This is a genomic window from Aeromonas sp. R7-4, assembly GCF_040908055.1.
In the GTDB taxonomy this organism is placed as follows: Bacteria; Pseudomonadota; Gammaproteobacteria; order Enterobacterales; family Aeromonadaceae; genus Aeromonas; species Aeromonas sanarellii.
On sequence record NZ_JBFODA010000026.1, the window covers coordinates 250,243 to 306,772 of the forward strand.

At 63.4% G+C, this 56,530-nt stretch carries 50 protein-coding genes (1 of these 50 cut by a window edge); 28 read left to right on the forward strand and 22 right to left on the reverse strand.

Translation table 11 applies throughout. The annotated features are described in order from the left end of the window. The 3 genes from ycaO to pflB all read left to right on the forward strand — a co-directional run. A protein-coding gene (gene ycaO / locus AB5Y72_RS05995) for a 30S ribosomal protein S12 methylthiotransferase accessory factor YcaO (RefSeq protein ID WP_368198678.1) crosses the window boundary here: on the forward strand, nucleotides 1-1,637 show its 3' portion. Its footprint begins 124 nt before the window's first position; only the last 1,637 of its 1,761 coding nucleotides appear in the window; its start codon lies off the left edge, out of view; the stop codon is at nucleotides 1,635-1,637. 382 nt (nucleotides 1,638-2,019) lie between these two features. After that, nucleotides 2,020-2,868, forward strand: coding sequence for a formate transporter FocA (gene focA, locus AB5Y72_RS06000; RefSeq protein ID WP_042075449.1), 849 nt, complete (start codon nucleotides 2,020-2,022; stop codon nucleotides 2,866-2,868). A gap of 41 nt (nucleotides 2,869-2,909) precedes the next feature. Beyond that, complete coding sequence (pflB, locus tag AB5Y72_RS06005; protein WP_318163143.1) at nucleotides 2,910-5,192, forward strand: formate C-acetyltransferase; 2,283 nt, start codon at nucleotides 2,910-2,912, stop codon at nucleotides 5,190-5,192. A 292-nt stretch (nucleotides 5,193-5,484) separates the two neighbouring features. Here pflB and AB5Y72_RS06010 read toward each other — a convergent pair whose 3' ends face one another. Then, nucleotides 5,485-5,919 (reverse strand): YcgN family cysteine cluster protein, encoded by a 435-nt coding sequence (locus AB5Y72_RS06010; protein ID WP_202040812.1) that lies wholly within the window; start codon nucleotides 5,917-5,919, stop codon nucleotides 5,485-5,487. Between the two features lie 342 nt (nucleotides 5,920-6,261). On the opposite strand from AB5Y72_RS06010, the gene AB5Y72_RS06015 reads away from it, so the two are divergent. Continuing rightward, a complete protein-coding gene (locus AB5Y72_RS06015; protein ID WP_219144105.1) occupies nucleotides 6,262-6,474 on the forward strand; it encodes a hypothetical protein in 213 nt (70 codons plus the stop codon). 226 nt (nucleotides 6,475-6,700) lie between these two features. Here AB5Y72_RS06015 and sucD read toward each other — a convergent pair whose 3' ends face one another. From sucD to sdhC, 8 genes are all read right to left on the reverse strand, one after another. After that, nucleotides 6,701-7,573, reverse strand: coding sequence for a succinate--CoA ligase subunit alpha (gene sucD, locus AB5Y72_RS06020; RefSeq protein WP_005300222.1), 873 nt, complete (start codon nucleotides 7,571-7,573; stop codon nucleotides 6,701-6,703). After that, the gene (gene sucC / locus AB5Y72_RS06025; RefSeq protein WP_005300220.1) at nucleotides 7,573-8,739 is read right to left on the reverse strand and encodes an ADP-forming succinate--CoA ligase subunit beta; all 1,167 of its coding nucleotides are present in this window, start codon (nucleotides 8,737-8,739) and stop codon (nucleotides 7,573-7,575) included. The genes sucD and sucC overlap by 1 nt, the downstream gene beginning before the upstream one ends. Before the next feature lie 104 nt (nucleotides 8,740-8,843). Continuing rightward, a complete protein-coding gene (odhB, locus tag AB5Y72_RS06030) occupies nucleotides 8,844-10,034 on the reverse strand; it encodes a 2-oxoglutarate dehydrogenase complex dihydrolipoyllysine-residue succinyltransferase (protein WP_042075442.1) in 1,191 nt (396 codons plus the stop codon). Between the two features lie 87 nt (nucleotides 10,035-10,121). After that, nucleotides 10,122-12,932, reverse strand: coding sequence for a 2-oxoglutarate dehydrogenase E1 component (gene sucA, locus AB5Y72_RS06035; RefSeq protein ID WP_209791999.1), 2,811 nt, complete (start codon nucleotides 12,930-12,932; stop codon nucleotides 10,122-10,124). A 118-nt stretch (nucleotides 12,933-13,050) separates the two neighbouring features. After that, nucleotides 13,051-13,767 carry a succinate dehydrogenase iron-sulfur subunit gene (locus AB5Y72_RS06040; RefSeq protein ID WP_042075439.1) on the reverse strand — a complete coding sequence of 239 codons (717 nt, stop codon included), beginning with the start codon at nucleotides 13,765-13,767 and terminating at the stop codon, nucleotides 13,051-13,053. A 16-nt stretch (nucleotides 13,768-13,783) separates the two neighbouring features. Beyond that, nucleotides 13,784-15,550, reverse strand: a complete 1,767-nt coding sequence (gene sdhA, locus AB5Y72_RS06045) for a succinate dehydrogenase flavoprotein subunit (RefSeq protein ID WP_042075436.1) — start codon at nucleotides 15,548-15,550, stop codon at nucleotides 13,784-13,786. Between the two features lies 1 nt (nucleotide 15,551). Further along, complete coding sequence (gene sdhD / locus AB5Y72_RS06050; protein ID WP_368198679.1) at nucleotides 15,552-15,896, reverse strand: succinate dehydrogenase, hydrophobic membrane anchor protein; 345 nt, start codon at nucleotides 15,894-15,896, stop codon at nucleotides 15,552-15,554. Then, a complete protein-coding gene (gene sdhC / locus AB5Y72_RS06055) occupies nucleotides 15,890-16,279 on the reverse strand; it encodes a succinate dehydrogenase cytochrome b556 subunit (protein WP_029314418.1) in 390 nt (129 codons plus the stop codon). The genes sdhD and sdhC overlap by 7 nt, the downstream gene beginning before the upstream one ends. Nucleotides 16,280-16,702: 423 nt before the next feature. Here sdhC and AB5Y72_RS06060 point away from each other — a divergent pair, with 423 nt between their 5' ends. From AB5Y72_RS06060 to AB5Y72_RS06070, 3 genes are all read left to right on the forward strand, one after another. Then, entirely contained in the window at nucleotides 16,703-17,989 is a 1,287-nt protein-coding gene (locus AB5Y72_RS06060; RefSeq protein WP_010674492.1) for a citrate synthase, read from the forward strand. A gap of 93 nt (nucleotides 17,990-18,082) precedes the next feature. Further along, a complete protein-coding gene (locus tag AB5Y72_RS06065; protein ID WP_368198680.1) occupies nucleotides 18,083-18,397 on the forward strand; it encodes a DUF4377 domain-containing protein in 315 nt (104 codons plus the stop codon). A gap of 104 nt (nucleotides 18,398-18,501) precedes the next feature. Continuing rightward, nucleotides 18,502-18,996, forward strand: coding sequence for a GNAT family N-acetyltransferase (locus tag AB5Y72_RS06070; RefSeq protein ID WP_368198681.1), 495 nt, complete (start codon nucleotides 18,502-18,504; stop codon nucleotides 18,994-18,996). Nucleotides 18,997-19,067: 71 nt separating this feature from the next. Here the strand turns inward: AB5Y72_RS06070 and fabB are convergent, their stop codons facing one another. Beyond that, nucleotides 19,068-20,279: a beta-ketoacyl-ACP synthase I gene (gene fabB / locus AB5Y72_RS06075; RefSeq protein WP_368198682.1), complete on the reverse strand. Its 1,212-nt coding sequence runs from the start codon at nucleotides 20,277-20,279 to the stop codon at nucleotides 19,068-19,070. 90 nt (nucleotides 20,280-20,369) lie between these two features. On the opposite strand from fabB, the gene mnmC reads away from it, so the two are divergent. Next, nucleotides 20,370-22,400, forward strand: a complete 2,031-nt coding sequence (gene mnmC / locus AB5Y72_RS06080) for a bifunctional tRNA (5-methylaminomethyl-2-thiouridine)(34)-methyltransferase MnmD/FAD-dependent 5-carboxymethylaminomethyl-2-thiouridine(34) oxidoreductase MnmC (RefSeq protein ID WP_368198683.1) — start codon at nucleotides 20,370-20,372, stop codon at nucleotides 22,398-22,400. A gap of 70 nt (nucleotides 22,401-22,470) precedes the next feature. Here mnmC and AB5Y72_RS06085 read toward each other — a convergent pair whose 3' ends face one another. Beyond that, a complete protein-coding gene (locus AB5Y72_RS06085) occupies nucleotides 22,471-23,076 on the reverse strand; it encodes a DUF922 domain-containing protein (protein WP_368198684.1) in 606 nt (201 codons plus the stop codon). A 321-nt stretch (nucleotides 23,077-23,397) separates the two neighbouring features. Between AB5Y72_RS06085 and dcuC the strand changes: the two genes are divergently transcribed. The 5 genes from dcuC to AB5Y72_RS06110 all read left to right on the forward strand — a co-directional run bounded on the left by dcuC (nucleotide 23,398) and on the right by AB5Y72_RS06110 (nucleotide 29,918). Beyond that, entirely contained in the window at nucleotides 23,398-24,750 is a 1,353-nt protein-coding gene (gene dcuC / locus AB5Y72_RS06090) for an anaerobic C4-dicarboxylate transporter DcuC (RefSeq protein WP_368198685.1), read from the forward strand. Nucleotides 24,751-24,838: 88 nt separating this feature from the next. Further along, the gene (locus AB5Y72_RS06095; RefSeq protein ID WP_368198686.1) at nucleotides 24,839-26,488 is read left to right on the forward strand and encodes a bifunctional UDP-sugar hydrolase/5'-nucleotidase; all 1,650 of its coding nucleotides are present in this window, start codon (nucleotides 24,839-24,841) and stop codon (nucleotides 26,486-26,488) included. A 274-nt stretch (nucleotides 26,489-26,762) separates the two neighbouring features. Then, nucleotides 26,763-28,406 carry a hypothetical protein gene (locus tag AB5Y72_RS06100; RefSeq protein ID WP_042075411.1) on the forward strand — a complete coding sequence of 548 codons (1,644 nt, stop codon included), beginning with the start codon at nucleotides 26,763-26,765 and terminating at the stop codon, nucleotides 28,404-28,406. Between the two features lie 173 nt (nucleotides 28,407-28,579). Beyond that, entirely contained in the window at nucleotides 28,580-29,083 is a 504-nt protein-coding gene (locus AB5Y72_RS06105) for a M48 family metallopeptidase (RefSeq protein WP_042075408.1), read from the forward strand. 22 nt (nucleotides 29,084-29,105) lie between these two features. Then, nucleotides 29,106-29,918 carry a DUF2927 domain-containing protein gene (locus AB5Y72_RS06110; RefSeq protein ID WP_368198687.1) on the forward strand — a complete coding sequence of 271 codons (813 nt, stop codon included), beginning with the start codon at nucleotides 29,106-29,108 and terminating at the stop codon, nucleotides 29,916-29,918. Nucleotides 29,919-30,076: 158 nt separating this feature from the next. Here the strand turns inward: AB5Y72_RS06110 and AB5Y72_RS06115 are convergent, their stop codons facing one another. After that, nucleotides 30,077-30,331, reverse strand: a complete 255-nt coding sequence (locus tag AB5Y72_RS06115; RefSeq protein ID WP_042075405.1) for a DinI family protein — start codon at nucleotides 30,329-30,331, stop codon at nucleotides 30,077-30,079. Between the two features lie 226 nt (nucleotides 30,332-30,557). Between AB5Y72_RS06115 and AB5Y72_RS06120 the strand changes: the two genes are divergently transcribed. Both AB5Y72_RS06120 and ykgO read left to right on the forward strand, forming a co-directional pair. Next, nucleotides 30,558-30,827, forward strand: a complete 270-nt coding sequence (locus AB5Y72_RS06120; protein WP_368198688.1) for a type B 50S ribosomal protein L31 — start codon at nucleotides 30,558-30,560, stop codon at nucleotides 30,825-30,827. Then, on the forward strand, nucleotides 30,824-30,949 hold the full coding sequence (ykgO, locus tag AB5Y72_RS06125; RefSeq protein WP_209791978.1) for a type B 50S ribosomal protein L36: 126 nt from the start codon (nucleotides 30,824-30,826) through the stop codon (nucleotides 30,947-30,949). Before AB5Y72_RS06120 ends, ykgO begins: the two co-directional genes overlap by 4 nt. Nucleotides 30,950-31,017: 68 nt before the next feature. On the opposite strand, the gene araC is transcribed toward ykgO, so the two are convergent. The 4 genes from araC to AB5Y72_RS06145 all read right to left on the reverse strand — a co-directional run bounded on the left by araC (nucleotide 31,018) and on the right by AB5Y72_RS06145 (nucleotide 35,658). Next, entirely contained in the window at nucleotides 31,018-31,929 is a 912-nt protein-coding gene (araC, locus tag AB5Y72_RS06130; RefSeq protein ID WP_368198689.1) for an arabinose operon transcriptional regulator AraC, read from the reverse strand. Nucleotides 31,930-32,061: 132 nt separating this feature from the next. Beyond that, a complete protein-coding gene (gene araH, locus AB5Y72_RS06135; protein ID WP_368198690.1) occupies nucleotides 32,062-33,063 on the reverse strand; it encodes an L-arabinose ABC transporter permease AraH in 1,002 nt (333 codons plus the stop codon). A gap of 48 nt (nucleotides 33,064-33,111) precedes the next feature. Beyond that, the gene (gene araG / locus AB5Y72_RS06140; protein WP_368198691.1) at nucleotides 33,112-34,608 is read right to left on the reverse strand and encodes an L-arabinose ABC transporter ATP-binding protein AraG; all 1,497 of its coding nucleotides are present in this window, start codon (nucleotides 34,606-34,608) and stop codon (nucleotides 33,112-33,114) included. A 66-nt stretch (nucleotides 34,609-34,674) separates the two neighbouring features. Next, nucleotides 34,675-35,658 (reverse strand): arabinose ABC transporter substrate-binding protein, encoded by a 984-nt coding sequence (locus tag AB5Y72_RS06145; protein WP_368198692.1) that lies wholly within the window; start codon nucleotides 35,656-35,658, stop codon nucleotides 34,675-34,677. A gap of 360 nt (nucleotides 35,659-36,018) precedes the next feature. Between AB5Y72_RS06145 and AB5Y72_RS06150 the strand changes: the two genes are divergently transcribed. The 3 genes from AB5Y72_RS06150 to araA are packed head-to-tail and all read left to right on the forward strand — an operon-like array spanning nucleotide 36,019 to nucleotide 39,919. Then, nucleotides 36,019-37,710 (forward strand): ribulokinase, encoded by a 1,692-nt coding sequence (locus AB5Y72_RS06150; protein WP_368198693.1) that lies wholly within the window; start codon nucleotides 36,019-36,021, stop codon nucleotides 37,708-37,710. After that, nucleotides 37,707-38,405, forward strand: coding sequence for an L-ribulose-5-phosphate 4-epimerase (locus AB5Y72_RS06155; protein ID WP_368198694.1), 699 nt, complete (start codon nucleotides 37,707-37,709; stop codon nucleotides 38,403-38,405). The genes AB5Y72_RS06150 and AB5Y72_RS06155 overlap by 4 nt, the downstream gene beginning before the upstream one ends. A 14-nt stretch (nucleotides 38,406-38,419) precedes the next feature. Continuing rightward, nucleotides 38,420-39,919 carry an L-arabinose isomerase gene (gene araA, locus AB5Y72_RS06160; RefSeq protein WP_368198695.1) on the forward strand — a complete coding sequence of 500 codons (1,500 nt, stop codon included), beginning with the start codon at nucleotides 38,420-38,422 and terminating at the stop codon, nucleotides 39,917-39,919. 69 nt (nucleotides 39,920-39,988) lie between these two features. On the opposite strand, the gene AB5Y72_RS06165 is transcribed toward araA, so the two are convergent. Beyond that, nucleotides 39,989-40,879, reverse strand: coding sequence for a LysR family transcriptional regulator (locus tag AB5Y72_RS06165; protein ID WP_209791961.1), 891 nt, complete (start codon nucleotides 40,877-40,879; stop codon nucleotides 39,989-39,991). A 114-nt stretch (nucleotides 40,880-40,993) separates the two neighbouring features. On the opposite strand from AB5Y72_RS06165, the gene AB5Y72_RS06170 reads away from it, so the two are divergent. The 6 genes from AB5Y72_RS06170 (at nucleotide 40,994) to AB5Y72_RS06195 (ending at nucleotide 46,994) form a co-directional block, all read left to right on the forward strand. Continuing rightward, the gene (locus AB5Y72_RS06170) at nucleotides 40,994-42,145 is read left to right on the forward strand and encodes a methionine aminotransferase (protein WP_368198696.1); all 1,152 of its coding nucleotides are present in this window, start codon (nucleotides 40,994-40,996) and stop codon (nucleotides 42,143-42,145) included. An 8-nt stretch (nucleotides 42,146-42,153) separates the two neighbouring features. Next, a complete protein-coding gene (locus AB5Y72_RS06175) occupies nucleotides 42,154-42,969 on the forward strand; it encodes a carbon-nitrogen hydrolase family protein (protein WP_368198697.1) in 816 nt (271 codons plus the stop codon). Nucleotides 42,970-43,022: 53 nt separating this feature from the next. Beyond that, nucleotides 43,023-43,793 (forward strand): ABC transporter substrate-binding protein, encoded by a 771-nt coding sequence (locus tag AB5Y72_RS06180; protein ID WP_325782228.1) that lies wholly within the window; start codon nucleotides 43,023-43,025, stop codon nucleotides 43,791-43,793. 198 nt (nucleotides 43,794-43,991) lie between these two features. Further along, complete coding sequence (locus AB5Y72_RS06185) at nucleotides 43,992-44,702, forward strand: metallophosphoesterase (protein ID WP_368198698.1); 711 nt, start codon at nucleotides 43,992-43,994, stop codon at nucleotides 44,700-44,702. A gap of 209 nt (nucleotides 44,703-44,911) precedes the next feature. Next, nucleotides 44,912-46,339, forward strand: coding sequence for an exodeoxyribonuclease I (sbcB, locus tag AB5Y72_RS06190; protein WP_368198699.1), 1,428 nt, complete (start codon nucleotides 44,912-44,914; stop codon nucleotides 46,337-46,339). A gap of 148 nt (nucleotides 46,340-46,487) precedes the next feature. Next, nucleotides 46,488-46,994, forward strand: a complete 507-nt coding sequence (locus AB5Y72_RS06195; protein WP_042075388.1) for a hypothetical protein — start codon at nucleotides 46,488-46,490, stop codon at nucleotides 46,992-46,994. 73 nt (nucleotides 46,995-47,067) lie between these two features. Here AB5Y72_RS06195 and AB5Y72_RS06200 read toward each other — a convergent pair whose 3' ends face one another. Continuing rightward, nucleotides 47,068-48,783 carry a glycoside hydrolase family 36 protein gene (locus AB5Y72_RS06200; protein ID WP_368198700.1) on the reverse strand — a complete coding sequence of 572 codons (1,716 nt, stop codon included), beginning with the start codon at nucleotides 48,781-48,783 and terminating at the stop codon, nucleotides 47,068-47,070. 130 nt (nucleotides 48,784-48,913) lie between these two features. On the opposite strand from AB5Y72_RS06200, the gene AB5Y72_RS06205 reads away from it, so the two are divergent. From AB5Y72_RS06205 to cdd, 3 genes are all read left to right on the forward strand, one after another. Further along, entirely contained in the window at nucleotides 48,914-49,273 is a 360-nt protein-coding gene (locus AB5Y72_RS06205) for a CidA/LrgA family protein (protein ID WP_368198701.1), read from the forward strand. Nucleotides 49,274-49,331: 58 nt separating this feature from the next. Beyond that, a complete protein-coding gene (locus tag AB5Y72_RS06210) occupies nucleotides 49,332-50,018 on the forward strand; it encodes an LrgB family protein (RefSeq protein WP_368198702.1) in 687 nt (228 codons plus the stop codon). Between the two features lie 225 nt (nucleotides 50,019-50,243). Beyond that, a complete protein-coding gene (gene cdd / locus AB5Y72_RS06215) occupies nucleotides 50,244-51,125 on the forward strand; it encodes a cytidine deaminase (protein ID WP_368198703.1) in 882 nt (293 codons plus the stop codon). A 77-nt stretch (nucleotides 51,126-51,202) separates the two neighbouring features. On the opposite strand, the gene AB5Y72_RS06220 is transcribed toward cdd, so the two are convergent. The 3 genes from AB5Y72_RS06220 to AB5Y72_RS06230 form a co-directional block, all read right to left on the reverse strand. Next, nucleotides 51,203-52,867: an AMP-binding protein gene (locus AB5Y72_RS06220; protein ID WP_368198704.1), complete on the reverse strand. Its 1,665-nt coding sequence runs from the start codon at nucleotides 52,865-52,867 to the stop codon at nucleotides 51,203-51,205. A gap of 99 nt (nucleotides 52,868-52,966) precedes the next feature. Further along, the gene (locus AB5Y72_RS06225; protein ID WP_005332956.1) at nucleotides 52,967-53,245 is read right to left on the reverse strand and encodes a YfcL family protein; all 279 of its coding nucleotides are present in this window, start codon (nucleotides 53,243-53,245) and stop codon (nucleotides 52,967-52,969) included. A gap of 107 nt (nucleotides 53,246-53,352) precedes the next feature. Beyond that, a complete protein-coding gene (locus tag AB5Y72_RS06230) occupies nucleotides 53,353-54,468 on the reverse strand; it encodes an ATP-NAD kinase family protein (protein ID WP_368198705.1) in 1,116 nt (371 codons plus the stop codon). Nucleotides 54,469-54,541: 73 nt separating this feature from the next. On the opposite strand from AB5Y72_RS06230, the gene AB5Y72_RS06235 reads away from it, so the two are divergent. Next, a complete protein-coding gene (locus tag AB5Y72_RS06235) occupies nucleotides 54,542-55,309 on the forward strand; it encodes a TerC family protein (RefSeq protein WP_042075372.1) in 768 nt (255 codons plus the stop codon). 94 nt (nucleotides 55,310-55,403) lie between these two features. Here AB5Y72_RS06235 and aroG read toward each other — a convergent pair whose 3' ends face one another. Beyond that, nucleotides 55,404-56,459, reverse strand: coding sequence for a 3-deoxy-7-phosphoheptulonate synthase AroG (gene aroG / locus AB5Y72_RS06240; protein ID WP_368198706.1), 1,056 nt, complete (start codon nucleotides 56,457-56,459; stop codon nucleotides 55,404-55,406). Between the last annotated feature and the right edge of the window lie 71 nt (nucleotides 56,460-56,530).

Sequence of the window (56,530 nt, forward strand, 5' to 3'; positions counted from 1 at the left end):
CCAACGTCTGGTCCGTGCACATCCGGGACAAGGAGTGCTCCCTCTGCTTCACCAACGGCAAGGGCGCCAGCAAGAAGGCGGCACTGGCCTCGGCCCTTGGCGAATACTTCGAGCGTCTCTCCACCAACTACTTCTTCGCCGACTTCTATCTGGGGGAGCAGGTAGCGAACGGTGACTTCGTTCACTATCCGAACGAGAAGTGGTTCCCCATCGAGGGGGATCAGCTGCCCGCCGGCCTGCTCGACCCCTTCACCCGCAAGTTCTACAACCCGGACGGGGAAGTGACCGCCGACATGCTGGTGGATCTGCAATCCGGCAACGAGGAGCGCGGCATCGTAGCCCTCCCCTTCGAGCGCCAGTCCGATCACCAGACCGTCTACATCCCGATGAACATAGTGGGCAACCTCTATGTCTCCAACGGCATGAGTGCCGGCAACACCAAGACCGAGGCCCGCACCCAGGGCTTGTCCGAGGTGTTCGAGCGCCACGTGAAGAACAAGATCATCGCCGAGGCCATCAGCCTGCCCGAAATTCCGAGCGAGGTGATCGCCCGCTACCCGGGCATCAAGGCCTCCATCGATGCCCTGGAGGCCGAAGGCTTCCCCATCTACAGCTTCGATGCCTCCCTGGGTGGCCGCTATCCGGTCATCTGCGTGGTGCTGCTCAACCCGAGCAACGGCACCTGCTTCGCCTCCTTCGGCGCCCACCCGCGCTTCGAAGTGGCCTTCGAGCGCACCGTCACCGAGCTGCTGCAAGGCCGCAGCCTCAAGGATCTGGACGTCTTCGTGCCGCCGTCATTCGACAACGAGCAGGTGGCGGACCACCACAACCTGGAGACCCACTTCATCGACTCCTCCGGCCTCATCAGCTGGGATCTGTTCAAGCAGGAGTCCGACTTCGAGTTTGCCGACTGGGACTTCCGCGGCAGCTCCCAGGAGGAGTTCGACCACCTGATCGGCATCTTCCACGAGCTGGAGCAGCCGGTCTATATCGCCGACTACGAACACCTCGGCGTCTATGCCTGCCGCATCCTGGTGCCCGGCATGTCCGACATCTATCCGGTGGAAGATCTGCTGCTGGCCAACAACACCATGGGCGCCCACCTGCGGGAAACCATACTGGCGCTGCCGTCGCTTAAGTGGGACGCGGAGCAGTACATGGCTCTGTTCGACCAGCTGGATGAAGAGGGTCACGACGAGCGGACCCGGGTGCGCGAGCTGCTCGGCATCGCCGCCGCCAAGGGCACCGCCCTACACACCCTGCGCGTGGGCGAGCTGAAAGCCATGCTGGCGCTGGCCGCCGGTGAGCTGGAGAGCGCCCTGGATCTCATCGACTGGACCATGGAGTTCAACCAGTCGGTATTCCCGGCCGATCGCGCCGCTTACTACCGCGCCCTGCGCGCCTGCGTCGAGCTGTTCCTGGACGAGGATCGCGACCCCGAGCAATACCGCCCGGTATTCGCCCGCATGTTCGGGGAAGAGACCCTGGCGCAGGCCTGGGCCAATGCGCGCGGCGAGGCGCGCTTCCACGGTCTGGAAGCCGCCGACCTGTCACTCTCCCAGTTCCCGCTGCACCAGAAACTGCTGGCCGCTTACGAGAAATTGCAAAAAGCCAAACGAATCCATACCTGGAACTGATATGCTAGTGTGACGAAGGGGCCTTATGGCCCCTTCTGTTTTATGGTCTACGCTTTGGCTGGCCTTTATTCAAAGATGAAATAAAAGACAAAAAATACCTCTTAGGGGGTTGTTAATTTGATGCCCATGGTGCAGGGGTTCCGCAAAGGTGCCTTGCCGGTACTTTTTTAGAGATGCCGTTTATAAGTTCTTAAAAATCATAATATTAATAAACGCTTCATTTCTGTTTCACCTGAAACCTGGTGTAAAGAGAAGCTTCCGGACGACGAAAAATCCTGTAGTAAAATTACATTCACAATCTGTAATTCTTGATCGGAGTCAATTTTGGGGATCTGCCCCTTTGTTATGATTTCCACAGGCAAAATATGCAGGTACATGAGAATTGAAAGCAGAATCACCCTTTGATTGTCTCAAGCCCGAAGCCATCGCCGCACTGGCCGAAGACATTACCTATGCCAAGGCCACCAAGCCCGCATACAAGACTATTCCTCTGGCCATCACGGCAGGCGCCTTCATCGCCATCGCCTTCGTCTTCTATATCACCGTCACTACCGGCTCAAGCGGCATGTCCTGGGGTATGGCCAAGCTGGTCGGTGGTCTCTGCTTCTCCCTTGGCCTCATCCTCTGTGTGCTGCTCGGTGCCGAGCTGTTCACCTCCACCACCCTGACCCTGGTGGCCAAGGCGGCCAATCGAATCAGCTGGGCCCAGCTGCTCAAGAACTGGGGACTGGTCTACTTCGGCAACCTCATCGGCGGTCTCATCATCGTCGGGCTCATCATCATGTCGGCGGAATACACGGCGGCGGATGGCCAGTGGGGGCTGAACGCCATGAAAGTGGCCCAGCACAAGATCCATCACTCCTTCTTCGAGGCCGTGGCCCTCGGCATCCTCTGCAACCTCATGGTGTGTCTCGCCGTGTGGATGGCCTTCGGCGCCCGCAGCGCCACCGACAAGGTGATGGTGATGCTGCTCCCCGTCGCCATGTTCGTGGCCTCCGGTTTTGAGCACAGCATCGCAAACATGTTTATGATCCCGGTCGGTATCGCCATCCACAGCGTCGCGAGCCCGGAATTCTGGCAGGCCATCGGCCAGGATCCGGCGACCTTTGCCGACCTGACCGTGTCCAACTTCGTCCTGCACAACCTCATCCCTGTCACCATAGGTAATATCATTGGTGGTGGCGTCATGGTTGGGCTGACTTACTGGTTTATCTTCCGTCGCCATCATTAAGGATGGCGGCAGACACATAAATACCTTGAGAGGTAATGAAAATGGCAGAACTTAACGAACAGTTCCAAAAAGCATGGGAAGGCTTCGCAGCCGGTGAATGGCAGACCTCTGTCAACACCCGTGACTTCATCCAGAAGAACTACACCCCGTATGAAGGTGACGAGTCCTTCCTGGCTGGCGCGACCGAAGCCACCACCAAGCTGTGGGACAAGGTCATGGAAGGCATCAAGATCGAGAACCGCACTCACGCGCCGGTCGATTTTGATACCGACCTGCCCTCCACCATTACCGCTCACGATGCCGGCTATATCGATCAGAGCCTGGAGCAAATCGTTGGTCTGCAGACCGACAAGCCGCTCAAGCGCGCCATCATCGCCAACGGCGGTATCAAGATGGTCAAGACCTCTTGCGAAGTGTATGGTCGTCAGCTGGACCCCATGGTCGAGAAGATCTTCACCGAGTACCGCAAGACTCACAACCAGGGCGTGTTTGACGTTTACACCAAAGACATCCTGAACTGCCGCAAGTCCGGCGTCATCACCGGTCTGCCGGATGCCTACGGCCGTGGCCGTATCATCGGTGACTACCGTCGTGTTGCCCTGTATGGTATCGACTTCCTGATGGCCGACAAACTGGCCCAGTTCAAGTCCCTGCAGGCCGACCTGGAAAACGGTGTCAACCTGGAAGCCACCATCCGTCTGCGCGAAGAGATCTCCGAGCAGCACCGTGCCCTGGCCCAGATGAAGGTGATGGCTGCCAAATATGGCTGCGACATCTCCGTTCCGGCCAAAAACGCCAAAGAAGCCGTACAGTGGACCTACTTCGCCTACCTGGCGGCCGTCAAGTCCCAGAACGGTGCCGCCATGTCCTTCGGTCGTACCTCCAGCTTCCTGGACATCTACATCGAGCGTGACCTGAAGAAAGGCCTGATCACCGAGCAAGAAGCCCAGGAGCTGATGGACCACATGGTCATGAAGCTGCGTATGGTTCGCTTCCTGCGTACCCCGGAATACGATTCACTGTTCTCCGGCGACCCGATGTGGGCCACCGAGACCCTGGCTGGTATGGGCGTCGACGGCCGTACCCTGGTCACCAAGAACAGCTTCCGTATGCTGAACACCCTGTACACCATGGGCCCGTCCCCTGAGCCGAACCTGACCATCCTGTGGTCCGAGAAGCTGCCGGTCGGTTTCAAGAAGTACTGTGCCAAGGTATCCATCGAGACCTCTTCCGTTCAGTACGAGAACGACGACCTGATGCGTCCGGACTTCAACAACGATGACTACGCCATCGCGTGCTGTGTGTCCCCGATGATCGTCGGCAAACAGATGCAGTTCTTCGGTGCCCGTGCCAACCTGGCCAAGACCATGCTGTACGCCATCAACGGCGGTATGGACGAGAAGCTCAAGATCCAGGTCGGTCCGAAGACCGAGATGATCAAGAGCGAGTACCTGGACTACAACGACGTGATGGACAGACTGGATCACTTCATGGACTGGCTGGCCAAGCAGTACGTCGCCGCCCTGAACATCATCCACTACATGCACGACAAGTACAGCTACGAAGCCTCCCTGATGGCGCTGCACGACCGTGACGTCTATCGCACCATGGCTTGCGGCATCGCCGGTCTGTCCGTGGCCGCCGACTCCCTGTCTGCCATCAAGTACGCCAAGGTCAAGCCGGTTCGCGATGCCGATGGCGTCTCCATCGACTTCGAAATCGAAGGCGAGTACCCGCAGTTCGGCAACAACGACGCTCGCGTCGATGACATTGCCTGTGACCTGGTCGAGCGCTTCATGAAGAAGATCCAGAAGCTCAACACCTACCGTGGCGCCGTGGCGACCCAGTCCGTGCTGACCATCACCTCCAACGTGGTGTACGGCAAAAAGACAGGTAACACCCCGGATGGTCGTCGCGCCGGTGCGCCGTTCGGCCCGGGTGCCAACCCGATGCACGGTCGTGACCAGAAGGGTGCCGTTGCTTCCCTGACTTCCGTCGCCAAGCTGCCGTTCGCCTACGCCAAAGATGGTATCTCCTATACCTTCTCCATCGTGCCGAACGCCCTGGGCAAAGACATGGAAGCCCAGAAAGCCAACCTGGCCGGCCTGATGGATGGTTACTTCCACCACGAAGCCAACCTGGAAGGTGGTCAGCACCTGAACGTCAACGTGATGAACCGTGAAATGCTGCTGGACGCCATGGAAAACCCGGAAAAATATCCGCAGTTGACCATCCGCGTATCCGGTTATGCCGTTCGCTTCAACTCCTTGACCAAGGAACAACAGCAAGACGTCATCACCCGTACCTTCACCGCCTCTCTGTAATAGAGTCTCGGTGAACAAAAACCGGCGCCCAGGCGCCGGTTTTTTTATGCCTGCTCACCTGGCCTGCCGACTTGTCAGCGAATACATAGAGAGCACCTGTTCTTTCGTCTTCACCTTTTTCAGGGGTAGGCTGGGAGGAAGCCGCCTTTCACTCAGCCACGGGATGCTGCGAGGACCAGGATGAGAGTCACAACCCTGTTCGTCGTCGTGACCACTGAATGCCACAGGGGCAGAAGAGTCTCCTCCCCTGCCCCTGTGGCAAATAGATGCTGTGGATGGCCTGAGCAGCCGCTTAGCTGGCCCAGGTGATGATATGGTCGGCCCAGTCACCGGCATAGGCTTCGTGCACCACCTTGCCGCGTACCGACTGGCCGGCCTGGTGCATGGCGCTGCGGTTGCCGGTGATGAGCGGATGCCACTCGGGCAGGCTCTGCCCTTCCGCCAGCAGGCGGTAGGCGCAGGTCGAAGGCAACCAGTTAAACTCGGCGATCTTGTCGTGGGTGATCTGCAGGCAGTCCGGCTCTTTTTTGAAGCGGTTGACGTAGTCGGAGCACTGGCAGGTCTTGGTATTGAGCAGGTTGCAGGCCACGTTGGTGAACACCAGCTCCTCGGTGTCCTCGTCGATCAGCTTGTTCAGGCAGCACTTGCCGCAGCCGTCGCACAGGGACTCCCACTCGGCCATGGTCATCTGCTGCAGGGTCTTTTCCTGCCAAAAAGGAGTTTGCATAGAAGGCTCGCTAAATACACTGACAAGCGCGTGGTTATACGCCCTATGGCCCGATTTTTCAAGGCAGAGGGTCAAGCCCAACGCCCATCGGCACTAAGCCTGCGCAGGCTGGGTTGACCGGCGTCGACATCCAAAGTGGTGCAATGGATCCACCTTTAATCATTTCATCGCATTTTTTGGCAAATTTGCCATGACGTTCTTGCCATTGATTTCATAAGAGATCCCCATCAGAAAGCCTCAAACGACTAGGGTTAGTGTCACCTCGGGTGTATTGTGACCCCTCAACAGGACCTAAACTGATAACTCGAAGTCCAGCCCATTAGCTGGACAGAGGACGTTGTCATGAAGACGTTGAAACTTGCATTGCTGATAGCGGCATCGCTATTGCTCACGTCCTGCTCCTCCTCGGTGATCCCGGGAGAAGCACCCGCAGCTGGAGGTGCCCTCCCATCAGGAGGAATGGAGCCTGCTTACGGCAAGGGAGGGGGTCGCAACAACTTTGCCGCCACCCTGCCGCAGCATGGTCAGCAGGACATCTCTGTTTTAACCGAATAAGTGCACAGCCCTGGCCGCTTCCCCGGGGCCTCTTCCACCCGCACTTCAGGCAATGATCCATCGAACCGGCGTTCGCACTCTCATTCCGGTCCCATGCAGGTCAAGCTCTACCGATAGAACGAGGCATGATATCGGTTGGCACCCAGAGGCATGGAAACCCAGGACCATAAAAAATGCCGGCCCCAGGGCCGGCATTTTTCTCTCGGTGAGAACGGGCTAGAACATCTTACCAGCCGGTCACTTCACGCAGGGCCTTGCCGATATCGGCCAAGGAGCGCACGGTTTTCACGCCGGCATCTTCCAGGGCGGCAAATTTCTCTGCCGCGGTGCCCTTGCCACCGGCGATGATGGCGCCCGCATGACCCATGCGCTTGCCAGCCGGAGCGGTGACACCCGCGATGTAGGAGACCACCGGCTTGGTGACGTGGGCCTTGATATAGGCAGCCGCGTCTTCCTCGGCGTTGCCGCCGATCTCGCCGATCATCACGATGGCTTCGGTCTGCGGATCGTTCTGGAACATCTCCAGAATGTCGATGAAGTTGGAACCCGGGATGGGGTCGCCGCCGATACCGACGCAGGTGGACTGGCCGAAGCCCTCGTCCGTGGTCTGCTTGACCGCTTCATAGGTCAGGGTGCCGGAGCGGGAGACGATGCCCACCTTGCCCGGCTTGTGGATGTGGCCGGGCATGATGCCGATCTTGCACTCACCCGGGGTGATGACACCCGGGCAGTTCGGCCCGATCATCCGCACGCCGGTTTCCTGCAGTTTCACCTTGACGTCCAGCATGTCCAGGGTCGGGATGCCTTCGGTGATGGTGACGATGAGCTTGATGCCGGCATCGATGGCTTCCAGGATGGCGTCCTTGCAGAACGGGGCCGGAACATAGATGACGGAGGCGGTGGCGCCGGTGGCTTCCACGGCGTCACGAACGGTGTTGAACACCGGCAGGCCCAGGTGGGTGGTGCCGCCCTTGCCCGGCGACACGCCGCCGACCATCTGGGTACCGTAGGCGATGGCCTGTTCGGAGTGGAAGGTACCCTGACCGCCGGTGAAGCCCTGGCAGATCACCTTGGTGTCTTTGTTGATCAGAACGCTCATTATTTGGCCTCCGCTGCTTTTACCACTTGCTGAGCTGCGTCAGTCAGACTCGTTGCGGCGATGATATTGAGGCCGCTGTCGGCCAGTTTACGGGCACCCAGTTCGGCATTGTTGCCTTCCAGACGCACCACCACGGGCACTTTCACCCCCACTTCCTTCACGGCACCTATGATGCCTTCCGCGATCATGTCGCAGCGCACTATGCCGCCGAAGATGTTGACCAGCACGGCTTGTACCTTGCTGTCGGACAGGATGATCTTGAACGCCTCGGTCACGCGCTCCTTGGTGGCGCCGCCGCCGACGTCCAGGAAGTTGGCCGGTGAGCCGCCGTGCAGGTTGACGATGTCCATGGTACCCATGGCCAGACCGGCACCGTTGACCATGCAGCCGATGTTGCCGTCGAGTGCCACGTAGTTCAGCTCCCACTGGGCGGCGTGCGCTTCGCGGGGGTCATCCTGGGACGGGTCGTGCATCTCGCGCAGCTTGGGCTGACGGTACAGGGCGTTGGCGTCGATGTTGATCTTGCCGTCCAGGCAGTGCAGGTTACCCTTGTCGGTGATGACCAGGGGGTTGATCTCCAGCAGGGCGAAGTCGCAGTCCAGGAACATCTGGCCCAGACCCATGAAGATCTTGGTGAACTGCTTGATCTGATCGCCGACCAGACCCAGCTTGAAGGCCAGCTCGCGGGCCTGGTAGGGCTGCGGGCCTACCAGGGGATCGATGGCGGCCTTGTGAATGAGTTCCGGGGTTTCGTGGGCGACTTTCTCAATCTCCACGCCACCTTCGGTGGAAGCCATGAAGACCACACGGCGAGAGCCACGGTCGACCACGGCGCCCAGGTACAGTTCCTTGGCGATGTCGGTGCAGGACTCCACCAGGATCTTGGTAACCGGCTGACCGTTGGCGTCAGTCTGATAGGTCACCAGGTTCTTGCCGAGCCAGTTCTGGGCGAAGGCGCGGATCTCGTCCTTGCTCTTGGCCAGCTTGACGCCGCCCGCCTTGCCACGGCCACCGGCGTGGACCTGGCACTTGACGACCCAGGTGTTGCCGCCAATCTTGTCGGCCGCTTCGGCCGCTTCCTGCGGAGTGGCGCAGGCATAACCTTCGGAGACCGGCAGGCCATACTCGGCAAACAGCTGTTTTGCCTGATATTCATGCAGATTCATAGATGCTCTATCCGTGTTGTAGGTATTTCCGTCCGGGGCTCGTGTTTCTCAATCCCCTGTGAATGGGGGCCTGGGCGGCCCCTCGTTATCTTTCAGTCAGTCGCTCAGACATCCAGCAGCAGACGGGTCGGGTCTTCCAGCAGCTCCTTGACGGAGACCAGGAAGCCCACGGACTCGCGGCCGTCGATGATGCGGTGATCGTAGGAGAGCGCCAGGTACATCATCGGCAGGATCTCGACCTTGCCGTCGACGGCCATGGGGCGGTCCTGGATCTTGTGCATGCCCAGAATGGCGCTCTGGGGCGGGTTGATGATGGGGGTGGACATCAGGGAGCCGAACACGCCACCGTTGGTGATGGTGAAGTTGCCGCCAGTCAGTTCATCCACGGTCAGCTTGCCGTCACGGCCCTTGCCGGCCAGATCCTTGATGGCCTTCTCGATGTCCGCCAGGCTCATGCTGTCGCAGTCGCGCAGCACCGGGGTCACCAGACCACGGGGGGTGGAGACGGCGATGCTGACGTCGAAGTAGTTGTGGTAGACGATGTCGTCACCGTCCAGCGCCGCGTTCACTTCCGGGTAGCGCTTGAGGGATTCGACCACCGCCTTCACGTAGAAGGACATGAAGCCGAGCTTGATGCCGTGCTTCTTCTCGAAGATCTCGCCGTACTGCTTGCGCAGCTTCATGATGGGCGCCATGTTGATCTCGTTGAACGTGGTCAGCATGGCGGTGGTGTTCTTGGCCTCCAGCAGACGCTCGGCGATGCGCTTGCGCAACCGGGTCATGGGCACGCGCTTCTCGGTGCGACCGGCCAGGGGGGCAATGGGCGCAACCGGTGCGGCTGCCACGGCGGCGACGGGGGCTGCCGGCTTGCCCAGGTTCTTGATGAAGGCTTCCACGTCTTCCTTGGTGACGCGACCGCCCTTGCCGGTACCGGTCAGCTTGGCCACGTCGATGTCGTGCTCGGCCACCAGGCGGCGCACGGAGGGGCTCAACCCCTCGCCGGCGTCATCGGCCACGGCCTCCACCGGCTTCTCCTTGGTCTCTTCACCGGCCACGGGGGCAGGCTTGAGCATGGCGATCAGCTGACGGGAGAGCACGGTGGCCCCTTCGCTCTGCAGGATGTCGCCCAGCACGCCGGCTTCCGGCGCGGGCACTTCCAGCACGACTTTATCGGTTTCGATGTCAACCAGCACTTCGTCGCGGGCAACCAGATCACCCGGTTTCTTGTGCCAGGTCGCGATGGTGGCATCCGCCACGGATTCCGGCAGGTCCGGTACCTTGATCTCGATAGTCATGTAATCAGTTCCTTGTTACTTCTTGGCCAGCAGGCTTGTTCCAGGTCAGAGAGGGTCCCGACACGGGCCCCCTCATCCGCAACTCGTTTATTCCAGGGTCAGCGCGTCTTCCACCAGGGCTTTCTGCTGCTTGGCGTGGACGGACATGTAACCGACGGCCGGTGAGGCCGAGGCCGGGCGACCGGCGTAACGCAGACGGGCATGGCTTGGCAGCACGCTGTCGTAGTGATGACGGGTGCTGTACCAGGCGCCCTGGTTCTGCGGCTCTTCCTGACACCAGACGAAGTCGGTGACATGGCTGTAGTCGGCCAGGATGGTGCGCACTTCCTCTTCCGGGAAGGGATAGAGCTGCTCGATCCGCACCAGGGCCACGTCCTGCTGCTCCGCCTTGCGACGGGCATCGAGCAGGTCGTAGTAGACCTTGCCGGAGCAGAACACCACGCGCTTGACGCCCTTCGGATCCAACGCATCGATCTCGCCGATGGCGTTCTGGAAGGTGCCTTGTGCCAGCTCTTCGAGCTTGCTCACCGCCAGCGGGTGGCGCAGCAGGGATTTCGGCGTCATCACGATGAGCGGACGGCGCATGGGGCGCACCACCTGGCGACGCAGCATGTGGAACACCTGCGCCGGGGTGGAGGGCACGCACACCTGCATGTTGTGCTGGGCGCACATCTGCAGATAGCGCTCCAGACGGGCGGAGGAGTGCTCCGGGCCCTGGCCCTCGTAGCCGTGGGGCAGCAGCATGGTCAGGCCGCACATCCGGCCCCACTTCTGCTCGCCGGAGGAGAGGAACTGGTCCACCACGACCTGGGCGCAGTTGGCGAAGTCGCCGAACTGGGCTTCCCAGATGGTGAGGCCGGCCGGCTCCGCGCTGGCGTAGCCATATTCAAACGCCAACACAGCGTTCTCGGTCAGCACGGAGTCGTAGATCTCGAACGGACCCTGCTCGTCGTGCAGGTTGCACAGCGGGGTGTAGGTGCTGGCATCGGTCTGGCTGTGCAGCACGGCGTGACGGTGGAAGAAGGTGCCACGGCCGGAGTCTTCGCCGGTGAAGCGAATGCGGGACCCCTTGTCCACCAGGGTGGCGTAGGCCAGGGTCTCGGCAAAGCCCCAGTCCACCAGCTTCTCGCCGGCGGCCATCAGGCGGCGATCTTCGTAGATCTTCTCGACCTGGCGCTGCAGCACATGGGTGGCCGGGTACTGGCTGATGCGCTCGCCCAGGGCCTTCAAGTGATCCATGGGCACTGTGCTGTCATAGGCCATGGCCCAGTCGTGACCCAGATACGGGGTCCAGTCCACGGAGTGCAGCTCCATGGGGCGCCACTCCTTGCTTACCCGCTCGCCCCGATCCAGGGTGTCGCGATAGTCGTTCACCAGGGTGGTGGCCAGCTCCGGCGTGATGCTGCCTTCGGCGATCAGCTGATCGGCGTAGATCTTGCGCGGGGTCGGGTGCTGCTTGATCTTCTGGTACATCAGGGGCTGGGTCGCGCTCGGCTCGTCGGCCTCGTTGTGGCCGTGACGACGGTAGCAGACCAGCTCGATCACCACGTCGCGCTTGAAGGTGTTGCGATAATCCAGGGCAATCTGGGTCACCAGCACCACGGCTTCCGGGTCGTCCCCGTTGACGTGCAGCACAGGCGCCTGCACCGCCTTGGCGATGTCGGTGCAATATTCGGTGGAGCGCAGGTCACGCTGATAGGAGGTGGTGAAGCCCACCTGGTTGTTGATGACGATGCGCACAGTCCCGCCCACGCCATAGGCACGGGTCTGGGACATGTTGAAGGTCTCGGCCACTACCCCCTGCCCCGCGATGGCGGAGTCACCGTGGATGGTGATGGGCAGGACGCTGGAGCCGTCCTTGTCGCCGCGTCTGTCCATGCGGGCACGCACGGAGCCGATGACCACGGGGTTGACGATCTCGAGGTGGGACGGGTTGAAGGCGAGCGCCAGGTGGACGTTGCCACCCGGGGTGGCGAAGTCGGAGGAGAAGCCCATGTGGTACTTCACGTCCCCGGTACCCCAGGATTCCCCGTGCTTGCCGGCAAACTCGTCAAACAGGTCCTGGGCGCGCTTGCCCAGCACGTTGATCAGCACGTTCAGGCGACCGCGGTGGGCCATGCCGATGACGGCCTCCTTGCAGCCCTGCTCACCGGCGCGGCGGATAAGCTCTTTCAGCATGGGAACCATGGCATCGCCCCCTTCCAGGGAGAAACGCTTGGCCCCCGGGAACTTGGCACCCAGGTATTTTTCCAGCCCTTCGGCGGCGGTCAGGCTCTCGAGGAAGCGGGTCTTCTCCTCGATGCTGTAGCTGCCCTTCCCTTCGATGGATTCGAGCCTGTCCTGCAGCCAGCGCTTCTCCTCGGTGGAGGTGAGGTGCATGTAGTCGGCACCTATGCTGCTGCAGTAGGTCTTCTTGAGCGAGGCGTAGAGTTCGGAGAGCACCATGGTCTCGCGACCGATGGCGTAGGAGCCCACGTTGAAGGTGGCCTCCATGTCGGCCCCCTGCAGGTTGTGAAACGCGGGATCGAGCTCGGCGACCGGTTCGCGCTGCCACAGACCCAGGGGATCCAGGTTGGCATTCTGATGGCCACGGAAACGGAAGGCGTTGATCAGTTGCAGTACGCGGACCTGCTTGGCATCCACCTGGGGATCGGAGACGGGGGCGCTGTAACGGGAGGGTTCCTTGGCCAGGCGGCGGAAATAGTCGCGGACCTGGGAGTGGGGTTGTTCGACTGCATGTCCATTGACCTGGGGCAGCGCCTGGAACAGGCTGCGCCACTCGTCGGCCACGGAGTCGGGGTTTTCCAGGAAGGATTCGTACAAATCCTCAATGTAGCTTGCATTCGCACCAGCCAGGTGAGATGACTCCAACCAGGCCTTCATCACGCCGTTATGCATTTCTATCCCTTGTACATCTTGTTCACTGCAGCGCAGCTTGTAGGGTCATAGCCATCCCACCAGGGACGGGATGGCTATCCAGAGGTCGGGCCCGGCGCGTGGCGCCCTGGCCCTGATACTAAACAGCCCGGTTGAGCAGCATCGACTTGATCTGACCGATGGCCTTGGTCGGATTCAAGCCCTTGGGACAGACGTTCACGCAGTTCATGATGCCGTGGCAGCGGAACACGCTGAAGGCGTCGTCCAGGTTGCCCAGTCGTTCGGTCGCGGCGGTGTCGCGGCTGTCTGCCAACCAGCGATAGGCGGCGAGCAGACCGGCCGGACCGATGAACTTGTCCGGGTTCCACCAGAAGGAGGGGCAAGAGGTGGAGCAGCAGGCACAGAGAATGCACTCGTACAGGCCGTCCAGCTTGGCGCGCTCTTCGGGGGATTGCAGGTGCTCACGCACAGGCGGCAGTTTGTCATCGTTGATGAGGAAGGGTTTGACCTTCTCCCACTGGGTGTAGAACTGGGTCATGTCGATCACCAGATCCCGGATCACCGGCAGACCGGGCAAAGGCCGGATGACGACCTTGTTGCCCTTCTTCAGCAGATCGGAGAGCGGGGTGATGCAGGCAAGACCGTTCTTGCCATTCATGTTGAGACCGTCTGATCCACAGACCCCTTCGCGGCAGGAGCGGCGGAAGGCGAGCGTGGGATCCAGCTCCTTGAGCTGGATCAGTGCGTCGAGCACCATCATGTCGGAACCTTCAGGAATATCAAGACGATATTCCTTCATATGCGGGACGTTATCAACGTCCGGATTGTATCTGTAGACAGAGAATGTGACGTTCATTGTGCTGGCTCCGCAATCAGTAAGTCCGGACCTTGGGCGGGAACGCCTCACGGGTCTTGGGTGACATGTTGACAGCGCGACGGGTCATGGACTCGGTGTCCGGATGATAGAGGCTGTGGCACAGCCAGTTTTCGTCGTCGCGATCCGGGAAGTCGAAGCGGCAGTGGGCGCCCCGGCTCTCGGTGCGGAAGTTCGCCGCCACCGCGGTGGCAAACGCCGTTTCCATCAGGTTGTCCAGCTCCAGGCACTCGATGCGCTGGGTGTTGAACTCCCTGGAGGTGTCGTCCAGACGGGCGGACTTGAGGCGCTCGCGAATGACCTTGAGCTCCTCGAGCCCTTCGGCCATGGCATCCCCTTCACGGAACACGGAGAAGTTGTTCTGCATGCAGCGCTGTAGGTCCTTGCGGATCTGCACCGGATCTTCGCCGCTGCGGGTATTTTCCCAGCGGTTGAAGCGGGCCAGGGCGGCATCGAGATCAGACTCGGAGGCATCGCGACCGTGATCCATCTCGCCCAGGGTGTTGACCAGGTGCATGCCGGCGGCACGACCGAACACCACCAGATCCAGCAGGGAGTTGCCGCCGAGGCGGTTGGCACCGTGCACGGACACGCAGGCGATCTCCCCTACCGCGAACAGACCGACCACCGGCACGTCGTTGCCGTTCTTGTCCTGGGTCAGGCACTGGCCGTTCACGTTGGTCGGCACGCCGCCCATCATGTAGTGGCAGGTCGGGATGATGGGGATGGGCTCTTTGACCGGGTCCACGTGGGCAAAGGTGCGGGAGAGCTCGCAGATGCCCGGCAGGCGGGATTCGAGTACGTCCTTGCCCAGGTGATCCAGCTTGAGCTTGATGTGCGGGCCCCAGGGACCGTCGCAGCCGCGGCCTTCGCGGATCTCGATCATGATGGAGCGGGCCACCACGTCGCGACCGGCGAGATCCTTGGCGTTCGGCGCATAACGCTCCATGAAGCGCTCGCCGTCCTTGTTCAGCAGGTAGCCGCCTTCACCGCGGCACCCTTCGGTCACCAGCACCCCAGCCCCGGCGATGCCGGTGGGATGGAACTGCCACATCTCCATGTCCTGCACGCCGACCCCGGCGCGCAGCGCCATGCCGACGCCGTCACCTGTGTTGATGTGGGCGTTGGTGGTGGACTGATAGATGCGACCGGCGCCGCCGGTGGCGAGCACCGTGGCTTTGGCCTTGAAGTAGACGACCTCGCCGCTCTCCATGTCGATGGCGGTGCAACCCACCACGTGGCCGTCCTGGTTCTTCACCAGATCCAAGGCATACCACTCGGAGAAGACGGTGGTCTGGTTCTTGACGTTCTGCTGATAAAGCGTGTGCAGCAGGGCGTGGCCGGTACGGTCGGCCGCCGCCGCGGTACGGGCGGCCTGCTCACCGCCGAAGTTCTTGGACTGACCGCCGAAGGGACGCTGGTAGACGGTACCGTTGTCAAAGCGGGAGAAGGGCAGGCCCATGTTCTCCAGCTCATAGATGGCCTCGGGGCCGGTCTTGCACATGTACTCGATGGCTTCCTGGTCACCGATGTAATCGGAGCCCTTGACGGTGTCGTACATGTGCCACTGCCAGTTGTCGTCGTGGGCATTGCCCAAGGCGACCGTGATCCCGCCCTGGGCGGAGACCGTGTGGGAGCGAGTCGGGAAAACCTTGGAAAGCAGTGCGCAGCTCTTGCCGGATTGGGCAATCTGCAGCGCGGCACGCATGCCGGCACCACCGGCACCGATCACGACCGCATCAAATTCACGAGTTGGAATAGTCACCTTACACACCCCACAGCACGACGAAACCCGTCATCACATAGACAAACAGCACCACCACCAGCACGAACTGCAGCGCACCGCGCAGCCCGACCGGCTTGATATAGTCGGTCAGCACCTGCCACAGACCGATCCAGGCGTGGATCAATACGCACAGGAGCGTCAGCAGGGTGAAGACCTTGGTGAAGGTGTTGGCGAAGAAGCCGGTCCACACCTCGTAGGTGATGTCGTTGAACGCGACGAAACCCACCAGATAGAGGACGTAGCACGTCATGATGACGGCGGTAGCGCGGATCAGAATGTAATCGTGAACGCCGCTGCGCCCGAAAGTTGCAGAATTGGTTACCATACCAGCACCCCCGCCAATACCGCCAAAACCGCGGTGATCACGAAGGCCACGCGGGCGCTCTGATTACCGGATTCCAGCTCTTCCCAATAGCCCATGTCCATGACCAGGTGCCGCAGACCGCCCACGATGTGGTAAGCCAGCGCGGTCAGGATCCCCCACAGCACGAACTTGACCAGGAAGTTGTCCATGATGGCAACGACCGATTCAAATCCTTCGGGAGAGGCGAGTGAAGTACCAAGCATCCACAGCAAGATGGCCAATGCCACAAAGGTGATGACCCCTGAGACACGATGCAAGATGGAAGCGATGGCGGTGACAGGAAAGCTGATCGTCTGTAGGTCGAGGTTTACAGGTCTCTGTTTGTTTTTCACGGCTTTGCCCACTCAGCTCCATTGAGCACGTTAGTTATTGTTTTCACACGCTTTGAGGGCGAGGAGTGGCATTTGTTAGGTTTTTGTTACCAAAACAACTCAGGAAAGCCAAAAATAACATTTTCGATATCACATCTGGCTTTGCGAAAGCGTTTCAAACACCGACGACCATCACCCACGTGGCGCAGTATATCGGCGGCCTTAACCAATGACAATCAAATAGCTACACAGAAAATCCAAAACCGTAAACCAGATCTCACAACAGCTTTAACAAGTCATTAATGATCATCCAGCAAAATTGACAAAGACATGGTTCTCTGGTTCAAATAAGGCGCTCCAGCCGCCGTGGTACGGGTAAGAACCTTTGCCAGCGTCATAACAGTCGTAATAAAGTAGGGCTGGAACCAAATTATAAAAGAGCAAAGGAGACGTGCTATGGCTGATAAGATAGCCACCCTACATCTGCCCGGAAAAGAGCCGGTTGAACTGCCGATCCTCTCCGGTACCGTTGGACCCGATGTGATCGATGTCAGAAAGCTGGGCACGCAAGGATATTTCACCTTCGACCCCGGCTTCATGGCCACCGGTTCTTGCAAATCCTCCATCACCTACATCGATGGCGACCAGGGTGTCTTGCTGCACCGCGGTTACCCCATCGCCCAGTTGGCCACCCAGGCCAGCTACCTCGAAGTCTGCTACATCCTGCTGTACGGCGAGGCCCCCACCAAGACCCAATATGCGGAATTTGAACGTCTGGTCACCCGCCACACCATGGTGCACGAGCAGATCGCCTTCTTCTTCCGTGGCTTCCGCCGCGACGCCCACCCCATGGCCGTCATGTGCGGCGTGGTCAGCGCGCTGTCCGCCTTCTATCACGACGCCCTCGACATCAACAACGAGGAACATCGCGAGATCTGTGCCTTCCGTCTGCTCTCCAAGATGCCGACCCTGGCCGCCATGTGTTACAAGTACTCCATCGGCCAGCCCTTCATGCAGCCGCGCAACGCCCTCTCCTATGCAGGCAACTTCCTGCACATGATGTTTGGCGTGCCGACCGAAGAATACAAGGTCAACCCCATCGTCGAGCGCGCCATGGACCGCATCTTCACCCTGCATGCGGACCATGAGCAAAACGCCTCCACCTCCACCGTGCGTCTGGCCGGTTCTTCCGGTGCCAACCCGTTTGCCTGTATCGCTGCGGGGATCGCCTCCCTGTGGGGCCCGGCCCACGGTGGTGCCAACGAAGCCTGCCTCAAGATGCTCGAAGAGATTGGCTCCGTGGATCGCATTCCCGAGTACATCGGCCGCGCCAAGGACAAGAACGATCCGTTCCGTCTGATGGGCTTCGGTCACCGGGTCTACAAGAACCACGATCCCCGTGCCACCGTGATGCGTGAAACCTGCCACGAGGTACTGACCGAGCTGCAGATCAAGGATCCGCTGCTGGACGTGGCCATGGAGCTGGAACGCATCGCGCTGTCCGACCCCTACTTCATCGAGAAGAAGCTCTACCCGAACGTGGACTTCTACTCCGGCATCATCATGAAGGCCATCGGCATCCCCATGTCCATGTTCACCGTGATTTTCGCCATTTCCCGTACCATCGGCTGGATCGCCCACTGGAACGAGATGCACTCCGACCCGGATCAGAAGATCGGCCGTCCCCGTCAGCTCTACACCGGTCAGCCCCTGCGCGAATTCGTGCCCCTCGACCAGCGCTGAGCCCGATCTGTCATGGTTTGTTACAAAGGCGGTCATTGACCGCCTTTTCTTTTGCAGGTTTAATCGCGCCCTTTTACGCCAAGGACATTCATCATGAAATCTCCCCTGCTCCTCAGCTCCGCCCTCCTGCTCAGCGCCTGCCAGAGCGCCCCGACTACCGAAACCCTCTATATCCAGGACAAGCTCGCCGACTGCATCGGTGTCGCCCCCATGAAATGCATGCAGGTGCGCGGCCAGCCCGGCGAGAGCTGGAGCCTCTTCTATCAGCAGATCGAGGGCTTCACCTTCGAGCCCGGCTACCGTTATCAGCTGGAAGTCACCAAGGAGCAGCTGACCGATGTGCCGGCGGATGCCTCCTCTCTGCGCTACCGACTGATCAAGGTGGTGAGCAAGGAAGCCGTTCGCTGAACCTATAAGGGCGTCATATAACCCCTTCCTGTTCAACTAATCAGCACCTTATGCTAGTCTGGCGTCCCGTCATGGATTGACCCACCGCAATAGCGCCACAGGTTATGATTAACATCCGCACCATAGGGATCCCCGACTGGCCAGCCATCATGGCCATCCAGCACCAGTGTTATCACCTGTTCGATCCCGAGCCCCTCGAGGTGATGCAGAACAAGACCGAGCTGGCCCCGGCCTGCTGCTGGGTCGCCGAGCACAGGGGCAAGGTGCAGGGCTACCTGCTCTGCCACCCCTGGCGTGCCCACGAGCCCCCGCCCCTCTCGGTGCCCATGCAGGGGCTGGCTGGTGACGAGGAGTTCTATCTGCACGATCTCGCCGTCGCCCCCGAGGCGCGCGGCATAGGGGTGGGTCAACGCCTGCTCGCCACGGCGCTGGATTTCGCTAGCCGAGAGGGTTACCGCCATGCCGGTCTGGTGGCGGTACAGGATGCCCCGGCCTTCTGGCACAAGCAGGGGTTTGTTCCCGCCGCCACGGAGAAGTCGCTGGCAGAGTATGGGGAGGGCGCAATCTATATGCGCCTGCCCCTGGCCGAGCCGGGCTGAGCGTGCTGATGGCAGAAAACCAATTAAAAAGGCGCCTTTCGGCGCCTTTTTCCATCTCGACTCGGTGAGCATCAAGACTTGAACTTGCTGAACACCAGGGAGGCGTTGGTACCGCCGAAGCCGAAGCTGTTGGACATGACGGTATTGAGGTCAGCCTCTTCGTACTCGCGCACTATGGGCAGGCCCACCGCCTTCTCGTCCAGGTTCTCGATGTTGATGCTGGGGGCGATGAAGCCGTGTTCCATCATCAGCAGGGAGTAGACGGCCTCGTGCACGCCGGCGGCGCCCAGGGCGTGCCCGGTCATCGCCTTGGTGGCGGAGAGCTTGGGCGCATCCGCACCGAACAGGGTCTGGATGGCTTCCAGCTCCTTGGTATCGCCGACCGGGGTGGAGGTACCGTGGGTGTTGATGTAGTCCACCTTGCCGACACCCTGCATCGCCATCTTCATGCAACGCACCGCGCCTTCACCGCTCGGGGCCACCATGTCGTAGCCATCGGAAGTGGCGCCGTAGCCGGTTATCTCGGCGTAGATGTGGGCACCGCGGGCCAGGGCGTGTTCCAGCTCCTCGACCACCAGGATGCCGCCGCCACCGGAGATGACGAAGCCGTCGCGATCCGCATCATAGGTACGGGACGCTTTTTCCGGGTTGTCGTTGTACTTGGTGGACAGAGCGCCCATGGCGTCGAACTGGATGGTGGAAGACCAGTCCAGCTCCTCGCCGCCGCCGGCGAAGACGATGTCCTGCTTGCCGAGCTGGATCAGTTCCAGGGCGTGACCGATGCAGTGGGCAGAGGTGGCGCAGGCGGAGCTGATGGTGTAGTTGACACCCTTGATCTTGAACGGGGTGGCGAGGCAGGCGGAGGTAGTGGAGGACATGGTGCGCGGCACCATGTAGGGACCCACGCGCTTGACCCCCTTCTCACGGGCGATGTCCGCGGACTCCGAGGTGTTCTTGCCGGAGGCGCCGCCGGAACCGGTGACGATGCCGGTGCGCTCGTTGGAGACCATATCCTCCGGCAGGCCCGCATCTTCGATGGCCTGCTGCATGGAGAGGTAGGCGTAGGCCGCGGCGTCACCCATGAAACGCATGACTTTACGGTCGATCAGTTCAGACGGATCGAGTTTGATGTTACCCCAGACACGGCTGCGCAGGTTGTACTGTTCAAACTGCTCGGAATAGGTGATGCCGGATTTGCCTGCTTTCAGGGAGGCCAGCACCTCTTCCTTGTTGTTGCCGATACTGGAGATGACGCCGATACCGGTGATCACTGCTCTTCTCATTAATTCATCTCGTCTGGAAAAACTGGCACCGAGTCTACCCGCTTTCGGCTGCCAAACTGGTCTGCTTTCACGTAGAATGCCCGCGATTTTGTGACGCGAGCAGAGGAAAACGTGAGTCAAACATCCTTACAACATGCCCGATTGGACTGGAATGAAGCGGGAACTCCAGTCTCCAGTGAGTTCGGGGATGTGTACTTTTCCAATGATAACGGTCTAAGTGAAACCCGCTACGTCTTTTTGCAGCAAAATCGGCTGCCGGAACGATTTTCGCATCACGATAGTGACAATTTCGTGATTGGTGAAACAGGTTTCGGCACGGGTCTTAACTTTCTGGCGACAATGGCGGCCTTTCTGGAGCAGGCGCCTCCCTCGGGCAAGGGCTCCCGGCTGCACTTCATCAGCTTCGAGAAATACCCCCTTGCCCAGGACGATCTGCGCAAGGCCCTGGCGGCCTGGCCCGAGCTCGCGCACCTTAGCCAGCCGCTCATCGCCCAGTGGCCCCTACCGGTATCGGGCTGCCACCGCCTGCTGTTTGCGGGCGGCCGCATCCGCCTCGACCTCTGGTTTGGCGACATCAAGGAGATGCTGCCCCAGGTGCCCCATCCGGCAGACGGTTTGGTGGACGCCTGGTATCTGGATGGCTTCTCCCCCGCCAAGAATCCCGAGATGTGGACCCAGGCGCTGTTCGACGGACTGGCCCGCCTCGCCCGCCCCGACGCCACTCTCTCCACCTTTACCTGTGCCGGCTTCGTGCGCCGCGGGCTCATCGCCGCGGGCTTTGCCATGAAGAAGGTGAAGGGCCACGGCAGCAAGCGGGAGATGCTGGCGGGCGCGCGGGAGGGCAAGTCCCCCGAGCAGAGCCTGGCCCCCTGGTATGCCAGGTCCGCCGGTCGGGACGGCGAGGTGCTGATCATCGGCGGCGGCATCGCCTCGGCCATGACGGCGCTCTCCCTGGTGGAGCGGGGTCGCAGGGTGACCCTATTGTGCCAGGATGGCGAGCCGGCAACCGGCGCCTCTGGCAACCGCCAGGGGGCCCTCTACCCCCTGCTCAACGGCGAACACGATGCGCTCTCACGCTTCTATTCCCTCGCCTTCGGCTTTGCCAGAAGCCGGTTGCAGGCACTCGCACAGCGCCATCCGGTCGCGTTCGACTTGTGCGGTGTGGTACAGCTCGGCTATGACGACAAGTCCGCCGCCAAGCTCGCCAAGATGAGCCTGGGCCCCTTCCCCCCCGAGCTGATGCGCCCACTCTCTGCGGCAGAAGTTGAGCAGGTGGTCGGCCTGCCCTGTGGCGCGGGTGGCGTCGGCTATCCCCTGGGGGGCTGGCTCTGCCCGGCGGATCTCACCCGCGCCGCCATCGAGGAGGCGCAGGCCAGCGGACTGCTGCAGGTGGCTTTCAATACCGAGGCTGTCGCCATTGCCGAACAGGCAGATGGCTGGCATATCGAGAGCCAGGATGGCCGCCGCTGGAAAGCCCCCAATCTGGTGGTGGCCGCCGGTCATCATCTGCCCGCCCTGCTCCCCTTCGCCGAACTGCCGCTCTATCCGGTGCGCGGCCAGGTGAGCCATGTGCCGACCACGGCCAGCTTGAGCCTACTCAAGACGGTGCTCTGCTACGACGGCTACCTCACTCCGGCCCAGGGTGGCGCGCACTGCATCGGCGCCAGCTATGGCCGCAACCAGACCGATCTGGCGTATCGTCCCGAGGAGCAGGCCCAGAACCGGGACAGGCTGCTGGCCTGCCTGCCGGGCGAGACCTGGCCAAACGAGGTGGATGTGAGCGGCGACGAGGCCAGGGTGGGGGTGCGCTGCGCCAGCCGGGATCACCTGCCGGTGGCGGGGCCCGTCGCCAGACTGGCGGCGTTGGCGGATCACTACCCCAAGGCACCTTGCGATCAGCAGAGTGCCCCCGCCCTGCCCCTGTATCCCGGCCTCTATGTGCTGGGCGCATTGGGTTCACGGGGCCTCTGCTCGGCCCCCCTGTGCGGGGAGCTGATCGCCGGCGAGATCTGCAGCGAGCCGCTGCCGCTGTCGACCGATCTGCTGGAGGCGCTGCATCCCGCCCGCTACTGGGTGCGCCGGCTGCTCAAGGGCAAGCCCCTGCGCGATCCGGCATCCTGAGCAGGGCCGGACCTCAGACAAAACGGGCTGCCCCTCTGGGCAGCCCGTTTTTGTTCTCCACCGACCCTGTTCAGGGTCGCTCTGGCCAGCTGACCCCGAGCTTGCGCCCCCCATCGGTCTGCCTGGCCAGGGTGGCGAACCGCGCGCGGGTCGCCTCCAGCACCGCCTGCCCCGCCCGCCAGCCCTGATGCTGCAATACGGCACAGTCCTTGGTCACCGGCAACTGGGCGAGGCGCGTGCCGAGCAGGCTGACGCTCTCGAGCAGGATGTCCTTGTGACGGCTCTCGTAGTCGAACATGGCCGCCACCAGCTTGTCCCACTTCTGGCGCTCCTTCGCGGGCGCCCTGGCCTTGTCCATCCAGTTCGGCACCCTGACCCTGATCCTGGCCGTCACGCTGGCCCGATCCAGCTCGCAGTGCGCCGCCGCAGACCTCGTCTGCAACTGCCAGGAGAGCTGATAGCTGGCCCTGCCGATGTGGCCGTCCGCCTGGGCGGGGGACAAGGCGGTGATCTGGCGCATCACGGCGGCCACATCGGCACCGGACACCCGGTAGAACTGGAAGTCGACCTTGATGTCAGGCGCCACCCGAATGCCTTCGTAATGGGATGGCACTGCACCGATCGACGCGGCATACATGAGGGTCGCCATCACCCCTGTCTTGCTAAAGAGTCCCATCTGCCCGCGGCCTTGCCCCTTGTGAGTCCCAGCTTAATTTCAATTAATAATCAATGAATTAATAGTCAGATTGGGAGATTAACCGCGATCCCGGGCGCTGTCACCTGCTGTCGGCAGCGGGATGGTACAAAGGTGGGAAATATCACCCCGGTCGGGCGGGGATTTGCAGGCGAGATCACAGGCAGCCACCTAACCCGTGGTGAAATACTCCTTATGAGGTAATAATCCTGGCGTTTTTGTTGGCCCGTGTCGATGTAACCAGCACAACCCCCGGTTATCCCGTGACAGGCCCGGCATCACTTCACTCTCAGGAACCTGCATATGATGGAACTCCTTATTGGCACCCTGGTCACCCTGGCCGTGGGTCGCTACATCTTCAAGGGCTACTCGGCCACCGGGGTATTGCTCAGCGGCGGCCTGCTGCTGCTGGTCATCACCGCACTGATGGGCAAGGCGGTGCTGCCCGCCAGCGTCACCTCCACCGGTCACGCGGCCACCGACGTGTTCGAGTACGTGCGCTTCCTGCTGGTGGACAGGGGCGGTGGTCTCGGCATGCTCATCATGGTGCTGTGTGGCTTCGCCGGTTACATGAGCCACATCGGCGCCAACACCATTTTGGTGAAGCTCGCGAGCAAGCCGCTCGGCGTCATCAAGTCCCCCTACATCCTGCTGGTAGCCGCCTACCTGGTGGCCTGCGCCATGTCGCTCGCGGTGAGCTCCGCCACCGGCCTCGGGGTGCTGCTGATGGCCACCCTGTTCCCGCTGATGGTCAACATGGGGATCTCCCGCGGCGCCGCGGCGGCGGTGTGCGCCTCCCCGGCCGCCATCATCCTCTCCCCCACCTCGGGGGACGTGGTGCTGGCCGCCCAGGCCGCCAACATGGAGCTCATCGACTTCGCCTTCAAGCTGACCCTGCCCATCTCCCTCACCGCCATCGCCGCCATGGCGGTGACCCACTTCTTCTGGCAGCGCTATCTGGATAGGAAGTCCGGCGAACACAACGCCCCGGTCGCCCCGAGCGATCTCGTCACCGATGCCCCCGGCTTCTACGCCATCCTGCCCTTCACCCCCATCATCGGCGTGCTGCTGTTTGACGGCAAGCTGGGACCCAAGCTCGAGATCGTCACCATCATCGTCATCTGCCTGGTGTTGACCGCCCTGCTGGAGCTGGCGCGCAAGCGCAACGGCCGCGAGCTGCTGGACGGGCTGCAGGTGTGCTGGCGCAGCATGGCCGACGCCTTCGCCGGCGTGGTGATGCTGCTGGTGGGAGCCGGGGTCTTCGCCCAGGGGCTGATGGGGCTCGGCTTCATCGCCAACCTGCTGGATCTGGCCCAGAGCTTTGGCACCGGCGGCATCGTCATCATGCTGATGCTGGTGGTCATCACCACCCTGGCCGCCTTCACCACGGGATCGGGCAATGCCCCCTTCTACGCCTTCGTGGAGCTCATTCCCCATCTCGCCACCAGCCTCGGGGTCAACCCCGCCTACCTGGTGATCCCCATGCTGCAGGCCTCGAACCTGGGCCGTACCATCTCGCCGGTCTCCGGGGTGGTGGTCGCCTGTGCGGGCATGGGCAACCTGTCGCCGTTCGAGGTGGTCAAGCGCACCTCGTTGCCGGTCGCGGTCGGCCTGCTGGTGGTGATCCTCGCCACCCAGATCATGGTACCTGCCTGACTGGTCGCCAGCCCGGCGCCCGCCGGGCTGGCATCCCCCCCGCCCCATGCAGTAGACTCGGTGCTCTTTTTCTCTAGGGAGGACCGAAATGAGTATTACGGTTCAACTTGCCCACTTCAGCGACTGCCACTCCCACTTCGACGGCGCCCCCATGCGCTTCTCCCCCGTCGGCGAGTCCGAGTGGCGCACCCAGTGCGGCGGCTACGCCCGCATCCTGAGCAGGCTCACCACCCTGCGCCAACAGGCCGAGGCGGCCGGTCAGACTTGCCTCTTCCTGCACGGCGGCGACACCTTCCAGGGCTCCCTCTATTTCAACCGCTTCAAGGGGCGGGCCAACGCCGACCTGCTCGCCTTGCTGCGACCGGATGCCATGGTGATCGGCAACCACGAGTTCGATCTCGGCAACGGTCCCCTGGTGGAGTTCCTGCGCCAGCTCGACTTCCCTGTGCTGGCGGCCAACCTCGACAGTCGCCAGGAGCCCGCCGATGCGCCCCTGCGGCTGCAGGGGCTGCCGAGGCTCCATGACGCCAGCCGCCCCTGGCACAGGCGCGTCATCGACGGCGTTCCCTTCGCCCTGCTCGGCATCACGCTGCCGCAGATGGCGGCCATCGCGAATCCGGATCCCCACACCCGCTTCCACGGTATCGAGGATACCCTGGACGCCGCCCTCGGCGAGATCAGGGCCGAGGGGATCCAGCACATCATCTTGCTGAGCCACCTGGGGCTTGAGCAGGACAGGCGGCTGGCCGAGCGCTTCCCGGCCCTCAGCCTCATCGTCGGGGGCCACACCCACAGCCTGCTGGGGGATCTGGCCCCCCTCGGGCTCGAGAGCGAGGGGGAATATCCCTTGATGGTCAACGACGTCGCCATCCTGCACGCCGCCCACAGCGCCCTCTGCCTCGGGGTGTGCGAGCTGGCGTTTAACGAGCACGGCCGGGTGCGGCGAAGCCGCGGCCGGCTGGAGTGGCTGCCCTGGCAGCCCTGGCCGTTCGACTCCAAGCCCCCCGCGGGGCTGCACTTCTGTGAGCCGGCCCCCGAGATAGAGCAGCATCTGGCCAGGCGCTATCGCCCCGAGCTCGAGACCATGACCCAGCGCGTGGTGACCCGGCTCGACGGGCCCCTGCACCATCAGCGCCTGCCCGATGCGACCCTGCCCGCCGGCAGCCAGGTCGCCCCCCTGGTGGCGCAGGCCATGCTGACCGCCGCCCGCGAGCAGGTGGGGCAGGTGGACTTCGCCCTGCACAACGCCGGCGGCGTGCGCTGTTCCCTCGAACCCGGCCCCCTGAGCGAGGCGGACATCGCCGGTCGCCTGCTGCCGTTCGCCATCCCCCTCACCCTCTACCGGGTGCACGGCCATGAGCTCGCCGAGGCGCTGGAGGGGGCCATCGACAACGCCACCAACAACAGCGTGGTCGGCAACGGCAGCGGCAGCTTCCCCTACACCGCCGGGGTGCGCTTCTGCTATCGGGCCGACAGGCCGAAAGGGAGCCGGATCACCCGCCTCGAATGGGAGGCGAGCCCTGGCCAGTGGCAAGGGGTCGAGCCCGATGCCATCTATCGGGGGGTCTCCAGCGCCTACACCGCCTCCGGCAAGGAGGGTTACACGGCGCTGGCACGCACCCTGACCCAGCACAATCAGGAGCTCGGCATCACATTGGCGGATGCCTTTATCCGCTGGGCCCGTCACCTGCCCGAGCTCGCCCCCCTGCCGGCGCTGGTGGAGTACCAGGGCCACTGAACCGGGGCCGGGCCTCGGGCCCGGCCCCCTGTCACCGTCCGTCGGCAACCAGACCACGGGGGGCGACTGGCGAATGTGCCGGGCGCCAGCGCTTTCCTGCCTCATGCGGCTCGGCAAGGCCAGGGCAAGCCCCGCCTTTCTTGTGCGTGACGGCACTGAAAACGTTACTTTTGCGAATTATTTCAGGCGCCTACTCTTCTTCCATTGCATCGTGCCGCCCGGCTCGGCAAGATAAGCCCGCTTTTTCAGTCTTTCCCGCAGGAACAGGTCACCCATGAATCACGCCATCCACTTTACCCCGCAACGCCACAATCCCGGGATCCGGCCGCTGGTTGTCCTGCTCACCGCCCTGATGGCGCTGCTGTTCTGCCTGCGCAATCCGCTGTTTCACGCCATGGCGCCGGGCTTCGATGCCTCCCTGTTTGCGGTCATGGGCAAGATGTGGAGCGAGGGGGGCGTGCTCTATCGGGACATGATCGACATCAAGGGCCCCATGATCTTCGCCCTCGATGCCCTCGGTTACTCCCTGGGCGGCTTCTTCGGGATCTGGCTGCTGGAGTGGGCGCTCTGCTGGCTGGGGCTGCTCGCGAGCTGGCAGGCCTTCGCCCAGCTCGGCCTCTCCCTGCGCGCGCGCCTTGGCAGCATGCTGGCGCTGCTGGCGCTCTACGGCACCCGCTACTACTACGGCAACATGACCGAGGACTGGACGTTCCATCTGGCCCTCATCGCCCAGTGGGCCTTCATCACCCTGCTGCTGGACAAGCGATTCAGCTGGGGACCGGCCCTGGTGGCCGCGCTCACCTTCGCCGTCGTGGCCTGGATGCGCACCAACAACGGCGCCTTCTGGGGCGCCTGGTATCTGGTGCTGTTCTGCCACTGGTGCCTGCGCGAGCAGTGGCGCTGCGCCTTCGCCCTGCTCTTCTCCAGCCTGCTGGGACTGGCAGTGATCGGCGGCCCGTTGCTCGCCTACTTCCAGCACCATGGCCTCTTGGCCGAATTCCAGTACTACGCCTTCGGCATCTTCTTCGAGGGCAGCTACGGCAACGGCTTCTCGCCGGAGGTGGGGGCCGTCGGCCTGCTGCGCACCGGCCTCGTCATGCTGCTGCCAGCCTTCATTCTGCTGATGATGAGCCGGCGCCAGGAGTGGTATCTGCCTGTCCTGTGCGCCACCCTGTTCGGCGTGCTGTTCACCCTGGTCGCCAACTCGGTCTCCGGCCATGTGTTCGACCACTACGACGTGCTCTATCTGCAGCTTGGCCTGTTGCCGCTGGCCTGCCTGCTGGATCGCAGCGAACAGCACTCCGATGCCCTGGGCCTGCTCTGCATCTCCCTGGTGGTGCTGACCGCCAGCTGGCTCTTGGCCCAGCAGCTCGGCTACGGCTGGAGCACCAAGGAGTGGTCCCTGGAGCGGGTGCGCGAGGTGCTCGGCAACAGCCTGCTGTGGGCCCTGCCGGTGCTGATCCTGGTGCCGCTCTGGCGCGCCTGGGACGTGCGCAGCGCCACCCCCTGGCTCGCCTCGCTCGCCATGCTGGCGCTGCTGGTCAACAACGCCTGGGAGGGCAACCTCAAGGGCAGGCCGTTCAATCCGCCGGCCCAGGTGCGGGTCGACCGCATCAAGGCCGAAACCGGACCAACCGACAAGATCTGGGTGGACGGCATCCAGCCGCAATATTACCTCTGGACCGATCGCCAGCCGGCCTCCGCCTATCTGTTCTTTGCCAACGTCAACCCGCCCTATGACGTGCGCGAACGGGTGCTGGCCGACATCCAGCGCCAGTCGCCCAAGTTCATCATCGCCAAGCCGGAGCGGGTGGCACAAGAGCTCAAAGAGCCGAGCTCCCCTTCCCATCTCGCCTTCTACCAGTATCTGGTGGGCCGGTATGAAGAGGTGGATCCAGGCCTCTATCGCAGGCGCTGAACAGACACCCTGCACCGATAAATATCAGACAAGGGCCGTCATCATGACGGCCCTTATCATTGGATGAAGGCGCAGCTCGTGCCGGACGAGGGGATGCTCGCCATCACGCCGGGTATCCAAGGCCCGGCACCGCGATTACAATGGCGCTCTTTTTCGTGACAGAGGGAGGAATCATGGCGGAACTGACCTATCTAGGGGGCTACCCGGACCCGCTCAAGGCCCAGGTTCAGCAGCTGATCGCGGCGGGCAAGCTCGGCGAGATGCTGGCCAAACGCTATCCGGAGACCCACCTCGTCCAGAGCGACAAGGCGCTCCTGGCCTACACCATGGAGCTGAAGAACCGCTATCTCAAGAGCTCGGCACCGCTCTCCAAGGTGATCTTCGACGGCAAGATCAACGTGATCAAGGATGCCCTCGGCCTGCACACCTATGTCAGCCGGGTGCAGGGGAGCAAACTCAAGGCCAAGAACGAGATCCGCATCGCCGCCCTGTTCAAGGAGGCCCATCCCGCCTTCCTCAAGATGATAGTGGTGCACGAGCTGGCCCACCTGAGGGAGAAGGATCACAACAAGGCTTTCTATCAGCTCTGCCAGCACATGGAACCGGACTATCATCAACTGGAGTTCGATCTCAGGCTCTGGCTCACCTGGCGTGACATCGAACGCGCCAGCCGCTGATCCCAGTTTGCAAGGAGGCAAGATGCGCCCTTGGCCATGCCATCACCAGCCCGCTCGCCATGGGGCCTGGCTCGCCCGGGGGCTGGTGCTCTGGCTCCTCTCCCTGCCACTCTTCGCGGCGGAGCGCTGGCAGCGCGATGACTACCTGCTCCAGAGCTTTATGGAAGTCGCCATGAAGCGGGAATATGGTCATGAGGCCCAGATACGCTTCTCCCGCTGGCAAGCCCCCATCCGCCTCAAGCTCATCAACGAGTTCGGCGACAAGCCGCTGCAGGCCGAGGTGGTCAGGGTGCAGAGCCAGCACCTTGCCAGGATCACCGGCCATCCCATCGAGATCGTCAGCAGCAACCCCAATCTCACCCTCGTCATGACCCGGCACCAGCAGATGGCGAGCTGGGCCGTGCGCACCATGCGCCAGGACGAGTCGGTGCGCATCGCCCTCAAGGAGGGGATCTGCCTGGCCAACTTCGCCACCAACGACAGCTACGAGATCGTCCGAGCCACCATCATCATCCCGGTGGATTACAGCCGGGCCAAGGGCCGCTTTCTCGACTGCGTGGTGGAAGAGCTGACCCAGGTGATGGGGCTGCCGAACGACTCGGACAGGGTGTTTCCCTCCATCTTCAACGACAACAGCGTCGACAGCTTTCCCACCGGGCTCGATTACCTGCTGCTCAAGCTCGCCTATCACCCCGCCCTTCATGCCGGCATGACGGCCGAGGAAGTCCGCGCAGCCCTGCCCATTGCCCTCAAGGCGCTTCGCGCCAATGGCGACATCGCAGGGGCCAACCAGCGGGTACAGAGCGGCAGCCTCAAGCTCTGGGCGGGGCTTTGACGGTCCGCTTGGAGCCTGCCTTTCCCTCTACTTCTCCTGCTGGTTCACCCATCAATGCAAAACGCAGCCATTGGCTGCGTTTTTTTCGAAGCGATGCGAGCGGTGGGTAGATCTCGACCCGGCTGACACTTGTGCCCGGGCAGTTTGCCGGCGCCTTGTCAGGCCTCCACGGCCTCTTCTTCCGGCATCCAGCTGTCGGCGTTCTCCCACACCTCCTGCACCATGGCCTCGGCCAGCTCCTTCTCCTCCTTGCTGGCGCGACTGACCGTCAGGGCCATGGCGCTGCCCGGCGCGACCCGCACATGCAGATCGGGAAAGCGCTCGCCCAGTTGCTTGAGCAGCTCCTGACGCAGAGCCTCCATGGTCGAGGTGGGGATCTGGTGTTTTCTGTCGATGATGATTTCCAGGCGCATAGGGTACGTCTCCATGATAATTAACTGTATTTTTATACAGTAATTTTAAAAAGTAAAGACGGCTCCCTCACTTCGGTCACCATAGCGCATCAGGCCCCGCGAACGTTGTGCTGCCGGTATGCCCCGCATTTCCTCGCATTCCCTTCATCATGGAAAAAACAGTTGATATTGATTCTCATCCATAGCATTATTTTGGACATGATATAACATAACAAAGGAGGCAATCATGCGCCCCCATATCCACCCTGAATACCGCAAGGTTCTGTTCCACGATCTCGCCAGCAACACCTGCTTTCTGATCGGCTCCACGCTGGCCACCGATCGCACCAAGGAGTGGGAAGATGGCAACACCTACCCCTATGTGACGCTGGATGTCTCCAGCGCCTCCCACCCCTTCTACACCGGCAAGCAGAAGCAGGTCGGCAAGGAAGGGCAGGTCGCCCGTTTCGGTCAGCGATTCGGTCACTTCTTCGGCAAAGGAAAAGAGAAACAATGAAGGTACTCGCCTCCCTGAAATCCGCCAAGTCGCGTCATCCGGACTGCCAGATCGTGCGCCGGCGCGGCAGGCTGTTTGTCATCTGCAAGAGCAACCCCAGGTTCAAGGCTCGCCAGGGCTGATAGCGCATCCGCCCCTCATGGATAACAAAAGCCCTCGTCACGAGGGCTTTGTCATCTCTGGGTCATGCTCACAGCGGGGTGGCGCACTTGCGATATTCGGTGGGGCTGACCCCCACCCGCTTTCGGAACACCCGCGAGAAGTAGAGCTGATCGTCATAGCCCACCTGCTGGCCTATGGTGGCGACCGACAGCGGCGTGGTCTGCAGCAGCAGCTTGGCCCGCATGATGCGCTGATCCTCGCGCCAGCGCACTATGCTCACCCCCACCTGCTCGCGAAACAGGTGCGCGAGGCGGGAGGGGGACAAGAATACCTGCTCCGCCAGCGCCTCCACCGAGATCTCGGCCGACAGCGACTCGCTCAGGATCTGGCACGCCTGGTGGACCCTGTGATCGATGGCGGGATAGGCATCCTGGGAGGAGGCCTCGTAGCAGCGGATCAGCAGCCGCTCCAAGAGGTTCATGGCGAGCTGCTCCGACATGGGCCTCAGCTGCTGGTGGGTCTCCTCGATGTCGAGGAAGAGGGCGTCAAACTCGGCGAGCAGCTGGCTGTCCGCCAGTTGCAGTCGCCCCACCCGCTCCGTCACCTGGGGCCACTTGAGCCAATCTGCCCAGTAGGCCCGCGGCCGGAAATAGACCCAGCGGTGATACCACTCCCGGGCATCCGGCGCCCGGCCGTAGTAGTGCACGGCGGCGGGCGGAAACAGCAGCAGGTCGCCGGGCTCCACGGTGAAGGCCTTGTCCCCCTGGAAGATCTGCCCCTTGCCCCTGATGGTCAGATTGACGATGAACCCCTTCATGCCGTGGGGGCGGTCGATGATGAAATCGAGGGCGCTGCCCTGCTCGATGGGGGTCATGCCCGAGACCAGGAAGACGTCGAAGGCGTAGCCCGGCAGCAGGGGGTTCAGTTGTTTCGGCTTCTCTTTTTGCATCGAGGACATGGCGGAAAACAGGGTTTCGGTAAAAAAGTCGACATGGGCCATTGTAGAGATCCGGCGTTGGAACACCCTATGCTTGCAAGCTGCCTGTTGTGAAATTGTTGAACTGGCTCACAGCTTGCCGGGGAAAACACCGGGCCGGCGCGGGGCCGGCCTGGTGAGGAGGAGAAAAACCACTCAGAGACGGGCCTTGCGCACCTGCTTGTAGCGGTCGAACAAGACGGCGGCGAGCAGGATGAGGCCGCGCACCACGTACTGGGCAAACGGGGAGATGTTGAGCAGGTTCATGGCGTTCTCCATCAGCCCCAAAATCAGCACCCCGGCGATGATGTAGGAGATCTTGCCGATGCCCCCCTTCATGGAGACCCCCCCCAGCACGCAGGCGGAGATCACCACCAGCTCGAAGCCGATGGAGGTCATGGGCTGGCCCGAGGTCATGCGCGAGGCGAGTATGATGCCGGCGATGGAGGCAATCAGCCCGGTCATGGTGAAGATGATGATCTTGGTGCGCACCACGTTGACCCCGGCCAGGCGCGCCGCCTCCTCGTTGCCCCCCATGGCCAGGGTGTTGCGACCGAAGGTGGTCTTGTTGAGCAGCAGGCCGAAGAGCACAAAGCAGACGGCGGTCAACCAGACCGGGGTCGGGATCCCCAGCAAGGCGGAGTTGCCGAGCTCGAAGAAACGCTCCTCGACGATGCCCACCGCCTTGCCGTCGGAGATGATGTAGCCCACCCCGCGCGCCATCTGCATGGTGGCGAGGGTGGTGATGAGGGCGTTGATCTTGAACTTGGCCACGACGATGCCGTTGACGAGGCCAAAGAAGAGGCCCACCGAGAGGCCGGCCAGGATGCCGACCGTGATGCTCTCGGTGGCGTTGATGCCGACCGCGCAGGCAACACCGGAGCAGGCCACCACGGAGCCGACCGACATGTCGAATTCGCCGGAGGCGAGGCAGAACAGCATGCCGCAGGCCACCATGCCCGACATGGAGACGGCGAGCCCGAGCCCGCGCATGTTGATCAGGCTGGCAAAGTTGGGTACCAGCACGCAGGCCAGCAGGAACAGGATGGCGAAGATCACCAGCATGCCGTACTGATCCCAGACGCGGGCCAGTTGCAGTCGGGAGCCTGTCGCCGTTGCGGCGCTGGCGGCCTGGCCGACAGAGGTAGTAGTTGTCATGGTATTTCTCCTGAAAATTCCGGGTGCTATCTCGTTGCGGTCAGCGAGTCAACGGGCCGGCATGGCCAGATTGAGTGCCTTGACCTCGTTGGCTTCGTCATGGGAAAGCTCGCCGGCGATCTCCCCCTCCCGCATGACCATGATCCGATCCGCGATGCCCAGCACCTCCGGTAGCTCGCTGGAGACCACCACCACGGCGATGCCCACCCTGGCCAGATCGTAAATCACGTTGTAAATCTCGTTCTTTGCCCCGACGTCGATGCCCCGGGTCGGCTCGTCGAGCAGGATCACCTTCATGTCTTCCGACAGCCAGCGCCCCAGAATGGCCTTCTGCTGGTTGCCGCCGGAGAGGTTCATGATGGCCTGCTGGGGAGACGGGGTCTTGACCCGCATGTCGCGGATCCGCAGCCTCGCGTTCTCGTCCTCCCACTGCTGGTTGATCCAGAAGCCTCCCCACGCGTGGTGACGGCGGGCGCTGATGTTGATGTTCTCCTGCACCGAGTGAATGGGAATGATGCCGAGGGCCTTTCTGTCCTCGGTGCAAAGCATGATGCCGCTGCGAATGGCGTCGATGGGGCTGCGGATCACCACCGGCTTGCCGAACACCGAGATCTCGCCGCCGCGGGGCATCTGCGCGCCGAAGATAAGCTTCATCAGCTCGCTGCGACCGGCTCCCACCAGCCCGAAGATGCCGAGGATCTCCCCTCTCTTTACCTCAAGCGACACCGGCGCCTTCACGCCCGGCCCCATCAGGTTCTCCACCTTGAGGCCCACCTCCCCGAGCGCTCTGGGGCTGTAGCCATAGATGTCGGTCAGCTCGCGCCCCACCATGGTCTTGACCAGCAGATCCCGGTCCACCTCGGCCATGGAGGCGAAGGTGCGCACGAACTGGCCATCCTTGAACACCGTGATGGCGTCGCACAGGGCGAAGATCTCGTCCATGCGGTGGGAGACGTAGAGAATGACCTTGCCCTCGTCCCGCAGCTGGCGGATGACCCGGAACAGCTGCTCAATCTCGCGCGACGACAGGCTGCTGGTCGGCTCGTCGAAGGCGATGACGCTGGCGTCCCGGGTCAGGGCCTTGGCAATCTCCACCATCTGCCACTGGCCCAGGGACAGGTATTTGAGCGGCGTCTCGGGGGAGACGTCCATCCCGAGGCGCGCAAGCTGTTTCGCCGCATCCTGATAGAGCTTCTCCCGATCGATGACGCCGCGCCGGGTCGGCAGCTGGCCGAGGTAGATGTTCTCGGCCACCGTCATCTCGGGGACCAGGTGCAGCTCCTGATAGATGATGGCGATCCCGCTCTCCAGCGCATCGACCGTGTTTTGAAACTGCTTCTCCTGGCCGGCCAGCTTCACCACCCCGCGGGTGGGCGCCTGAAAACCGCTCAGGATCTTGAGCAGGGTGGACTTGCCGGCCCCGTTCTCTCCCATCAGCGCGTGTACCGTGCCCTGCTGGCAGGAGAAGGAGACGTTCTGCAGCGCCTTGACGCCGGGAAACTCCTTGCTGATGCCGCAAAACTCCAGATATGGAACTTGATTCATGAGATGACTCCAGCCAGCCGGCACGGCGCACTCCGCCATGCCGGCATGGGTATCAAGGGATGGGGATCACAGCCCTTTCTTCTGCAGCTCGGCCTTGAAGTTGTCGCGGGTGATGAGCACCACGTCGGTCACCTCGGTGAACTTGGCAGGCTCGGTGCCGTTGACGACCCAGTCGTGCAGCATCTGGACGCTCTTGTAGCCGTGCACGTCCGGGCTTGGCAGCAGGGAGCCGAGGAAGCCGGTGGCGCTGGACTTGGAGAGCTCGTTCACCGCATCCACCCCGTTGATGCCGATGCCGATGACGTTCTCGGCCTTGAAGCCCTGCCCTTCGGTGGCGCGCACGCCGCCGAGCACGGTATTGTCATTCATGCCGACGATGAGCCAGTTCTTCACCTCGGGGTGCTGCACCAGCATGGAGTTGGCGGCATCCAGCGCCCCCGGAATGTCGTTGGCCTTGGTCGGCGAGCGGTAGATTTGCACCTCGGGGAAGCCGGCGGCCTTGAGCGCGCTCAAGGAGCCTTCGACCCGGCGACGGGCGGTGTCGAGCTCGTCGGCGGTGATGGCGAGTACGGCGGTGCTCTTCAGGTCCCACTGACGTTTTTGCATCTCCTTGTAGAGCTCCTGCCCCTGACGCTCGCCAATCTTGGTGGCGGCCATCATCACCAGGGGCACCTGCTCCATGGGCTGGCCCTTGGCGTTGACGAACTGGTCATCCACCGTGATGACTTTCAGATCCATGCTGTTGGCCTTGGCCATGATGGCGGCCCCGAGCTTGGGGTCAGGGGTGCAGATGACGAAGCCCTTGGCGCCATTCGCTGCCAGGCTGTCGATGGCATTGAGGGTCTTCTCGCCATCGGGGACGGCTATCTTGATCACCTCGAAGCCCAGATCCTTACCCGCCTTGTCGGCGAAACTCCACTCGGTCTGGAACCAGGGCTCCTCCGGCTGCTTGACCAGATAGCCCAGCTTCAGTGCCTCGGCCGAGAAAGCAGAATTTGCCATACCAAGGGCGAATCCCATTGCGATCATGCCTTTAACGATTTTGTTCATGCGAATGTCTCCAACGGTTCTATCAATCCATGTATCCACGCAGTGCTGCTCCTTGAGTCCATCAAGTCACGGCCATATAAAAACATGCTTAAACAGGATGTTATTGTTGTTGCTAGTTGAGCGAGACAAGTTGTAATCGTTTTCACATGGAAAAATGGAGAGCAGGATCACGCCATGAAATTGCAGCCATTTCGTCTATATAATTAGCAAAATTGTCACATATCCAATTCTGGATGGCCGTCACCCTGTCACACTGACAGCGTTAAAATCCATATTTCCAGCAGCCAATGGCTAACCGCCCCTCCTGCCCATCTCCTATGGTTCCCCCCAGTCACCCCTCATTGATGGTCAGGAGCACTTATGTCTGAGCACCCCAGGTCCGAGCAGATCACCATAGGACTCGATTTCGGCAGCGACTCGGTCAGGGCACTCGCCGTGCGCTGCCAGGACGGCGCCGAGCTGGCGACCCAGGTCGTCTATTACCCCCGCTGGCAGGCAGGCCACTACTGCCAGCCGGTCAACAACCAGTTCCGCCACCACCCCCTCGACTATCTGGAGTCCATGGAGCAGGCGGTGGTGGCGGTGGTGAGCCAGCTCACGCCGAGTCAGCGCACCGCCGTGCGCGGCATCGGGGTGGACAGCACAGGCTCCACCCCCGCCCCCATCGACAGAGAGGGGCGCGTGCTGGCCCTGCGTCCGGAGTTTGCCGACAACCCCAACGCCATGTTCGTGCTGTGGAAGGATCACACCGCCATTGAGGAGGCGGAGGCCATCACCGCCCTGTGCCACGGCGGCCAGTTCCCCGACTACAGCCGCTACATCGGCGGCATCTACTCCTCCGAGTGGTTCTGGGCCAAGATCCTGCACGTCTCTCGAGCCGATGCCGCCGTGCGCGCCGCCGCCTGCAACTGGGTCGAACTGTGCGACTGGGTGCCCGCCATCCTGAGCGGCACCCAGGCTCCGGCCACCCTCAAGCGCGGTCGCTGCGCCGCCGGCCACAAGTCCCTCTGGCACCCGAGCTGGGGCGGCCTGCCCCCCGCCGACTTCCTCAACGCCCTGGATCCGTTGTTGACCGAGGATCTCGACTATCCCCTCTTTACCGACAGCTGGACCGCCGATCTGCCGGTCGGCACCCTGACGCCCGAATGGGCGGAGCGGCTGCACCTCTCCTGCGAGGTGGTGATCGCCGGCGGCGCCTTTGACTGCCACATGGGGGCGGTGGGAGCCGGGGCCGGCAACAATGCCCTGGTCAAGGTGATAGGCACCTCCACCTGCGACATTCTGATCGCCGACGAAGCCACCATAGGCGATCGGGCCATTGCCGGGATCTGCGGCCAGGTGGATGGCAGCGTGGTGCCGGGCATGGTGGGGCTGGAGGCGGGACAATCGGCGTTCGGTGACATCTATGCCTGGTATCAGCGCCAGCTCGGCTGGCCCCTTGACAGCCTCGCCGCCCAGTATCCGGAGCTTCGCACCGCCATCGAGCGCCACAAGCAGGCCCTGTTACCCAGCCTCGCCGCAGCCTGGGATCAGCAGCGCGACTTGGCGCACCTTCCGGTGGTGCTCGACTGGTTCAACGGCCGGCGCACCCCCTATGCCAATCAGCGCCTGCAGGGCACCCTCACGGGGATCAACCTCGGCACCGATGCCCCCGACTTGTTCGGCGCCCTGGTGGCTTCCACCGCCTTCGGTGCCCGCCGCATCATGGAGTGCATGACCAGTCAGCAGGTACCGGTGGAGCAGGTGATCGCCCTTGGCGGCATCGCCCGCAAGTCCGCCACCGTGATGCAGACCTGCGCCGACGTCATGAACAGGCCCATCCAGGTGGTGGCCTCGGATCAGTGCTGCGCCCTGGGGGCGGCCATCTTTGCCGCCGTGGCGGCCGGGATCCACGCCGATGTGGCCAAGGCCCAGCACCACATGGCGAGCGCCGTGGAGCGCACCCACCAGCCACACCCCGAGCGGGTCGCCGATTACGAGCGCCTCTACCAGCGCTACCTCGCCTGGGGCGCCGCCGCCGAACCGCTCTACAACCGGGGGGTGCCGGCATGAACCTCAAGATCCTCAAGGAGCAGGTGCTCGCCGCCAACCTGGATCTGCCGCGCCATGGCCTGGTGACCTTCACCTGGGGCAACGTGAGCGGCATCGACCGAGAGCGTAATCTGGTGGTGATAAAGCCAAGCGGCGTCAGCTACGAGCGGATGCGGGTCGAGGACATGGTGGTGCTGGATCTGGCGGGCAAGCAGGTGGAGGGGGACCTTCGCCCCTCCTCCGACACCGCCACCCACCTGGTGCTCTATCGCGCCTATCCCGAGCTTGGCGGCGTGGTGCACACCCACTCCACCCATGCCACCGCCTGGGCCCAGGCGGGGCGCCCCATCCCCATTTTCGGCACCACCCAGGCCGACTATTTCCACGGCGAGATCCCCTGCTCCCGCCTGCTCACCCCGGGAGAGGTCGAGGAGGACTACGAGGGGCTGACCGGTCATCTCATCGTCGAAACCCTCAAACAGACCCCCATCCTCACCATGCCAGGGGTGCTGGTCGCCAACCACGGCCCCTTCAGCTGGGGCAAGAGCGCCGAGGACGCGGTACACAACGCAGTGGTGCTGGAAGAGGTGGCCCGCATGGCCTGGCTCACCGGCCAGATCAACCCGGGGGCCCGCCCCCTGCCCGATTACCTGCTGGAGAAGCACTACCAGCGCAAGCATGGCAAACACGCCTATTACGGCCAAACAAAAGCCTAAAAGAGGACAAACTCATGGAATTGATGAAACAGCTGGAAGTGTGGTTCCTGGTCGGCAGCCAGCACCTGTATGGCGCCGCCACCCTGAAGCAGGTGGCCGATCACGCCCACACCATCACCAGCCAGCTCAACGAGGGGGCGAACCTGCCCCTCAAGATAGTGCTCAAACCCACCGGTACCACCCTGGATGAAATCAGCGCGGTGGCCCGGGATGCCAACCACGACGAACGCTGCGCCGGGCTCATGGTGTGGATGCACACCTTCTCCCCCGCCAAGATGTGGATCCCGGCCCTCAGCCAGTTGCAAAAGCCCCTGCTGCAGTTCCACACCCAGTTCAACCGGGATCTCCCCTGGAGCGAGATCGACATGGACTTCATGAACCTGAACCAAACCGCCCACGGCGGGCGCGAGTTCGGCTTCATGGGGGCCCGCCTGCGGCTGCCCCGCACCGTGGTGGTGGGTCACTGGCAGGATGAAGAGGCCAGACAGAAGATTGGCAACTGGATGCGCATCGCCGCCGCCATCCACGACAGCCGCCACCTCAAGATCGCCCGTTTTGGCGACAACATGCGCAACGTGGCGGTCACCGAGGGCGACAAGATTGAGGCCCAGATCCAGTTCGGCTATCAGGTGAACTACCACCCGGTCGGCGATCTGGTCAAGGTGATCGATGCCGTGCCCGACAGCGACATCGAGGCGCTGCTGGCCGAGTATGAGGCGACCTACACCCTGACCGAGGCGGTGCAGGCGGGTGGGCCGGTGCGTGCCTCCCTGTATGAGGCGGCGCGCCAGGAGCTGGGGATGAAGAAGTTCCTCACCGACGGTGGCTTTGGCGCTTTCACCACCACCTTCGAGGATCTCCATGGTCTGCACCAGCTGCCGGGCCTCGCCTGCCAGCGCCTGATGGAGCAAGGTTTTGGTTTTGGGGCAGAAGGGGACTGGAAGACCGCGGCCCTGCTGCGCACCCTGAAAGTGATGGGCGCAGGCCTGCCGGGGGGCGCCTCCTTCATGGAGGACTACACCTACCATCTGGAGGCGGGCAACAACCTGGTGCTGGGGGCCCACATGCTGGAAGTCTGCCCCTCCATCGCCGCAGGCAAACCCGTGCTGGACGCCCAGCACTTAGGCATAGGCAAGAAGGCCGATCCGGCCCGCCTGCTGTTCGCCGCCCCGGCGGGCAAGGCGGTCAACGCCAGCCTCATCGATCTCGGCAACCGTTTCCGCCTGGTGGTCAATCAGCTGGAAGTGGTGGACCTGCCAGAGGCCATGCCGAAACTCCCGGTGGCCAGCGCCCTGTGGAAACCCCTGCCGGACCTGCAGACCAGTGCCGAGGCCTGGATCCTGGCGGGCGCCGCCCACCACTCGGTGTTCACCCAGGCGGTGGACATCGAGCAGCTGCGCACCTTCGCCGACATCATGGGTATCGAGTTTGTGGTCATCGACGAGTACACCCGCATCCCCGCGCTCAAGGAGCAGCTGCGCTGGAACGAGGTCTACTACAAGATCTGCCAGTGACCCCTTCTTGGGCCAGCAGCGCCCCATGATCACAGCCCCGCCCGCGGGGCTGTTTCATTTCACGTCCCCTCAGGGATGACCATCCCCCTCCAGCAGCCAGTGACAGACCCGCAGCACCCCGTGGCGCTGGCTGTCGGGCCGGGCGAGCAGGGCGTATTCGTGATCCGTCTCCAGCACGGGGGCAAAGGGGGCGACCAGGGCGCCGCTCTCCAGCTCCTCGGCCACGATTGTGGGATCCCCGAGGGAGAGGCCGAACCCCTGCAGCGCGGCGTTCATCGCCAAGTCCAGGGTATCGAACAGCTGCCCCCCCTGGGGCTGCCAGGGAATGTCGAGGAAGGCGGCAAACCAGTTGCGCCAGTCCCGCCGATCGGCGCTGGCATGGATCAGGGGCAGCAGGGGCAGCTCGTTCAGATCGCGCTCGAACAGACGGTGCTTGGCGGCAAAGGCGGGGGCGCAGACCGGGGTCAGCCGTTCCCGGAACAGGGGCTGGCTGTGGGGATAGCGCCCCAGGCAGGGCTGGTAGACGATGGCGAGATCGAAGGGCTCCCGGGAGAAGTCGATGCCATGGCTGTGGCTGCCACGCACCTCCACCGCCTCCCCCTCGAACGCCTGCAACCGCCGCAGCAACCAGCGGCTGGCGCAGGAGGGCACCTTGATGCTGATCGCCTGCTCGTGGGGCAGGGTCTGCAGGGCGCTGAGCCCCTCCCCCATGCGGGCCAGCCCTTCGCGAACGAAGGGCAGCAGCCGCTCGGCGGCCGGGGTCAAGGTGAGGCAACGGGTACCGCGCACGAACAGCAGGTGGCCCAGGCGTGCCTCCAGCTGGGCGATCTGCTTGCTCACCGCCCCCTGGCTCACGCACAGCTCGTCGGCGGCCAGGGTGAAACTCAGGTGGCGGGCAGAACACTCGAAGACCTGCAGGCCATAGAGGGGCAGCTGAGTGCGCGGCTGGGTGGACAACATACAAGCCTCCATGCTTGAGAAAAACTCATGCATACCATGCCGAATAATCCGTTGTCCGGCAAGCCTTGGGGGGGCTAAAAAGGGACCTCTTTCACACACGCAGGTGACGGCGCCATGTCCATCCCCCAGGTTTCCAGCAAACTGCCCCAGGTGGGCACCACCATCTTCACCGTGATCGGGGATCTGGCCGCCCGCCACCCCAGCATCAACCTCTCCCAGGGGGCACCGAGCTTCCCCTGCGATCCCGAGCTCATCCGGGTGACCCACGAGGCCATGCTGGCCGGTGAGAACCAGTACGCCCCCATGACGGGGCTGCCTGCCCTGCGCGAACAACTGGTAGCCAAGATTGCAGCCAGCTACGGCCATCACTATGACGCGGGCGAGGAGATCACCATCACCGCCAGCGCCAGCGAGGCCCTGTTCTGCGCCATCACCGCCCTGGTTCACCCCGGTGACGAGGTGATCATGTTCGAGCCGGCCTTCGACAGCTACCGCCCCATGATCCAGTTGCAGGGGGCCACCCCAGTGGTGATCGCCCTCAAGGCGCCGAATTTCGCCATTCCCTGGGACGAGGTCGCCGCCCGCATCACCCCCCGTACCCGCATGATAGTGCTCAACACCCCCCACAACCCCACCGGCACCGTCTGGCAGGCAGGGGATCAGGAGCGCCTCGCCCGCCTGGTGCGCGGCACCGACATCCTGATCCTCTCGGACGAGGTGTACGAGCACGTGGTGTTCGACGGCGCCCTGCACCAGAGCGTCATCCGCTATCCGGAGCTGGTGGAGCGCTCGGTCGCCGTCTTCTCCTTCGGCAAGACCTTCCACGTCACCGGCTGGCGCGTGGGTTACTGCGTGGCCCCCCGCCCCCTGATGGAGGAGATCCGCAAGGTGCACCAGTTCGCCATGTTCGCCGCCGACACCCCCATGCAGTACGGCTTCGCCCACCTGTTGCAGCAACCGGCCCACTATCAGGGGCTGGCCGCCTTCTACCAGCGCAAGCGCGACCTGCTGGTCTCGGCCCTGGCGGATTCGCGCCTGACCCTGCTCCCCTCGGCGGGCAGCTTCTTCATGCTGGCGAGCTACGAGCGGGTAAGCGACGAGCCGGACAGCCTCTTCGTGCAGCGGCTCATCCGCGATCACGGGGTCGCCACCATTCCGGTATCCGCCTTCTATCACGACGGCACGGATCAGCGGGTCATCCGCCTCTCCTTCTCCAAGGATGACGACACCCTGCTGGCGGGCGCCGAGCGCCTGTGCGGCGTCTAGGAGGCACCATGGATTCAATGCGCGTTGCCGTCCTGCAGATGGTTTCAGGGGACCAGCTTGACCACAACCTGGCCCAGGCCGAGGCGCTGCTGCGTCAGGCGGCGGCCGAGGGGGCCGAGCTGGCCTTGCTGCCGGAATACTTCTACCTGATGCCTGCCGACGAGCGGGCACGGGTGGCCCTGGCCGCCCCCGTCGGCGATCACCCTCTGCTGGCCTGGGCCCAGGGGCTGGCCCGGGAGCTCGGGATCTGGCTGCTGGCGGGCACATTGCCGCTCGCAAGCGACGAGCCCGGCAAGATGCACAACAGCAGCCTGCTCATCGACCCGCAAGGGCAGCTCGCCAGCCGCTACGACAAGCTGCACCTGTTTGGCTTTTGCACCGGGCAGGAGCAGTATGACGAGGCCGCGACCATGAGCCCGGGCCGGGAGGTGGTGAGCCACCCCCTGCCCTGGGGCGTGCTGCGCGTCGGGATCTGCTACGACCTGCGCTTCCCGGAGCTGTTTCGACTCGATCCTGCCCCCGATTTCATCGCCCTGCCCGCGGCCTTCACCCACACCACCGGGCTCGCGCACTGGGAGCTGCTGCTGCGGGCCCGGGCGGTGGAGAACCTGGCCTTCGTGTTCGCCAGCACCCAGGGGGGGCACCACCCCGGTGGGCGGCGCACTTTCGGCCACAGCATGATCATCGATCCCTGGGGCCGGATACTGGCCCAGGTAGAGGAGGGTCAGGGCCTTGCCATCGCCACCCTGGATCTGGCAGCACAGCGCACGGTGCGCAGCCAGTTGCCGGCCCTCGCCCATCGCAAGATAGCCGTCGGCCCTTGAGGCCGGCACTCTTTAGCACGCTAGGAATGACACCACACTTCAAGGGACTGACCATGAAACTCAAGACACTGATGATGCTGATGGCCCTGGCCACCGCCGGCCAGGCCGCCGCCAAACCCCTGGTGATCGCCACCGACGCCACCTACCCTCCGTTCGAAATGGTCGACAGCAGCGGCAAGCTCGGCGGCTTCGAGGTCGATCTGGCCTATGCCCTGTGCGCGGCCATGAAGACCGAGTGCGAGGTGATCAACCAGCCCTGGGATGCCCTGCTGCCGGGACTGCAGGTGCGCAAGTACGACGCCATCATGTCCTCCATGAACATCACGGACGAGCGGCGCCAGAAGGTGGACTTCAGCCAGGTCTACTACATGATGCAGAACCGCTTCGTGGGGCGCAGCGACAAGGCCGCCGACTTTGCAGACGATCCGGCCCACTTCAAGGGCAAGGTGATCGCGGTGCAGGAGGGGACGCCCCAGGACAACTTCGTCACCGCCCGCTATGGCGAGGTGGCCAAGATCAAGCGCTACGTCAACGCCCAGTCCCCCATGCTGGATCTGCAGTCCGGCCGCGCCGACTACACCTTCGGCAACATGGTGCAGTTGAAGGTGGGCTTCCTCGACAAGGAGATGGGCAAGCAGTTCGCCTTCGTCGGTCCCCAGTTCAACGGCACCCAGGACAAGATCCTCGGGGAAGGGGTGGCGGTGGCCCTGCGCAAGCACGATGACAAGCTCAAGGCCCGCTTCGATGCCGCCATCGAGAGCGTCAAGGCCGACGGCACCTTCAACACCCTGCTCAAGAAGTACCAGCTCGAAGATCTGCTCTGATCCCGACGTCGGACCGCCATCACACCATGCCAGTCGACATCGACTGGCATTTTTTATCCCTGAGATGCGCCGCCCCGGGACGATGCATCTGCCTCTTCAAGGTCGCGACCAAGCGTGCCATGCTGCACCTGTATGGGTCATGCTCGGGCATAGCACACCCAGCGTGACTGCGCACCGACTCAGGCAAGGAGGCAAGCCATGACACCCTCGCCCCTCATCAGGCGTTTCGCGCCCAATCAGCAGGGGCGCGATCTCGCCGTCGGCGACATCCACGGCCATTTCGCGCTGCTGCGGCTGGCGCTCCAGGAGGTGGGATTCGATCCTGCCCGAGATCGCCTCTTCTCCGTGGGGGACCTGACCGATCGCGGGCCCGAGTGCGGCGAGGTCCTCCACTGGCTGGCAAGCCCCTGGTTTCACCCCATCTGCGGCAATCACGACGACTACGTCTGCCGCTACGAGAGCTGCGATCGGGAGAACTGGCTCCAGAACGGCGGGGCCTGGTTTCAGCGCCTGACCCCGGCCGAACAGGCGCAGTTCGCCATCCACTATCGTGCCCTGCCGATCGCCATCGAGGTGGCGACCCCGGCCGGGCCCGTCGGGCTGCTCCACGCCGATTGCCCTTTCTCCTCCTGGCAGGGCCTGCTGGACCAACTCGATGCCGGGGTAAGCGGCGGGAGGCTTAGGGCCATCAAGAACGTCTGCCTCTGGTCAAGGCGCCGCATCGAGCGGCTGGACGAGAGCGGCGTCGCGGATCTCGTCGCCCTGGTGGTGGGCCACACCCCGGTGAGCGTCCCGGTGCGCCTTGGCAATGTGTACTACATTGACACCGGCGGCTGGTACCCCGACGAGGGCGGCTACTTCACCCTGCTGGATCTGGGCAGCCTGACCCCTCTCTTCCCCCTGCCCTGAACCGGGGCCGCTCAAGCCATCGCTCATCGGGTAGCGCAGAGCCTGGGGGCTATCGCCAGATAGCCTCCCCGTTGCCCATTAAAGCGCCAGGCAGACGCCCCGTGCTTCGCTCCGCCTGCGCTATGGTTTACCATGCTGACAACCGCGGTGCTTGGCACCCCACCCCGGCGCCTGACGCCGCCGTCACCGGATACCCCATCTCGAACAACATGAGCAACACAGCGCACCCGGCCAGCGGGCCCACCTTCTACTTCCACGACTACGAGACCTTCGGCATCAGCCCGGCCAAAGACAGGCCGGCGCAGTTCGCGGGCATTCGCACCGACGCCGATTTCAACGTCATCGGGGAGCCCCTGGTCATCTACTGCAAGCCGCCGGCGGATTATCTGCCGGACCCCGAAGCCTGCCTCATCACCGGCATCACGCCGCAGAAGGCGATGAAGGACGGATTGTGCGAGGCGGACTTCATCCGCCAGATCCACGGGGAGTTCGCCACCCCGGGCACCTGCGTGCTGGGCTACAACAGCATCCGCTTCGATGACGAGGTGACCCGCTACACCCTGTATCGCAACTTCTACGACCCCTATGCCTACGCCTGGCAGAACGGCAACTCCCGCTGGGACATCCTCGACATGCTGCGGGCCTGCTACGCCCTGCGCCCCGAAGGGATAGAGTGGGCCTTTGACGAGGAGGGCAAGCCGAGCTTCCGACTGGAGAAACTGACGGTGGCCAACGGCGTGGCCCACGCCAACGCCCACGATGCGCTCTCCGACGTGCTGGCCACCATAGAGATGGCCAAACTGGTGAAGAAGGCCCAGCCCAAGCTGTTCGGCTATCTCTTTGAGCTGCGCAACAAGAACAAGGTGAAGGCCCTCATCGACGTGGTGACCATGAAGCCCCTGGTGCACGTCTCCGGCATGTTCTCCCCCTGGCAGGGGTGCGCGAGCTGGGTGTCGCCGCTCGCCTGGCACCCGAGCAACCAGAACGCGGTGATCATGGTGGATCTGACCCGTGACCCCACTCCGCTAATCGAGCTCACGAGCGAGGAGATCCGCGAGCGCCTCTACACCAAGAAAGAGGAACTGGGGGATCTGGCCGGCATTCCGGTGAAACTGGTGCACATCAACAAGTGCCCGGTGCTGGCACCGGCCGCCACCCTGACCCCGGAGCGGGCCGATCAGCTTGGCATCGACCGGGAGCAGTGCCGCAAGAGCCTGGATCTGCTGCGCGCCCACCCCGAGGTGCGGGAAAAACTGGTGGAGGTGTTCAACCAGGAGTTTGCAGGCCAGAGCGATGCGGATCCCGATACCCAGCTCTACGCCGGCTTCTTCGGCCACGGCGACAAATCCACCATGGATCTGGTGCGCGCCACCCCGGCGGATCTGCTGGGGGAGCGGGAGTTTGCCTTCACGGATCCACGGCTGCCGGAATTGCTTTTCCGCTACCGCGCCCGCAACTGGCCCCACACCCTGAGCGAGGCGGAGCAGAAGCGCTGGCGCCTGCACTGCAGCGACTACTTCAGCCGCCGCCTGCCGGACTATGTGCCCCGCCTGGAAGTCCTGGCCGAACAGAGTCAGGGGAACGAACGGAACTTTGCGATTCTAAAGAGTCTCTACCGCTATCTGGAAGATCTGTGAGATGTGAGCCGATTCACAGTTAAATCCCTGTGCCGACCCCGCGGGCGAGACATAATGAGCACGGGGCCCAAGCTCCTGATAGTTTGATAATTACGATGCGCTACCGGCATGGATGCCGTGCTCTCGACCGTTGGGGATCTCTCGTCTTATGCGTTCAGCTCTGCCTGCTTTGACACTCGTCGCCTGTGCCTTGCTGCCCTCGGCCGCCCTGGCCGGCGTGCGTTTCGAGGTGCCGGACTACCTGCTGCGCCTGCCGGAGCAGACCTATCGGCTGATCGAGCGCAACTTCAATACCCTCTACCAGCAGACCGACTTCACGCCCCAGATCACCAACAGCTACTTCAACCACTCGGATCTCTACCGCTTCGCCGGCATCCCTCTCGCCATCACGCCGCAGAACGGCTTCCAGATGGAGGTGTTCGGCCAGCTCTACAACAAGTCGTCGCAGATCTATGCCCAGATGAGCCAGGATCTCTCCCTCTATCGCACCCTGCGGGTCGACATGATGGGGGATCAGAGCGACGAGATCGCCATCGGCATGGGGCTCGGCATTCCCCTCAGCAACCGCCTGACCGTCAAGGCGCTCGCCTCCAGCAACGAGATCCCGGGCTATGGCTCCGCCAACTACGCCATCGGCGTGGAGTGGCACTTCTAGGGATCAGCGCCCCTTCCGGCAAAAAGGCTCCCTTGGGAGCCTTTTTCATGCCTGTCCCGGCCCTTGACCGGGATCAGCCGTAGCGGATCACTCGCCCCTGGCCCCCCTGCAGCACCAGCCCCTCTGCCTGGGGAGCGTCATCCCAGAAATCCACTCCCCCCGGCGGCAGCGCGACCCGTGTGGCTTGTTCACCCCAGTTGAACAGGCAGAGCAGCTCGCCGCCCCCGGGCAGCGCCACCCGCCCGCGCGCAAAGCCCATGTCGTCGAAGCGGGCCGCCGGGGCACGCCCCTCGCACAGGGCCAGCAGTTTGCCAAGGTGCGCTCCCTGCGTGTCGTCCAGATCCTGCAGCCTGTCTCCCGCGAGCACCATGCCGCCGCTCGCCACCAGGGCGGCCAGGTGGAAGTCGTACTCCGCGCGGCTGGCGTGCTGGCCCGGGATATCCCGCAGGCAGACACAGTCGGGATCCAGCGCCCAGAGCCGGTCGTTCTGCCAGGCGCGGCAGAAGGCTTCCCGCGCTATCTGGCGAAAACGGGCGCCCTGGCGCTCCACGTCGTCGCTCACCCGCATGCCGTGCACCAGGCCGAGACTGGGCCACAGCGGCGCATTGCAGCCGAGCAGGAAGGCCCCCTCCCCGGCGCCGCGCAGCACGGCGGCCATGCCACGGCGATAGGCCTCCACCCGGGTGGCGTCAGGGTCGTGGAAGCGGCCGCCGTGGATGGCGCCCCAGAAGTTCGCGTCCAGCTTGAAGTAGTGGATTCCCCACTGCTCGCGCAGGGTGTGGAACAGCTGCTCCAGGTGGGCCTGCACCTCGGGATGGGTGCCGTCCAGCACGTACCAGGGGGTGCAGCGCCAGCCGCCGTAGGTAACCCGCTCGGAGGGGAGCGGCAGGCCGTCTTCCCCTTTCACGAACCACTCCGGGTGCTGCTGGAACACCCGGGAGCCGGGCTCGGCGATGAAGGGGGCGACCCAGAGCGCGGGCTCGCAGCCGGCGGCGAGGATATCCTGTGCTAGCGCGGCCACCCCCTGCTCGAACTTGGCGGAAGGGGTGAGCCAGTCCCCCATCCTGGCCTGATAGCCGTCGTCGATCTGCACGTAACGCAGCTCGGGAAAGCGGCTGGCCCGTGTCCCCAGGTTCTCGCGAATGTCGTCCGCGCTCACCTGGGCATAGTAGTGATACCAGGAGCACCAGCCGCTCGGGCGCGCCTTGACCCCGCAGACGAGAGTCCCGTGTTCGGCCTCGATATAGTCCGCCAACGCCGCGAGCAGGGCCTCCCTGTCCGGCCCCTCCAGGCAGATCAGCGCCTCGCTCTGCCAGTGCTGCCCGGCGGGCAAGGCGCGCCCCTCGGCGTTCATCACTATTTCGAGGCACCCGTCCGGGTAGAGGCGAAACTCGCCGCCAAAGCGGTGGCAGCTCGCGAACGCCAGCAGCAGCCAGCCCCCTTCCTGCGCCACCAGCAGCAGGTTGTGGACGGTGTGATAGCCGTCGTCGTCGGTGATGCGGTAGACAGAGGCGTCCGGGCAGCGCCCCACCGGCTCGGGGGCCTGCCAGCTACCCATGGTCTGGGCCAGCATCTGGAACCCCTCCCCGTAGATGGCCGAGGCGGGATCGATGCCGAGATCCCCCTCGAACAGCCGCCACCGGTGCACCGGCTCCGCAGTGCTGCCCGTGTTGTCAAGCCTCACCCGGCACAGAGGGCCCTCCCACTGGCGGGTCTGCAACAGCCGGGATGGCAGGGCGGGATCGGCAGGCAGCTGGCGCAGCCTGGCCAGAAGAGAGGGGGACGACATGGGATCTCCTGCTTGTGGATGGGGACTATGCGGGGGCCATTGTATCCCCTGCGGGTCAGTTGACCCTGTTCCATGCTCCCCGCGCCTGTTAAACTGCGACCTCGCTCACAGTTGCCAAGATGAGGCCCCCGTGCTGCTCCGACGCACCCTGCTCTACCTTCGTGATTTTCTGGTCATCATCGCCTGCCTCCTCGCCGGCAAGGCCCTGGCCGCCCTGCTGCCCTTCGCCTTCCCCGGCAGCATCCTCGGCATGCTGCTGCTGTTCGTGCTGCTCTCCTTGCAGCTCATCCGCTTCTCCTGGGTCGAGCTGGGGGGCGGCCTGCTGCTGCGCCACATGGGCGTCCTGTTCGTGCCGGTGGCGGTCGGTCTCGTGGCCTGGCTCGCGCCCCTGCGCCAATCGTTTGGCCTCATCATGCTCTGCGTGGTGCTCGGTATAGTGCTGATCCTGGCCGCGGTCGGCCACCTCTATCAGAGGATGAACCGATCATGATGCTCTGGTTCGCCCTGCCGCTCACGTCACCTCACCCTGTCATCACAAGGATGCAGCCATGATCTTCTGGTTGGCCATTCCCCTGACCCTGGCGCTCTATTTCATGACCCGGGCCCTCTACCGCCGCCTGCCCTGGCCCGTCATCAATCCGGTGCTGATCCCCACCGCCGTCATCATCGGCCTGCTGCTCTGGCTCGATCTGCCGCTGACGCAATATCAGGGCGGCGCCGCCCCCCTCACCGCCCTGCTGGAGCCCGCCGTGGTGGCCCTGGCCCTGCCTCTCTACCAGCAGGCGCGCCAGATCCGGGACAAGCTCAAACCCATCCTCCTCTGCACCCTGACCTCAGTGCTCATCTCGGTCTGCACCACCCTGGGGATTGGCCACCTGATGGGGGCGGATCCGACGCTGCTCGCCTCCATCGCCACCAAGTCCATCACCACCCCGCTCGCCATGAGCGTCAGCCAGTCCCTCGGCGGCATTCCCGCCATCGCCGCCGCCGTGGTGGTGGTGGTGGGGATCCTGGGGGCCCTGGTGGGCTACCCCCTGCTCCGCCTGATGCGGGTGACCGACCCCGAGGCCCAGGGGCTCGCCATGGGAGCCTGTGCCCACGCCATCGGCACCGCCGCCTCCGCCGAGCAGGGGATCACCCAGGGGGCCTTCTCGTCGCTCGCCATGGTGGTGTGCGGCGTGCTGACTGCGGCCATCGCCCCCCTGCTGTTCGCCCTCTACCACTGGCTGACCTGATCCCCGCTGCCATGGCCGCCCCTGCGGCCGTGGTCTCTGTGCCCATTCACCATCTCCATACGATACCCTCATCCCCTGATGCCGGGAGCTGGCGCACAGATTGCGAAAGACAAACGTTTCCTTTACCATCCCCGGCCCTTTGCCCATCAAGGCGTGAGCGCGCTCACACATTTCGCCGCGCTTGCTCCCTACAATGGCCCCCCAATTGGCCTTTGAGGACACAGTATGCATCCCCGCTTTGCCAAGCCATTCGAGACCCTTTCCGCCCCGCTCCAGGCCACCCTGCGCCCCATGCTGGGGGACGATTTCCAGGCCCGTTTCACCCCCAGTCAGGTGGCGACCCTGAAAGCCGCCACCGGGCTGGATGACAGGGCCCTGCGCCTGGCCCTGCTGCCGTTGGCGGCCGCCTGCTCGGTGGCGCCCATCTCCAGGTTCTTTGTCGGTGCCATCGCCTGCGGCCTGAGCGGTACCTGGTATTTGGGCGCCAACATGGAGTTCGCGGGCCAGGGGCTGTTCCACTCGGTGCACGCCGAGCAGTCCGCCATCTCCAACGCCTGGCTCGGCGGCGAGACCGGGATCTCGGAGATCACCGTCAACTACACCCCTTGCGGCCACTGCCGCCAGTTCATGAACGAACTGAGCACCGCCAAGATCCTCAAGGTCTCCCTGCCGGACGATCTCAGCGAGCTGCAATCCTTCCTGCCCCACTCCTTCGGCCCCGCCGATCTCGAGATCACCGACGCCCTGATGAGCCCCCAGGCCCACGACGAGCTGGTGCTTGAGAGCGACGATCCCCTGTGGCAGGCCGCACTGGCCGCCGCCCGTCAGAGCTATGCCCCCTACAGCCAGGGCTATGCCGCGGTGGCGCTGCAGTTCGAGGACGGGCGCATCTTCTGTGGCCGCTATGCCGAGAATGCCGCCTTCAACCCCAGCCTGCCGCCGATGCAGATGGCCTGCGCCCACGCGGTGCTGAATGGCGAGGATCTCGCCACCGTCCGCCGCGCCGTGCTGCTGGAGAGCAAGGATGGCCAAATCAGCCAGCGGGATTCGGCCCAGTCCACCCTCAAGGCCCTGGGCGCCGTCCAGCTGGAGTACCTGGCGGTCTGATCCCGCGCCGGAACGAATCAGGGGAGCCATTGGCTCCCCTGTTTGCATGTGTCTTCCAGATACCGCTCTCTCCCCTGTCAGGACTCCCACAGGATGCGCTGACTGCCGGACCAGCGTTCGCCGATGTCCGCGTACTTCTGCTCCAGCAGGTGGCGGCGGATCTTCATGGTGGGGGTCAGCACCCCGTTCTCGATGTTCCAGGGGGTCTTGACCACCAGGATGCCGCGCAGGCGGGCATGGGACTCCAGCTTGTCGTTGACCCGATCGAGGGCGGCCTCCAGCTCGGCGTCCACCCCGGCCCTGTCGGCCTTCATGGCGCTCTCCGCCAGTTGCACCAGGGCGACCGGCTGCGGCATGCCGTAGCCGATGACGCACAGCTGCTCGATGATAGGCTCCTGCCCCAGCATCCCCTCGATGGGCACCGGGGCCACGTACTTGCCCTTGGCGGTCTTGAAGACGTCCTTCATGCGCCCCGTGATGGTGAGGTAACCCTCCCTGTCCAGCTTGCCCATGTCGCCGGTGTGGAGCCAGCCGTCGTCATCGATGGCCTCGCGGCTGTGCTCGGGATCCTTGTAGTAGCCCACCATCATGCCGTCGCAGCGACAGAGGATCTCCCCTTCCTCGGAGATCCTGATGGTCACCCCGGGCCCTGCCTTGCCGACGGTGCCTATCTTGTCCGCCCGGAAGGGGTAGTTGAGGGTGGAGTAGGCGTGGTTTTCGGTCATGCCCCAGGCCTCGGTGATATTGAGGCCGATGCTGTGATACCACTCGAGCAGGGCCGGCGCCACCGGCGCCGAGCCGCAGCCCAGCACCCGCGCCTGATCCAGCCCCAGCCCCTTTTGCAGCTTGCCTTTCACCAGGCCGGAAATGAACGGGATCTTGAGCAGCAGATCGAGCTTCTTCTGGGGCAGCTTCTCGTGGATCTTGATGCGGAACATGGCCCAGAGCCGCGGCACCGAGATGAAGACGGTGGGACGGCAGCGCTTGACGTCCTCGATGAAGGTGTCGAGGGACTCGGGGAAGGCGATGGTGGCACCGCTGAACAGGCTGCCGCCGTAGATGTAGACCCGCTCCGTGATGTGGGCGAGCGGCAGATAGGAGAACCCGCGATCCTCCGCGGTGAGGGAGACCGCCTCCACCAGCTTCTCGCAGGACCAGGCGTAACGCTCCACGCTCAGCATGGCCCCCTTGGGCTTGCCGGTGCTGCCGGAGGTGTAGACCAGGCTCAGCAGGGCATCCGGCGCCTGCACCGGGCTATCCGGAATGGGGTCGTATTGTGCCAGCAGATCGTCCCACTGGTGGGCCGCCGGCATGGTGTCATAGGGGAAGGCGATGCGCAGCAGGTCGCCGGGCACCCCCGCCTCCTGGCTCTTCCAGTCGTCCAGCTTGCCGACGAAGATCGCCCTGGCCTCGCTGTGGCGCAGCACGTATTCGATGGTGTCGACGTTGGCGGTGGGGTAGATAGGTACGCTCACGTAGCCCCCCATCTGCATCGCCAGATCGGCGATGAACCACTGGGCACAGTTCTTGGAGAGCAGGGCCACCTTGTCCCCCGGGGCCAGCCCCAGGGCACGCAGTGCCGTCACCATGCGCCGCGCCTCGTCGGCGACCTCACCCCAGGTGAAGTCGACGTACTCGCGGTGGATGGTCTGGCGAAGGTAGATCCGGTCGGGACACTGCCGCTCCCAGTGATAGAGCATCTCGAGCGGCAGTTTGTTGGCAATGCGTGCGGAGGAGGCCATGGTTTAATCCCTGAAACAAAAGGCGAGCCTCATTATTAACCTTTTGATAACACTCAGGGAAGCAGATTACTTAAACTTGTGTTTGAACTGCGAATGGGATCAAGCTTCCGCCTGCTGTTGCAGACGCTTCCACATCTCCTGCACCAGCACCTCGTCCTGCTCGGAGAGCTCCCCCTGCAGGATGGCCTCGTTCAGGCTGCGCAGCACATAGCTCTTGACGTCCCGCACCAGAGTCTTGCCCTCCAGCTCGGCACGGGCCACCGCGAGGGAGATATGACCCCGCAGATAGCCGCCCGCAAACAGCTCGTCTTCGCTGGCCGTGGCGACCATGGCGTCGATCAGTCCCAACAACTTGTGTTCAAAATCGTGAATCGTCATTTAACGCAGCCTCATTTCCGGGGTTGCCGGCAAAAATTCGGGGGAGTGAAACCGCGATCCGGTTGATCGCGGCTCTCTGGCGCCAGGCCAGCCGCATCCTTGATGTCCTATTCCGGGTTGGCCACCGGGTAGATGACCTGATCCTTGTATCCCGTGGTTATGCGCAGATAACCACTCAACGACCGGTTCAGTGCCGGGTCATCGGTATCCACCACCAGCGGACGGCCATCGAGGGCCGCCAGCTTGGCTTTGGTGGCGAGCACCTGGATATGGTCTCGCCCGACGGCCCGGATCACGTCTGGACTCAATTGCTGATTTCCGCGCCCGAACAGATGTCCCTGACCGCCGATCAGGGTGATGATCAGACGGCAGCGACGGCCGCGGATCCGGGTCAGGATATCCGCGGCGGACAGATCCTGCCCGATAAGCCGGCCATTTTCCACCAGATCCACACCGAGCAATGTATTTTCGAGACCCAGCTCCGCCATGCAGGCGGCCACCGTGCTCCCCGACCCCATCAGGTAGAGGGTATCGGGTTCCATCTGCTCCACCACCCCGGCGGCGAGATCGGCGAGCACCAGCTCCTCGGACTCCTTTCCGCCCTGCTTGGTCGCCTGCACGTAGCGCAGATCCCCGGGCACCAGCAGTTGGCCGTAGTGGCGGGCACGCACCTTGCCCGCCCGGAACGCCTCCTCGTCGATGTCCATCACCTCGGCATCCACCAGGCTCAGCAGCTCGCCGGCGATCATCCGTGCCACCACCCGGCCGCTCGCCGTCGGCGTCACCCCGTAGACCCCGGAGTGGATCTTGCACCCCGCCGGGATGCCGAGCACATGGCAGGACTCCCCCACCGCGGCGCAGATGTCCCGGGCGGTGCCATCGCCGCCGGCGAAGAGCAGCAGATCCACCCCAGCCTCGCGCAGGGCCAGGGCGGCGGCCCGGGTATCCTCGGCGCTCGTCTGTGCCCCGGCGGGCTGGTAAACGATGCGATGGGGCAGGTTCAGCTCGGCGGCGAGCCCGGCCCCCATCTCCCCGGCCACCGTCAGCAGCTCGAACGCCGTGGTCAGTTCGCACAGAGGGGCCAGGGCCTGGCGGGCCCGCTCCCGGGCCTTGGGGACGGCGCCCCGCGCCAGCGCCTCGGCGACCATGCCGTCGCTGCCCTTGAGACCGACGGCCCCGCCGATACCGGCGATGGGGTTGATGATGAGCCCTAATCGAAACATGTTTCCCTCCTGTTGGATCGCCGCCATTTTTATCTTTTCCCGCCACTGGGACAAGCCATAACCCCCTGCTAGAATGCGCGACTTCACCCCTCAACCAAAGTTCAACCAAGGTTCAATCATGCTGGAATGGATTGCTGACCCCTCCGCCTGGGTCGCGCTCGCCACCCTGACCCTGCTCGAGATCGTGCTGGGCATCGACAACATCATCTTCATCTCCATCCTGGTGGGTCGCCTGCCGGAGGCACAGCGCCAGAAGGCGCGGATCCTGGGGCTGGGGCTCGCCATGGGCACCCGCATCCTGCTGCTGCTCTCCCTGGCCTGGGTGATGCGCCTCACCGAGCCGCTGTTCAGCGTGCTGAATGAAGCCATCTCCGGTCGGGATCTGATCCTGCTGGTGGGGGGCCTGTTCCTCATCGCCAAGAGTACCCACGAGATCCACCAGAGCCTGGAAGGGGCCGCCGAAGAGGCGGGGGTGGTGAGCAAGACCGCCGGCTTCCTGTCGACCCTGGTGCAGATCGCCATCCTCGACATCATCTTCAGCCTGGACTCCGTCATCACCGCGGTCGGCATGGCGGATCACGTGCCTGTCATGGTGCTGGCCATCGTCATCGCCGTGGGCGTCATGATGTTTGCCGCCAAGGCCATCGGCGACTTCGTCGACACTCACCCCACCATCAAGATGCTGGCCCTCGCCTTCCTCATCCTGGTCGGGGTCGCCCTGATGGCCGAGGGGCTGGATCTGCACATTCCGAAGGGTTACATCTACTTCGCCATGGCCTTCTCGCTGGTGGTGGAGATGATCAACATCCGCCTGCGCGGCCATCAGGAGCGGGCCAAGTAAGCCCCTCTTCAAGAGCCAACAAAAAGCGCGACCCGAGGTCGCGCTTTTTTATTGTCTGTTCATCGCCGTAGGCGGGCAGGGCCTGCCCGTCTACTCAGAGGGCGTTGCGGGTAGCCACGGCATCCGCCAAGTTGCGCAGCAGCACCTCGGTATCGGCCCAGCCGATGCAGGCGTCCGTGATGCTCTGGCCGAAGGTGAGCTCGCACCCTTCCACCAGATCCTGGCGACCCTCCACCAGGTGGCTCTCCACCATGACGCCGAACACCGCCTTGCTGCCGGCACGCAGCTGACCGGCCACGTCCTCGGCCACCAGCATCTGGTTCTTGAACTGCTTGCTGCTGTTGGCGTGGCTGAAGTCGATCATCACCTTCTGCTGCAGACCGGCCTTCTCCAGCCCCTTCACCACCTCGCCCACGTGGGCGGCGCTGTAATTCGGCTCGCGGCCACCGCGCAGTATGATGTGGCAATCCGGGTTGCCCCGAGTCGAGACGATGGCGGAGTGGCCGTATTTGGTCACCGACAGGAAGTGGTGCGGGGCGCTGGCGGCGCCGATGGCGTCGATGGCCACCTTGATGGTGCCGTCAGTGCCGTTCTTGAAGCCCACCGGGCAGGAGAGACCTGAGGCCAGCTCGCGGTGTACCTGGGACTCGGTGGTGCGGGCGCCGATGGCCCCCCAGCTCATCAGATCCGCCACGTATTGCGGGGTGATCATGTCGAGGAATTCGGAGGCGGTCGGCAGCCCCATGTCGTTGAGATCCAGCAAGAGCTTGCGCCCCAGGCGCAGGCCGTCGTTGATCTGGCAGCTGTTGTCGAGGTAGGGGTCGTTGATGAGCCCCTTCCAGCCCACAGTAGTGCGCGGCTTCTCGAAGTAGACCCGCATCACTATCTCCAGCTGATCTTTCAGCTCGTCGCGCAGCACCTTGAGGCGCTTGCCGTACTCCAGGGCGGCAACCGGATCGTGGATGGAGCAGGGGCCGATCACCACCAGCAGGCGCCGATCCTCGCCGGCCAGGATGTTGTGGATGGCCTGACGGGATTCAAACACGGTATTTGATGCGGTCTCGGTCGCCGGAAACTTCTCAAGCACCGCAACCGGGGGCAATAACTCTTTGATTTCACTGATACGAACGTCGTCGGTTTGATGCTGCATGACCAAGTTTCCTGCTAGATGACTGCGATGAAGAGATCCCAATCTAGCCCTCTGCCGGGACGGTGTAAATA

Excerpts from the sequence above, each read along its gene's own strand:
- AB5Y72_RS06065 (WP_368198680.1), top strand. The coding sequence starts at position 18,083 with ATGAAATCTCCCCTGCTCCTCAGCTCCGCCCTCCTGCTCAGCGCCTGC.
- fabB (WP_368198682.1), bottom strand. The coding sequence starts at position 20,279 with ATGAGAAGAGCAGTGATCACCGGTATCGGCGTCATCTCCAGTATCGGC.
- AB5Y72_RS06105 (WP_042075408.1), top strand. The coding sequence starts at position 28,580 with ATGGCGGAACTGACCTATCTAGGGGGCTACCCGGACCCGCTCAAGGCC.
- AB5Y72_RS06100 (WP_042075411.1), top strand. The coding sequence starts at position 26,763 with ATGAATCACGCCATCCACTTTACCCCGCAACGCCACAATCCCGGGATC.
- araC (WP_368198689.1), bottom strand. The coding sequence starts at position 31,929 with ATGGCCCATGTCGACTTTTTTACCGAAACCCTGTTTTCCGCCATGTCC.
- AB5Y72_RS06085 (WP_368198684.1), bottom strand. The coding sequence starts at position 23,076 with ATGGGACTCTTTAGCAAGACAGGGGTGATGGCGACCCTCATGTATGCC.
- pflB (WP_318163143.1), top strand. The coding sequence starts at position 2,910 with ATGGCAGAACTTAACGAACAGTTCCAAAAAGCATGGGAAGGCTTCGCA.
- AB5Y72_RS06175 (WP_368198697.1), top strand. The coding sequence starts at position 42,154 with ATGGATTCAATGCGCGTTGCCGTCCTGCAGATGGTTTCAGGGGACCAG.
- odhB (WP_042075442.1), bottom strand. The coding sequence starts at position 10,034 with ATGACTATCGAGATCAAGGTACCGGACCTGCCGGAATCCGTGGCGGAT.
- araH (WP_368198690.1), bottom strand. The coding sequence starts at position 33,063 with ATGACAACTACTACCTCTGTCGGCCAGGCCGCCAGCGCCGCAACGGCG.
- cdd (WP_368198703.1), top strand. The coding sequence starts at position 50,244 with ATGCATCCCCGCTTTGCCAAGCCATTCGAGACCCTTTCCGCCCCGCTC.
- araG (WP_368198691.1), bottom strand. The coding sequence starts at position 34,608 with ATGAATCAAGTTCCATATCTGGAGTTTTGCGGCATCAGCAAGGAGTTT.
- AB5Y72_RS06040 (WP_042075439.1), bottom strand. The coding sequence starts at position 13,767 with ATGAACGTCACATTCTCTGTCTACAGATACAATCCGGACGTTGATAAC.
- AB5Y72_RS06010 (WP_202040812.1), bottom strand. The coding sequence starts at position 5,919 with ATGCAAACTCCTTTTTGGCAGGAAAAGACCCTGCAGCAGATGACCATG.
- AB5Y72_RS06220 (WP_368198704.1), bottom strand. The coding sequence starts at position 52,867 with ATGGCCTCCTCCGCACGCATTGCCAACAAACTGCCGCTCGAGATGCTC.
- AB5Y72_RS06200 (WP_368198700.1), bottom strand. The coding sequence starts at position 48,783 with ATGTCGTCCCCCTCTCTTCTGGCCAGGCTGCGCCAGCTGCCTGCCGAT.
- AB5Y72_RS06155 (WP_368198694.1), top strand. The coding sequence starts at position 37,707 with ATGAACCTCAAGATCCTCAAGGAGCAGGTGCTCGCCGCCAACCTGGAT.
- AB5Y72_RS06120 (WP_368198688.1), top strand. The coding sequence starts at position 30,558 with ATGCGCCCCCATATCCACCCTGAATACCGCAAGGTTCTGTTCCACGAT.
- AB5Y72_RS06195 (WP_042075388.1), top strand. The coding sequence starts at position 46,488 with ATGCGTTCAGCTCTGCCTGCTTTGACACTCGTCGCCTGTGCCTTGCTG.
- AB5Y72_RS06230 (WP_368198705.1), bottom strand. The coding sequence starts at position 54,468 with ATGTTTCGATTAGGGCTCATCATCAACCCCATCGCCGGTATCGGCGGG.
- AB5Y72_RS06015 (WP_219144105.1), top strand. The coding sequence starts at position 6,262 with ATGAAGACGTTGAAACTTGCATTGCTGATAGCGGCATCGCTATTGCTC.
- AB5Y72_RS06060 (WP_010674492.1), top strand. The coding sequence starts at position 16,703 with ATGGCTGATAAGATAGCCACCCTACATCTGCCCGGAAAAGAGCCGGTT.
- aroG (WP_368198706.1), bottom strand. The coding sequence starts at position 56,459 with ATGCAGCATCAAACCGACGACGTTCGTATCAGTGAAATCAAAGAGTTA.
- ykgO (WP_209791978.1), top strand. The coding sequence starts at position 30,824 with ATGAAGGTACTCGCCTCCCTGAAATCCGCCAAGTCGCGTCATCCGGAC.
- AB5Y72_RS06165 (WP_209791961.1), bottom strand. The coding sequence starts at position 40,879 with ATGTTGTCCACCCAGCCGCGCACTCAGCTGCCCCTCTATGGCCTGCAG.
- AB5Y72_RS06225 (WP_005332956.1), bottom strand. The coding sequence starts at position 53,245 with ATGACGATTCACGATTTTGAACACAAGTTGTTGGGACTGATCGACGCC.
- araA (WP_368198695.1), top strand. The coding sequence starts at position 38,420 with ATGGAATTGATGAAACAGCTGGAAGTGTGGTTCCTGGTCGGCAGCCAG.
- sdhD (WP_368198679.1), bottom strand. The coding sequence starts at position 15,896 with ATGGTAACCAATTCTGCAACTTTCGGGCGCAGCGGCGTTCACGATTAC.
- AB5Y72_RS06170 (WP_368198696.1), top strand. The coding sequence starts at position 40,994 with ATGTCCATCCCCCAGGTTTCCAGCAAACTGCCCCAGGTGGGCACCACC.
- AB5Y72_RS06235 (WP_042075372.1), top strand. The coding sequence starts at position 54,542 with ATGCGCGACTTCACCCCTCAACCAAAGTTCAACCAAGGTTCAATCATG.
- sucD (WP_005300222.1), bottom strand. The coding sequence starts at position 7,573 with ATGAGCGTTCTGATCAACAAAGACACCAAGGTGATCTGCCAGGGCTTC.
- dcuC (WP_368198685.1), top strand. The coding sequence starts at position 23,398 with ATGATGGAACTCCTTATTGGCACCCTGGTCACCCTGGCCGTGGGTCGC.
- AB5Y72_RS06145 (WP_368198692.1), bottom strand. The coding sequence starts at position 35,658 with ATGAACAAAATCGTTAAAGGCATGATCGCAATGGGATTCGCCCTTGGT.
- AB5Y72_RS06185 (WP_368198698.1), top strand. The coding sequence starts at position 43,992 with ATGACACCCTCGCCCCTCATCAGGCGTTTCGCGCCCAATCAGCAGGGG.
- sucC (WP_005300220.1), bottom strand. The coding sequence starts at position 8,739 with ATGAATCTGCATGAATATCAGGCAAAACAGCTGTTTGCCGAGTATGGC.
- AB5Y72_RS06095 (WP_368198686.1), top strand. The coding sequence starts at position 24,839 with ATGAGTATTACGGTTCAACTTGCCCACTTCAGCGACTGCCACTCCCAC.
- AB5Y72_RS06070 (WP_368198681.1), top strand. The coding sequence starts at position 18,502 with ATGATTAACATCCGCACCATAGGGATCCCCGACTGGCCAGCCATCATG.
- AB5Y72_RS06150 (WP_368198693.1), top strand. The coding sequence starts at position 36,019 with ATGTCTGAGCACCCCAGGTCCGAGCAGATCACCATAGGACTCGATTTC.
- AB5Y72_RS06115 (WP_042075405.1), bottom strand. The coding sequence starts at position 30,331 with ATGCGCCTGGAAATCATCATCGACAGAAAACACCAGATCCCCACCTCG.
- sucA (WP_209791999.1), bottom strand. The coding sequence starts at position 12,932 with ATGCATAACGGCGTGATGAAGGCCTGGTTGGAGTCATCTCACCTGGCT.
- AB5Y72_RS06210 (WP_368198702.1), top strand. The coding sequence starts at position 49,332 with ATGATCTTCTGGTTGGCCATTCCCCTGACCCTGGCGCTCTATTTCATG.
- AB5Y72_RS06110 (WP_368198687.1), top strand. The coding sequence starts at position 29,106 with ATGCGCCCTTGGCCATGCCATCACCAGCCCGCTCGCCATGGGGCCTGG.
- sbcB (WP_368198699.1), top strand. The coding sequence starts at position 44,912 with ATGAGCAACACAGCGCACCCGGCCAGCGGGCCCACCTTCTACTTCCAC.
- AB5Y72_RS06180 (WP_325782228.1), top strand. The coding sequence starts at position 43,023 with ATGAAACTCAAGACACTGATGATGCTGATGGCCCTGGCCACCGCCGGC.